The sequence below is a fragment of the Streptomyces canus genome, assembly GCF_001514145.1.
GTDB classification, from domain to species: Bacteria; Actinomycetota; Actinomycetes; order Streptomycetales; family Streptomycetaceae; genus Streptomyces; species Streptomyces canus.
The window spans coordinates 115344-169804 of sequence record NZ_KQ948667.1 but is presented as its reverse complement, the minus strand read 5'-3'; the positions used below and the strand labels follow the sequence as shown (position 1 = coordinate 169804).

Below are 54461 nucleotides of genomic sequence, written 5' to 3'. Positions count from 1 at the left end.
TCGGATGCATCCCCGCGCCCCCTGAAAGGGCGTTCGCAAAGACGCTCCCCGCCCTTCGCACGGTTGCGGAGAGCGGGGAGGAAAATCTTCGGACGCCAGGGCGCCGGGATCAAGTGGTACGGACCATTAGTCGCACCACATGTCGCACACAGATCCTACAAAGCGTTCCGGCCACGGCCAGGGTTTTTCCCGTAGGCACAACTGCGTACGACAGATCCGCCACCGGACGAAGGTCACGCCGACTCGGCCGCCACCAGCTCCGCGATCTGCGCGGTGTTGAGCGCGGCACCCTTGCGCAAATTGTCTCCGCACACGAAGAACTCGAGCGCGGTGGGGTCGTCGAGCGCCCGCCGCACCCGCCCCACCCAGGTGGGATCGGTGCCGACGACATCGGCGGGGGTGGGGAACTCCCCGGCCGCCGGATCGTCGAAGAGGACGACCCCGGGGGCGGTCGCGAGGATCTCGCGCGCCTTGCGGACGGTGACCTCGCCCTCGAAGCGGGCGTGGACGGTGAGGGAGTGCACGGTGACCACCGGGACCCGAACACAGGTCACGGCGACCGGCAGCGCGGGCAGGCCGAGGATCTTGCGGGACTCGTCCCGCACCTTCATCTCCTCCGAGGACCAGCCGTCCTCGCGCAGGGAACCGGCCCACGGTACGACGTTGAGGGCGACCGGCTCCGGGAACGGCCCGGTGTGGTCGCCGACGGCCCGCCGTACGTCACCGGGGTGCGTCCCGAGCTCGGTGCCCGCGACCATGGACAGCTGCCGCCGCAGGGTCTCGACACCCGCCCGGCCGGCGCCGCTCACCGCCTGGTACGAGGACACCACCAGCTCCCGCAGCCCGAACTCGGCGTGCAGCGCGCCCAGGGCCACGATCATGGAGAGGGTCGTGCAGTTGGGGTTGGCGATGATCCCGCGCGGCCGCATCCGGGCCGCGTGCGCATTGACCTCGGGGACGACGAGGGGCACGTCCGGGTCCATCCGGAAGGCGCCGGAGTTGTCCACGACGACGGCACCGCGGGCTGCGGCGACCGGCGCCCACTGCGCGGCCACCTCGTCGGGTACGTCGAACATGGCGACGTCGACCCCGTCGAAGGCCTCCTCCGACAGGGCCACCACCTCGACCTGCTCCCCGCGCACGGCCAGCTTGCGGCCGGCCGAGCGCGGGGAGGCGATCAGTCGGATCTCGCCCCAGATGTCCGCGTGCTGGGACAGGATCTGGAGCATGACCGTGCCGACGGCTCCGGTCGCGCCCACGACCGCGAGCGTCGGACGAAGGGTCATCGCCCGGTGCCTCCGTAGACCACGGCCTCGTCGCTGTCGGAGTCGAGACCGAAGGCGCTGTGCACGGCACGGACCGCCTCGGGCACGTCGTCGGCACGGGTGACGACCGAGATACGGATCTCGGAGGTCGAGATCAGCTCGATGTTCACGCCGGCGTCGGACAGGGCGGTGAAGAAGTCGGCCGTGACACCCGGGTTGGTCTTCATGCCCGCGCCCACGAGCGAGATCTTGCCGATCTGGTCGTCGTAGCGCAGCGAGTCGAAGCCGATGCCGGCCTTGTTCTTCTCCAGGGCGTCGATGGCCTTGCGGCCCTCGGCCTTGGGGAGCGTGAAGGAGATGTCCGTCAGCCCGGTGGAGGCGGCGGAGACGTTCTGCACGATCATGTCGATGTTGATCTCCGCGTCCGCGATCGTGCGGAAGATCACGGCGGCCTCGCCCGGCTTGTCGGGCACGCCGACGACCGTGACCTTGGCCTCGGAGGTGTCGTGCGCGACACCGGAGATGATGGCCTGCTCCACCGGCTTGTCCCCTTGCTCGATCGGCTCACTGCTGACCCACGTGCCCTGCAGCCCGCTGAAGGACGACCGGACGTGGATCGGGATGTTGTAGCGGCGGGCGTACTCCACACAGCGGTGGAGCAGCACCTTGGAGCCGGAGGCCGCGAGCTCCAGCATGTCCTCGAAGGAGATCCAGTCGATCTTCTTCGCCTTCGTCACCACGCGCGGGTCGGCGGTGAACACGCCGTCGACGTCGGTGTAGATCTCGCACACCTCGGCGTCGAGCGCGGCGGCGAGGGCGACGGCCGTGGTGTCGGAGCCACCGCGCCCGAGCGTGGTGATGTCCTTCTTGTCCTGGCTGACGCCCTGGAAGCCGGCGACGATGGCGATGTTGCCCTCGTCGAGCGCGGTGCGGATACGGCCGGGCGTGACGTCGATGATCCGGGCTTTGTTGTGGACGGAGTCGGTGATGACGCCTGCCTGGCTGCCGGTGAAGGACTGGGCTTCGTGGCCCAGGTTTTTGATCGCCATGGCCAGCAGCGCCATGGAGATACGCTCTCCGGCGGTCAGCAGCATGTCGAACTCACGCCCGGCAGGCATGGGAGATACCTGCTCGGCGAGATCGATCAGCTCGTCCGTCGTGTCGCCCATCGCGGAAACGACGACGACCACCTGGTGGCCGTTCTTCTTCGCTTCGACGATTCGCTTGGCGACGCGCTTGATGCCCTCGGCATCGGCTACGGAGGAGCCTCCGTACTTCTGCACGACAAGGCCCACGTGCGCTCCTCGCTCAGTCCGTGTGTGTCGGCTCAGTTTAACGAGCGCCCGATTTTCACCTCTGCGGTATCGCATCGTGAGATATCGCGGAGTTCGGACGCCCAGGTCAGCGCATGCCCATCCGGAGACCTCGGGAAAAGTGCACCGCGTCACACGGCGACGTGGGGTCCATGTGACAGCTGTGAATTAAGTTTCAAGCATTAGGGTGCGACTGTGCGCGTACTCCTGGTGGAAGACGATGAACCGGTCGCCCAGTCCCTGAGACGTGGTCTGGTCCGGTACGGGTTCGAGGTCGAGTGGGTCTCCACCGGCGGCGCCGCGCTGAGCCACGAGGGCCCCTACGACGTCGTACTCCTGGATCTCGGTCTGCCCGACACCGACGGCCTCGACGTGTGCAAGGCACTGCGCGGGCGCGGTGACGTGCCGATCATCGTGATCAGCGCGCGCAGCGACGAGACGGACCGGGTGGTCGGCCTGGAACTCGGCGCCGACGACTACGTGTCCAAGCCGTTCGGGGTCCGTGAGGTCATCGCGCGGATACGGGCCGTGATGCGGCGCGCCCAGCCCCGTGGCGAGGTCGCCGCGGCCGGGCCCGACACGTACGGCTCCCGCCTCACCATCGACCGCAAGGCCGCCCGGGTCCGCCTCGACGGCGAGGAGGTGTCCCTGGCGCCCAAGGAGTACGGCCTGCTGTCCTTCCTCACCGAGGAACCGGGTGCGCTGATGTCGCGCGAGCAGATCATGGAGGCGGTCTGGGACGCGAACTGGTTCGGGCCGACCAAGACACTGGACGTGCATGTGGCGGCGCTGCGGCGCAAGCTCGCCGGGGCGGTCGTCATCGAGGCGGTCCGGGGAGTGGGGTTCCGGCTGGAGATCGCCGAGGACGACGGGGTCTCATGAACCGGCAGCTCATCCGGAGCTACATCCTGCTGGTCGCGGTGGCCATCTTCCTGTTCACCGTCCCGGTCGCCTTCACGCTCACCAAGCAGCTGCGCGACGACACCAGGCAGTCGGTCCTGCGCGAGGCGAACACCATGGCGCTGCTGCTGGGCAACGGTGACAGGGCCTCGTGCGAGGCACTGACCAAGGTGGCCAAGGCGTACCGCGACGTCGAGGTGACCCCCACCGCCGACTGTGACCCGAAGCTGCCGACCCCCACCCCGGACGCGGCGCTGACCCGGGCCCTGGAGAAGAACGAGCCGACGACCGACTGGGGCTCGGACTTCGTGTGGGGCAAGCATCTGAAGGTCACCGTGCCCGCCGAGGGCGACGCCGCCGTACGGATCGTCTACTCGACCTCGGACATGACCAGGCGGCTGTGGCAGATCTGGGGCTTCCGGGCCGCTCTCGCCGTGCTGGTGCTGGCCGCGGCCGCCGCGATCGGGGCGTACGCCGCCCGCCGTATCACCGCCCCCCTGCGCGAACTCAACGCGATGGCCAGCAAGTTCAGCGACGGCGACCTGACCGCACGTTCCCCGGTGACGGGCCCGCCGGAGACGCAGACGCTCGCCCGCACCCTGAACCAGGGCGCGGAACGCCTGGACACGCTGGTGGCCTCGCAGCGGATCTTCGTGGCGGACGCGTCTCATCAACTGCGGACGCCCTTGACCGCGTTGCGGCTGTCGCTGGACAACATCGCGGACGGCGTGGACGACGAGTTCGTACGGGAGGACGTGGAGCAGGCGACGGCGGAAGTGGTCCGTATGAGCCGCCTGGTCAACGGCCTTCTCGTCCTGGCCCGTGCGGAGGCGAAGGTGACGGCCGCGGAGCCGTTGCCGCTCAGGGAGATCGTGGACGAACGGCTGACGGTGTGGAGGCCGGCCGCCGACGAGCGCGGGGTCACCATCGCGCTCAGGGGGAGTGTTGTCGACGACCGGCCGTCTGTGCTGGCCAGCCCCGGTCATCTCGACCAGGTGCTGGACAACGTGCTCTCGAACGCCCTGGAGGTCTCGCCGGACGGCGGGCGGATCACCGTCGAGGTCGATTCCCGGGCGGACCGTGTGGTGCTGTCGGTGCTCGACGAGGGACCCGGCATGTCCGACGCCGACAAGTCCCGCGCCTTCGACCGCTTCTGGCGCGGTCAGGGCCTGACCGGACGCTCCGGCTCGGGCCTTGGCCTCGCCGTCGTCAAACAGCTGGTGACCGACGACGGCGGAACCGTGGCGCTGGCGGACGCGCCGGGCGGCGGGCTGACGGTGGAGATCAGCCTTCGGGCATCGCCGAGGAGTGGTGGTTGACGATCTTCCACTGGCCGCCCCGCTTCTCGTACTCGTACGTGTAGCGGGCCTCGACGACACGCTTGGCGCCGGTGTCCGGGTCGGTGAGCGTGAACTCGTAGACGCCGGTGTCGATCGCGGAGTCGCTGTCGAGGACCTTGATGATCGTCTGGACCTTGTTGCCGACCGGCTTGTTCTCCAGGAAGTGCTGGAAGTAGTCGACGATGCCGGCGCGGTCGGTGCGGACCTTGTTGGAGACGGTGGGCAGGAGGACCGCGTCCTTGGCGTACAGGTCCGCCACCTTCTCGGGGTCGCCGGTCTGCAGGGCGGCGTTCCAGGTGGTGAACAGGCCCGCGATCGCCTTCTTGGTGGGCTGCCTCGGGGCGTCCGTCCCCGCGGTGGCGGCGACGGTTCCGACGGTTCCCACAGCGACGATCGCGGTCGCGGTGACTATGGCTGCGCGCTTGGTCATGGAACGACGGGTCATCGCTGTCTCCAGTGCGGTGAGAGGCTGTGCCGTGAACTGACTCCAGACTCTCTTCGCGCTGGTTAGGGCCCGTGCAGCCGAGATACAGGGGAGAGACAGGGGATCCCCAATTCACGCACCGTGCCCGCTCGGTCGCTTTCCGCGCAGGAGGCTGACCCCGGCGCCGAGCGACACCACGCCCATTCCGACAGCGGTCATGACGCCCTGCGCTCCGTCCACGACGAACGGCGCGGCCGCGGCGACGACCAGGTTGAAGAGGAAGAGGAACCAGAGGACGGGGGTGGAGGAGAGCAGGGCCTTCATGGCGGTTTTCCTTCGGTACGGAGTGGTTGACCTGGTGAGATCAACGATCCCGTTTCCGGCGGTCGGTCACGAGGGAGTGTTCTCCCGGACCCGAGGTGGAGTGAGGTACACCATGACCGTGACGGCAGATGTGCTTCTGGCGGGAATCGTGCTGCTCGGCTCCTCGGTGCAGTGGCTCACGGGAATGGGCTTCGCCCTGGTCACCGTGCCCGCGCTGATCCTGCTGCTCGGCCCGGCACAAGGAGTCGCCCTGGCCAACTGCGCCGCCGGGGCGATCTGTCTCGTGGGAATGGCCGGCGGATGGCGGCTGGTACGGCCACGGGCGATGGTGCCCCTGTGCGCGGCGGCTGCCTGCACGGTCCCGGCGGGCACCTGGGTGACCCACCGACTCCCCCAGCCCTGGCTCCTGTTGGTCATGGGCGGCCTGGTGACGGCGGCGGTGCTCCTCGTCATGCGGGGTGCTCGGGTGGCCGCTCTGCGCGGCACCCGAGGCGCCGTGTTCGCGGGCGCGGCGGGCGGGTTCATGAACTCGGCGGCGGGGGTGGGCGGCCCGCCGTTCTCCCTCTACGCCCTCAACGCGGGCTGGACGGTACGGGAGTTCGTCCCGAACGCGATGTTCTACGGCGTGATCGTGAACGCCTTCTCGGTGGCGTCGAACGGGGTGCCGGGGCTCAGGGGAGTGCAGTGGGTTCTGGTGATCGGGGCGATGGGGGTGGGCGGGCTGGTCGGCAGGGGGCTCGCGTCCCGGATCCCGGAGCGGCGGGCCCGCATGCTCGTGCTGCTGCTGGCCCTGACGGGCGGGATCACGGCCGTGGGAAAGGGACTGTGGGGCCTGTGAAGCCTCTCCTGGCCGAACAGCGCCACTTGGTCCGGTTCCGTGCCCGCGGTCTCCTCGCCCGCGGCGACGATCGTGTACGTGCGGGCCAGGAAGCGTGTCAGGTCCGACGTGGCGAATCTGAGGACGGCCTTGCCCTGCGCCGCGTGGAACTCGACGTACGTGTGGGCCGAACCGGCCGGGCGGACACGGACGTTGCCGAGGCCCGCCGGGGCGCGCAGTCCCTCGCCCAGCAGCACTCTCGCGAAGGTCCACGTCGTGGCCTCGCCGTCGACCGTGACGTGGGGCGGGAAGTCGATGTGCGCGGCCGCCGGGTCGGCGGAGGTGTAGCGCAGGGTCGCGGGGATCGCGAGTTCCTGGTCCGTGGCCGTGATCAGGCGGGCGCCTGTGGGTTGTTGGAGGGTGACGTGCACGAGGGGCTCCAAGTCGGCGGGGGCACGGGCCGGGGGTGGCCGTTGTGCAGTGAGACCACCCCAGGTGCCCGCGCATTACGCCGTTTCAGACGCCTTCTCGTATGACCCGCGTCACATAGCGGCTACTTCGGGGATCGCAGCCCCAACGGAGCCGCGATCTCCTCCACCATCACCTTGCCCGCCTCGAACTCCAGCGTCTCGTCACCGATCGCCTGGTCGGTGTCGAGGCCGTCCAGTTCCTCCAGGGGCTGGTTCAGGCGGACATGGGCCACGACCGACTGGAGCGCGCGCAGCGTCGCCGACGCCGTGGAGCCCCAGTTGGAGAAGTACGAGAACTGCCACCACCACAGCGCCTCCGAGGTGCGGCCCGCGCGGTAGTGGGCCATGCCGTGGCGCAGGTCGGTGATGACGTCGGTCAGGTCGTCGGAGATACGGGCCGGGACCGGGGCCTTGCGGGGCTCGTAGGGGTCGAAGACCTCGGAGTAGACGTCGATCGGCTCCAGCAGCCGGGCGAGGTTCTCGCGGAGTTCGTCCACGTCGGCGTCCGGGCCCGTGTCGGGCTCGTAGCGCTCGTCGGGGACGATGTCCTCGTGGGCGCCCAGGCGGCCACCGGCCAGCAGGAGCTGGGAGACCTCCAGGAGGAGGAAGGGGACGGCCGAGTCGGGTTCGTCGCCCTTCGCCACCTCCATGACGGCCACCAGGAAGCTCTCGACCTGGTCGGCGATCTGGACCGCGAAGTCGTCGGGGTCCTGGGCGGTCGCGTGCAGTGTGGCGTCAGACATCTAGGAGTCGTCTCCCCTCGAAGGCGCGGCCGAGGGTCACCTCGTCCGCGTATTCCAGGTCGCCACCCACCGGGAGGCCGCTGGCCAGGCGGGTGACCTTGAGGCCCATGGGCTTGATCATGCGGGCGAGGTACGTCGCTGTGGCCTCGCCCTCCAGGTTCGGGTCGGTGGCCAGGATCAGCTCCGTGACCGTCCCGTCGGCCAACCGCGCGAGAAGTTCCCGTATCCGCAGGTCGTCCGGGCCGACACCCTCGATCGGGCTGATCGCGCCGCCCAGGACGTGGTACTTGCCACGGAACTCACGGGTGCGCTCGATCGCGACCACGTCCTTCGGCTCCTCCACCACACAGATGACGGAGAGGTCGCGGCGGGTGTCGCGGCAGATGTTGCACAGCTCTTCCTGGGCCACGTTGCCGCAGGTCGCGCAGAAGCGGACCTTCGCCTTGACCTCCATCAGGCACTGCGCGAGACGTCGTACGTCCGTCGGCTCCGCCTGGAGGATGTGGAAGGCGATCCGCTGGGCGCTCTTGGGACCGACGCCGGGCAGCCGCCCCAGTTCGTCGATGAGGTCCTGAACCACGCCTTCGTACAACGGACTGCCGTCCTTCCTGGGGTTCCTTGCAGTACGTACGCTAGTTGGCCGATGCCCGCCAAAGAAAGACGGGCACGGTGAAAGACACGCCCCTCGCCTAGAAAGGCAGCCCGGGGATACCGCTGCCGCCGCCGAGGCCCTGGGCGAGCGGGCCGAGCTTCTGCTGCTGGAGGGTCTGGGCGTTCTCGTTGGCCGCCTGGACCGCGGCCACGATGAGGTCGGCGAGGGTCTCGGTGTCCTCAGGGTCCACCGCCTTCGGGTCGATCTTCAGCGCGCGCAGTTCTCCGGCGCCGGTGACGGTGGCCTTCACCAGACCGCCGCCCGCCTGGCCGTCGACCTCGGTCCTGGCGAGTTCCTCCTGTGCGTTCGCCAGGTCCTGCTGCATCTTCTGGGCCTGCTGGAGCAGCTGCTGCATGTTGGGCTGGCCACCACCGGGGATCACGATCAGCTCCTGTGCTTTTCGCCTTGGTCTTCCGTCTGTGACGAGCCTACGTGTTCCACGTGGCCGTCGCCCCAGCACTCTTTCGAGTGAGTTTGCGTAGAGGCCTATACCTGATCAAGACCCTCTTCCGAGCGGAAAAGCCACCAAAGAACCCCCTTCGCCACCCATTGGGCGGTAGGAAGGGTCCGGCACATCAGCATCAGGCGTCACGCAGGGTGACCGATCAGTAGGGAGCGCCGGGTGGGTCAGCCGGAGATGCAGCCCGAGGGCCTGCCCCAGGACGGGCGGGCCGATCTGGCCGGGCGGACGTTTCCGCTCGGGGACTGGGGCGAGCCCGCCGTGCGGCTGGACGAGCTGTACCGGTGGGTGGAGCACGGGGCGCTGGAGACCGCGGCCTGGTATCTCGCGGACCGGGTGTGGAAGCGACGGGGTGCACGGGCCCTGCGGGGCGGGGCCGCGGCGGGGGCGGTGACCGGGGCGGTGCTGCCGTTGCTGGATCTGACGGGGGTGACGGGAGCCGGGGTCGCCCCCTGGGGGTATCTCGGACTGCTGCTCGCGGTGGCCTGCGTAGCGGTCGACCGGTACTTCGGGGTGACCTCCGGGTGGATAAGGGACGTGGCCACCGCGCAGGCCGTCCAGCGCCGTCTCCTGGCGCTGCAGTTCGACTGGGCCTCGGAGAATGTGCGGGAGGTGCTCGGGCCGACGGAGGGTACGGCGGCGGAGGCGACCGAGCGCTGCCTGGGGGTTCTGCGCCGCTTCTCGGAGGACGTGACGGAGCTGATCCGGGTGGAGACCGCCGACTGGATCGTGGAGTTCCGGAACGGTTCGACTCCTATGGGGATCCAGGGGGCGGTGACGTCGGGGGGACGGCAGGACCCGTGTGCCGCCCAGGGCCGGTTTCCCCTTCCCCCGGGTCCGCCCGCCCGCCCGAACATGCCCCGGCAGCGGCCGCCCGAGCCCAGGTGACCCTCGCTCGGTCGCACCGGCTCAGTCGCACAGCCCCGCAGCCCGCCCGCACGGCAGATGTCCCTGTTCGCGGATCACGTCCTGGCTCGTGCCCTCGTCGAGGTAGGCGAGGAAGCCGGCGGCGAGGGAACCGGGGGCCGGGGAGCGGTGGGTGTAGGCGTACTCGACACCTCGGTAGGGGTACCGGCCGAGGTGGTCGGCCGAGGCCGCCTCGCCGTCCAGCGGGACCCGGCGGACGCCCTTGTGGCCGGCGGCCAGGGTGAGTTCGCTGTAGCCGAGGGCGCCGGGCTGGGCGGCGACCTTGTCCAGCACGTCCTCCGTGGAGGCGAGTTCGCAGCGCGTGACGGGGGCGCGGGCGGCGGCGGCCACCGCCTTGTCCGTCAGCGGGTCGCAGTCCAGGGACGTCGTGGGGGTCATCTCCCAGGCGCCCGCCAGCACCCGGTCCTGGAAGATCTGCCGGGTCCCCGAGTACGCGTCCCGGCTGACCAGGACGACGGGCAGGCCGGGCAGGCGCGGGAGGCCGGCGGGGCGGGAGGCGTTCAGGTCGCTCCAGCGCCCGACCTCGCCCCGGTAGAGGCGCTCCACCTCGGCCCGGGTCAGGCCGCGCGAGCCGAGGTCGATGCCGTCGTTGACGACGAGGGTGAAGACCGAGAGGGCGATCTTCTCGCCGTGCAGGCCCAGCCGGTCGCCCATCGGGCCGTCCGAGAAGGCGATCACGGACCGCGCGTCCTCCGCCGACCGGGCGCCGATCGCGGCGAGCGCGGACACCCCGGCCTCACTGCCGCGCGCCTCGACGGTGATGTCGGCGCCCCCGCAGTCCTTCTCGTACTCCTTCGCGAGGGTCTCGACGACCGGGGCGAAGGCGGTGGAGCCGGTCACCGTCAGCGTGCCCGTCCTGCAGCCGAGCGGAGGCGGGGAGTCGTCACGTGCGACGACGATCGTGGCGAGGACGAGGACGGAGAGGGTGAGCAGCCCGGTGAAGATCCGTGCCGCCGGGCTGAGGACGGGCGGGATCTCGTCCGGGGTGGCGCTGCGGTTGGGGTGCACCTCACCGTCCCGGATACCGCCGGTCATCCGGATCGGACGGCCTACGTCACCGCCGGACAGCAGCACCAGCAGCTTGTAGTGCTCGCCGCGGTTGAGCGGGACGCGGGGGATGCGCAGCCGGTTGTCCTCGTAGCCGAAGCCCCGGTCGGGGGTGAAGTGGTCCATGAGGTGGTCGGTGTCGATCGGCTGGGTGACCGAGACCCCGCGGACCGTGCGGTCGCTGAACACCGCGGTGAGGCCGTGCCGTTCGGGACCCGTGTAGTCGTCGCGGTCGATGCCCTGCGAGCCGTCGTTCTCGATGCGGAGGAGGACGAGGGTGGCGTCCGACATGTCCGGTGCCTCGTCGAAGAGGCCGAGTCTGACTCCCCCGAAGGGGGCACCCCCAGCCCGCCCGCGTCGTACATCGTCGCCGATCGGGTTGTCCATCTGGACGCGGTAGCCGATGCGCTTGCGGCGCGGCACCCGGCGCTCGTACCAGACCATGATCCCGGATGCGACGATGCCGAGGAAGGCGGTACCCACCGCCACGACGTTCTCCGCGCTCAACCACTCCACTGTGGGTGCCCCCGCAACTCCCGCAGTTCGCTCGTACGAAAACCGTACGGCCGCACGAGTGAGCCCGGCGGACCGGTGGGACGAAGTTCGCCCGACGTTCAACCGGCGTACGCGGAAGGCGATTTCAGGGCGAGGCCGGAGCCGAGGGAGCCGTCGGCGCGGCCTGGGGGCCGTCGCCCAGGACGGCGTAGACGGTGCCGCCGGCACCCACGGCGACCACCAGCGCGACGGCGACGAGGGCGGCCGTCACGGAACGACTGCGGTGCGCCGCTTCCCCCTCCGGCTCCGGCGCGTACGGGGTCAGGTACGTGCGGGGCGAATGGCGTTCCCGCGAGTGGTGGTGTTCGGGTTCGGCAGAGGCGTGTTGCTCCGGCTCCTCCATCGCAGGCCCTCCCCCGAGACCGCACACCTGCCCGACAGAAGACCAGTGTCTACGTCCGTCCGTCCCCCGTCGAGAGCTGATCGAGCACCTTGGACAGCCGCTCCAACATCCCTACGGCCTCGGCGAGTTCGGACTCCCCGAAGGCCTCCGCGAGCCGGTCGGCGAAGGCCGCGTGGCCCGGGCCGATCCGCCGCACGGCGGCCAGCCCCTCCTCCGTCGGCGCGAGCAGCTTGGCGCGCCGGTGGGCGGGGTTGGGCCGGTACTCGGCCAGCCCCCGTTCCACCAGCAGATCGGCGATCCGCTGCACGCTCTGCCGGGTGATGCCCATCTCCCGGGCGATCCCGGCGACCGGCAGCGGCTGCCCGAGCACCGCGCCGAGCACCTGCCACCAGGCGGCGGTGAGCCCGGACGGCCCGGCCAACTCCTCGGCGACGGTGAGGAACTGGCCGTTGAGCCGGAACACCCCGAGGGCGCTGCGGCTGAGCAGATCCTGCCGCTCCTGGCTCACCCGGACGCCTGCGCCTTCTCCAGCACGGCGTACGCCTCGGCGTCGGAGTCGTGGAACAGCCGGTACCAGGCGTCCAGCACCTCGCCGTCGTACACCCCGAGCAACCGGAAGATCTCCCGGGCGAACGCCACGGGCTCGGTGGGCCCGGCGGTGATCAGCCCGCGGTCGGTCACGGCGTCCGCGTCGACGTACCGCTCGCCGCCGCCGTACCCCGTGGCCGCCAGATAGAAGGACACGGCACTGGTGTGCTCCCGGTCGTCCAGCAGCCCCTCGCGCGCGAGTCCCGCGGTGGCCCCGCAGATCGCGGCGACGGGAACCCCGGCATCGAGGAACTCCCGCGCCTTGCGGGCGAAGGGGGCGAGGTCGTCGCCCGCGTCCCAGAGATCGGCGCCCGGCAGGATCAGCAGGGAGCTCTCGGACGGCCGTACGTCGTCCAGGGCGCACGCGGGCTGCACCCGCAGGCCCCCGATGGAGGTCACCGGCTCACGCGAAGGCCCGGCCGTCCGGATCTCGTACCCGGCGCGGGCGAGATAGGCCGTGGCGTGCCCCGTCTCCCAGTCGGCATAGGTGTCGTACACGGCGAGATGCACGGGCTTGCGGCTCATGGCTGCCTCCTCGGGCCCTGAGGGCCTTGCGTTCCGGCCAGATGACAACATGCTGTCATTTCGACAGCAAACTGTCAATGGTGGAGCCCTGGACAACCTGTCGTGGAAAGCCGCCGTCCACAGACAGGACGCCCATACCGCTTCCGCATCGCGGACATTTACGCTCACTCGCATGACCCCTCAGCCACACCCCGAGGTCGGCGCCGCCGTGAAGGCCGCGGACCGTGCTCATGTGTTCCACTCCTGGTCCGCGCAGGAGCTCATCGACCCGCTCGCCGTCGCCGGCGCGGAGGGGTCGTACTTCTGGGACTACGACGGGAACCGCTATCTCGACTTCACCAGCGGGCTCGTCTACACCAACATCGGCTACCAGCATCCGAAGGTCGTCGCCGCGATAGAGGAGCAGGCGGCCACGCTGACGACGTTCGCGCCCGCCTTCGCCATCGAGGCACGGTCGGAGGCGGCCCGGCTGATCGCCGAGCGGACGCCCGGGGACCTGGACAAGATCTTCTTCACCAACGCCGGTGCCGACGCCGTCGAGCACGCCGTCCGGATGGCGCGGCTGCACACCGGGCGGACCAAGGTGCTGTCCGCCTACCGGTCGTACCACGGTGGCACCCAGCAGGCCGTCAACCTCACCGGGGATCCGCGGCGCTGGGCCTCCGACAGCGCCTCCGCCGGGGTCGTGCACTTCTGGGCGCCCTTCCTGTACCGGTCCCGCTTCTACGCCGAGACGGAGGAGCAGGAGACCGCGCGGGCGCTGGAGCACCTGGAGACGACCATCGCCTTCGAGGGGCCGGCCACCGTCGCCGCGATCATCCTGGAGACCATCCCGGGCACCGCGGGGATCATGGTCCCGCCGCCCGGCTACCTCGCCGGCGTCCGCGAGATCTGCGACAAGTACGGCATCGTCTTCATCCTGGACGAGGTCATGGCCGGATTCGGGCGCACCGGTGAGTGGTTCGCCGCCGACCTGTTCGGCGTCACCCCGGACCTGATGACCTTCGCCAAGGGCGTCAACAGCGGATACGTGCCGCTCGGCGGGGTCGCCATCTCCGGAGCCGTCGCCGAGACCTTCGGCAAACGGCCCTACCCCGGCGGCCTCACCTACTCCGGGCACCCCCTCGCCTGCGCCGCCGCCGTCGCGACGATCAACGTCATGGCGGAGGAGGGCGTCGTCGACAACGCCAAGCACCTCGGTACGGCCGTCCTGGAGCCCGCGCTCCGGGATCTCGCCGAGCGGCACCCGAGCGTCGGCGAGGTGCGCGGTGTCGGCATGTTCTGGGCGCTGGAGCTCGTGAAGAACAGGGAGACCCGCGAGCCGCTCGTGCCGTACAACGCGGCGGGCGAGGCGAACGCCCCGATGGCCGCTTTCGGGGCCGCCGCGAAGAAGCAGGGCATCTGGCCCTTCGTCAACATGAACCGGACGCACGTGGTGCCGCCGTGCAACGTCAGCGAGTCGGAGCTCAAGGAGGGGCTGGCCGCACTGGACAGCGCGCTCTCCGTGGCGGACGAGTACACGGAGTAAGCACTCCCCGCCTTCGAACGCGTAAGGTGGCGTGCTCGTAGACATATGTACGAGCACGCCATCTGCACCTGCGCGAGGGAGGCGCCCGACGATGCCCGGCAGCAGCAACGGTTCCGTCACCCGCAGTACGCTGCGGCAGCAGATCGCGGACGCGCTGCGGGACGAGGTGCTGGCCGGGCGGCTCCAGCCGGGGCAGGAGTTCACGGTGAAGGAGATCGCCGAGCAGTACGGCGTCTCCGCCACCCCGGTGCGCGAGGCCCTCGTCGATCTGTCGGCGCAGGGGCTCCTGGAGGCCGACCAGCACCGGGGCTTCCATGTGCACGAGTACTCCCTCGACGACTTCCGCGGCATGATCGAAGCCCGCAGCCTGGTCACGGACGGCATGTTCCAGGCGCTCGACGCCGGCCACCGCATCTTCCAGGAGCTCGACGAGCCCCGCACCGCCGCGGCGGTGGCGGGCGTACGGCGGCGCGGCGAGGAGGCCCAGCGGGCCGCCGTCGCGGGCGACCTGACCGTACTGATCGGCTACGACCTGCGCTTCTGGCGCGAGCTGAGCGTCCTGTTCGGCAACGCCTACCTCGCCGACTTCCTGCACCGGCTGCGCGTCCAGACCTGGGTGTGCACGGTCCAGCACCTGCGCCGGCTCACCGATCTGCGCGGCAGCCTGTGGTCCGGGCACCCAGAGGTGGCCGACGCGCTGTACCGGCGGGACACCGCGACCGCCCGCAAGCTCCTCACCGCCTACAACGGCCACTATCTGACCCTCATCGAGGGCCTCACCGCCGACTGAGCGCTTCCGGCACGGGTAAGGGACCAGCACAACCCGCACGAGGGGCCCCGACCCGGCACTTCAGCGACTACCCTTCCCTGACCACCGTGTGAAGACATCCGCGCACCGCGAGTATCCGAGGAGCTGTCTTTTGGCCTGTGACCTGTGGCTGGTCCCGCTCGTCGACGTGTTGTGCCACACCCCGGACAACCCGTTCGCCGAGGAACTCGCGCAATACAACAAGGTGCTCGCCGAGGCCGGGTTGCCGCCGGTGCCGGTGTACCAGTACATGCCGGGCCTGTCCGGCGAGGTCGCCCCGGTGGCCGGGTTCGACTACGACGCCCTGCACTTCCTGCGCCGCGCCTATCTGCTCCAGGTCTGCGGGCTCCCGGTCACCCCGGTCGACGAACTCGGCGGTGACTACGAGCAGTTGCTGGAGATGTTCGAGACGACGGCCCAGCAGTCGCATCTGGTCTGGCACTACGACCATGCGGGCGCGTACGTCCCCGTCGACTTCCCGCACCCGCTGGCGAGCGAGGAACTCCTCGCGGGCGGCGGCCCGTTGGGCTCCTCGCAGACCCTGCTGCGGGAGCTGGAGATCGTGGCCCCGGTGATCGGCATCGACCCGGCCAACCCCCCGGCACCCCCCGAGCCGCCGCGCGCACCCACGGAGCTGGAGGAGCCGGCCGTCCCCGCGCCGTACGACCCCAGCCCCTTCGCCCGGGAACGTCATGTCTGGCTCGGGCTGCACGCGGCGGCGACCCGGAGTCTCGCCCAGGGCTCGATGATCATCTTCAGCTGAGGGTCAACGCCCCAGCTGGGAGAGCCCCTTCTGCACGTCCTCGTAGTTCATCACCGGGGTGTAGGTGATCTTGGCTCCCAGGTTCATGAAGAACGGCTCACTGATCACCGGCATCTGCGAGCTGTCCTGCATGTCGAAGACCAGGTAGGCGGTGCGCTGACCGTTCTCGGAGGTGAAGTAGGCCGCTTCGGGCTTGATCTGTTCCATCGACTGCTCGATCAGCTTCGGCAGGGTGCCGTGGCTGATGGCGTCGTTCGCCTTCTCCGTGTCCATGGACACCTTGAGCAGTACGCGCATCGCACTCACCTTCTCCAGATCGACACGCAGGGATGCCTAGTCCAAGAATATGCCCGTATGCGGCATTTCTGCCTGGCTACTCCCGTGGAAGCAGTCGCACGGCCTCCCCCGGTGCGATGTCGGCCGCCGCCTCCGCGCGCAGGCTGGGGTCGTCGACGAGTCATCCATGAGGGGAGACGGCGATGATCCTGGTGACCGGGGCGACGGGCCATGTGGGGAGCGAGCTGGTACGGCGGCTCGCGGCGGCCGGGGAGCCGGTGCGCGCGATGACCCGGCGGCCGGCAAAGGCCCGCTTCCCCGTCGGCGCGGAGGCGGTGTACGGCGACGCTGCGGACCCGGAGAGCCTTGCCGCGGCCTTCGCGGGCGTGGACGGGGCCTTCCTGATGTCGGCGCAGGCGGTGGGTACGGCCCCCGAGCCCACCCATGACCTCGCGCTCGCCGCGGCGGCGGAACGGGCAGGAGTACGGCGGGTCGTGAAGCTGTCCACGCTGGACGGCGGGACGGACGACGACCCGATCGCCCGCTGGCAGCGCACGGCGGAGGCGGCGGTGACCGACCCGGCCCGCGGTTTCGCCTGGACCCTGCTGCGCCCGGGCCGCTTCATGTCCAACGCCCTTCAGTGGGCCGGGCAGTTGCGGGCCGGCGACGAGGTGGCGATCCCCTTCGCGGACCGCCCGGCGGCAAGCATCGACCCGGCGGACCTGGCGGAGATCGCGGCACTGGCGCTCACCACCGGCGAGCACGCGGGTGTCGTCCACGAGTTGAGCGGCCCGCAGTCCCTCACCCCCACCGAGGAGCTGGCGGTTCTCGGCGAGATCCTGGGCCGCGATCTGCGCGTACGTTCCGTCCCGGTCGAAGCCGCCCGTGCCGGGATGTCGCTCCCCCACTCTGGGCTTCGCTCGAGCGGGGGGACCCCCATCGGCTTCCCTCCCGAGGTCGTCGACGCCATCATGCGGCGCACCCTGGACGGCGACCGGGGCTCGGAGGTGCTGCCCACGGTCGAGAAGGTGCTGGGGCGCCCGGCGCGGACGTTCGCGCAGTGGGCGCGAGCGCACGCGGAGGAGTTCCCGAGGCCCTAGGTACATCCCGCGAGCAGACTGAGTACCGCGACTCAGGCGGTGGCCGCGGGGGCGGGGCATCGTGGGGATCACCGACGCACCACCGATCACCTGGGGGTCCACATGAACGGCTCGCGCTACTTCCTCAACCCGCTCGCTCTCGGCTACCTGCTCGTCGTGGCCGCCGTCGTCGGCTGGGTGGGTGTGGACGCGCTGTTCGTCGAGCACGCCGACGCGAGCCTCGCCGGCGTCTGGGCGTTCCTGGTCACGGCCCCGGCCTCGCTGCTCTTCGTGATGCTGCCGGGCGCGCTGGCATGGGCCGGGATCGTCGTCGGGGCCGTGGTGAACGCGGCGGTGCTCGGGGCGGCGTACCAGAAGGTCTCCGGCCGCCGCCTGCGCCCTACCGTCTGAACTACTCTTCCGCGAGCGCCACTTGGGCCTTCCGCAGGCGATCCGGCTCCGCCACGACGTCGATCTCCCGGATGAGGTCGCCGTCGAAGGCGAACCGGAGCAGCACGCACAGGCGGCCCTCCCCCAGCATCGCCATTCCGACCTCGCCGTCGATGAGGACGAGGGCGGCGGACCGGGCCCGGCCCAGGGAGGCCATCGCGCCCTCGGCGACCGGGCGGGCACCCCGGACGAGAACGGGCTCGGGGGTCGGTACGACGGCCCGGTCGGCGTGCAGCACCACGTCCGGGTGGAGCAGGGCGAGCAGAGCGTCGAAGTCGCCGCCGCGGGTGGCGGCGAGGTAGGCGTGCACGACCCGGTGCCGTCGTGAGGCGTCTGCCGTGGGCGCGGGGGCGCCCTTGACCCGGCGACGGGCCCGGCTGGCCAACTGCCGGGTGGTCGCCGGGGTTTTGTCGATCATCGGGGCGATCTCGTCGAACGGCACCTGGAACATGTCGTGCAGCACGAACGCGAGCCGTTCGGCGGGCGCGAGCGTGTCGAGGACGATCAGCAGGGCGAGGCCCACGGAGTCGGCGAGAAGCGCCTCCTCCTCGGGGTCGACGGCACGCGCCGCGGTCGCCGGGATCCGGTCCGCCGCCAACTCGTCCTCGCGGCGGGCCTCCCGCGCCCGCAGCAGGTTGAGGCAGACCCGGGCGACGACCGTGGTCAGCCACCCGCCCGGGTTCTCCACGCCGGAGGTGTCGGCGCGGTCGATACGCAGCCAGGCGTCCTGGAGGGCGTCGTCGGCCTCGCCGAGCGAGCCCAGCATGCGGTGCGCGACGGCCCGCAGCCGGGGCCGGTGCTCCTCGAACTGCGCGGCCATCCAGTCCCGTTCGGACATGTCGCCGCCCCCTCCCCCGGTTCCCCCTGAACACCCTAGAGCACCGGTCGACGATGATCCACTGAACGGGTGAATGCCCGCATACGCCCATAAAAGGCTGGGCATGCAGCGCGCATGCCCGGCCAGGAGGCCGGTGACAACGGCGTGGCCAACGACCGCGGCGACTCCCACATCTGGGCGACCGGCTGCTGAACCGGCCGGCGGGAAAGGGGACTCCGGCCCGCCGGCCGGAGTCCCCGTCCGCTCAGAACGTGCCCGCGTTCAGGGCCGTCTGGAGGTGCCGGGTGGTGTCCGCACCCCACTTGCCGTCGACGCCCGAACCCACCTTCTTCTGAAGGGCCTTGACGGTGTTGGGTCCGACGACACCGTCCGCGGTGACCTTCAGATAGCCCTGGAGGGCCTTCTTCGTCAGCGGGCCGAAGGAACCGTCCACGCTCAGCTTGGCGCCGTGCTTGTTCAGGGCGCGCTGCATCGCCGCGCAGGTCGCGGGCCCGAACTCACCGTCCACCTTGAGCTTCCCGGCGGCCGGCGGGCGCGGGGCGGGCGGTGTGGGCTTGGTGCCGCCCTTGAGCGCGGACTTCATCACCGCGGCCGACGCCGGCCCGTACTGGCCGTCGACCGTCAGGCCGTACTTCTTCTGGAAGGCCCGTACGGCGGTGTCGGTGGCCGGTCCGAAGTCGCCGTCGACGACCAGGCCGGACTTCATGACGGTGTTCAGGTTCTTCTGGAGCGTCTTGACGGCGGCGCCCTTGGAGCCCTTGCGCAGGATGCCGTCGGTGGGCGGCAGCGGGCTCGCGTCGCCGTAGCTGGGCCGGCCGTAGCCCACCACACAGGCGGAGTTGCGGCTGCGGCGCTGGCACTTGTCGCTGGTGTTGCCCTCGATGGTGGTGATGGTGCCGTTGGAGTGCACCGCCTCGACGACACCGACATGGTCGATGCGGCCGATGGTCCGGCTGCCGTCCCAGTCGAAGAAGACGATGTCACCCGGGCGGATCCCGCCCAGCCCGTAGTGCCAACGCCCCTTCGCCTTGAAGGCGTTGGCGTGCGCGACCGTGTACGCGAACTTTCCGCACACCGCGCCGAGGTTGTCCGAGTGGGCGGCCGCGTAGCTGACGGTCATGTCGCACCACGCGTCGTCGAAGCCGTACCAGTCGGTGATCTTGTTGTTGTTCGAGCCGGGCGGGTACTCACCGGTGCCGATGAGGGCGCGCATCTGCGCGAGCATCCCCGAGACGGATCCCATGTCAGACCTCCGCGTTCTCGGGAAAGACGGAGATGTCCCCCTTGACGATCTTCTTCGGGTCCTGGCTCACCCCGGCCTGGTCCGGGTCGACGTCGAACAGCCCGGCGCCGCCTCGCGGTTCCACCGGCTTCTGCTCGCTCGCTGCAGCGGCAGCGGCTTGGTTCTCGGTCATACGGTTCCCCCATGGATGTGGTTCCAGCACTTATCCGTGAGTCTGCTGAGCCGTGAGGTGTCTGTCGTTGGCAGCGCGCGCACTGTTTGTTGGCAGGGAGCGCACCCGGAAGCACGAGGGGGAGATCCCGTAGGCGGTGCGGAACGCCCTGCTGAAGTCGGCGGGTTGGGCGAAACCCCAGCGGGCCGCGACGACGTGCACGGGGAGGTGTGCCAGCCGTGGATCGGCCAGGTCACGGCGGCACCGCTCCAGGCGCTGCGCCTTGATCCAGGCGGCCACGGTCAGGCCCTGGCGCTGGAAGAGGCGGTGCAGATAACGGGTGGAGATGTGGTGCGCGGCGGCCACGTCGTCGGGCGTGAGGCGGCCGTCGCCGAGGTGCTGAAGGACGTACGCCTGGACGCGCGGGAGGAGCGGCTCAGGGACGGCTTCCGAGTGCCCCGAGTCCAGGAGCGCACCGCTGAGTTCGAGTACGGCCACGCCCAGCCGGCGTTCCTCGGCGGACCGGTAGGGGGTGGCGTCCCGGGCCAGTCCCGTCAGTAACCCGGCGATCAGTGCGCCCAGCCCCTCCCGGCCGCTGAGCGTGCGTGCCACGCACTGCCTCGGATCACCGGGGACGACGGGGAGATGGGCGGTGACGACCGTGTTCCGGGGCGCGGTGAACGCCAGCCGGAACGGCCGGCCCCCGTCCAGCAGCACCAGGTCCCCGCGGCCGGCCCGTGCACTGCGGCCCTCCTGGTCGAGGACGAGCTCACCGGCCAGCAACAGCGCCAGATGGTACGGTCCCGCGCTGCCCCCGGTCAGCGACAGGGCCGGGCAGCGCACCGCGGACACCCGCACCCCGCCCAGCTCCCGTACGCTGCCCGGTCCGCCCAGCTCCCTCGTCCAGCCTTCCGCATCCATCGGTCCCCCCGAGGTGAATGAGTACGCCTGACACCAGAGTTACAAGTCCGCGTAAACATTCGATGGACGTCGCGCCCCCGTCAGAACACGGGCGTGCCGCCCTGCGTCAGCTGCCAGTTGGTGACCGCGAAGTCCTTCGGGTCCAGCGTGGCCTTCGAGGTCACGTAGTCGATCATCAGCTGGCGGATCTCGTTGGTGGAGCTGTAGGCGATGTCCGCGGCGGCGATGTGCGGGTAGCCGGAGCCGCCGTTGGCGCGGTAGTTGTTGACGGCGACGACGAAGACCTGGTCGTCGGTGACCGGAGTGCCGTTGTAGGACAGGTTCTTGATCCGCGAACCCTCCGCCTGCGCGATGTCGATGTCGTACGAGACGCCCGCGGCGGTGTCGTACATGTAGTCCCAGAAGCTGTTGGCGTTGGTGAGGGTCGCGGTGTCGACCTTCGTGCCGGCGGCCACCTGGTAGTAGTACTTCGCCGCGTACTCCAGGTAGTCCTTGAGCTGGGCGCCGGTGAGCTTCTTGCCGTAGAGGGTGTTGTCGTAGATGTAGAGCCCGGCGATGTCCTTGATGGTGACGCTGCCCGCGGGGATGTCGGCGGTGCGGGAGAAGGGCGCGGCGACCGAGATCAACGGGAGGGCGGCGTCGGCGGTCGACAGGCCGGCCTTGACGGTGTCCATCTGGACCTGGTGGATGAAGTCCATGATGGGGACATCCTTCCAGCAGGAGTCCGCCGCGGAGAGGTCCTCGGTGCAGGTGCCGACGGGCGTGTTGACGTACTTCACGACCAGCTCGTGGTCGGCCTCCAGGAGCTTCTTGATCTCCGGGTCCTCGTCGACCGTGTTGGGGTTCAGGGTCTGGGCGGTCTTCTTCGTCACCTTCCACTGCCCGCGCACGAGTTCCAGCTCGAAGTCGAAGACGCTGAGCCGGTAGCCCCAGCAGTACGGCTCGGAGAGGAGGACGTCCTCGCCGGTCTCCTCGTTCTTGACCGTGTACGAGGGCACCTCGACGTGGGTGTGGCCGACGAGGATCGCGTCGATGCCGGGGACCTGCTGGGCGACGAGGTTCGAGGCGTTCTCGACGTAGGGCAGCTCGTCGCCGTACGACGAGGAACCGTCGAGCCCCGAGTGGTCGGTCAGGAAGACGACGTCACAGCCGAGCGCGCGCAGCCGGGGCACGTACTTCTTCGCCTGCTCGACCAGGCCGGGGAAGACCATCTTCCCGCTGACGTTGTCCTTGTCCCACAGGGCGATGCCGGGGTTGGTGAGGCCGAGGATGCCGACCTTGATGTCGGGGGCGCCCGGCACACAGATCCGCTTCACGGTGTACGGCTGGAAGGCGGGCTTCAGCGTCTTCGCGTCCAGGGCGTTGGCGCCCAGCAGCGGGAAGCGGCACTGGCTCTCGAACTTCCTGAGCACCTCGATGCCGTAGTTGAACTCGTGGTTGCCGAGGGCGGCGGCGTCGTAGCGCATGTGGTTCATGGCGACGGCCATCGGGTGCTTCGGCGCGCCCTTGTCGGTGATGGGCTGCACGCGCGCGAAGTAGTACGCCAGGGAGGTGCCCTGGATGATGTCGCCGGCGTCGACAAGCAGTACGTGCTCCTCGCCCTTGGCCGCGCGCTGCTGCTTGATGAGCGTGGCGACCCGGGCGACCCCGACGGAGTTGCCCTTGCTGTCGGAGTAGGCCTTGTCCAGGTAGTAGTCCCAGTCGAAGACGTGGCTGTGCAGGTCGGTGGTGCCGAGGACGGAGAACGACCAGGTGCGGTTCTTCTTCACCGGCTGGTGCTCGGCGGCCTGGGCGGCGGGCGCTCCCGCCGCCCCCGCGACGGCCACGGCCGCACCGGTGACCGCAGACTTCTTCACGAACGCACGACGGTTCAGGGGACTGACGGGCATGGAAGGGCTCCTGGAACGGGGAGGGAGGAGAGAGGGAACTACCCGCGTAGATAGTCCCGCCCCACCGGTTGCGCGCGGAACCAGGAGCAAGCCATGGGCCGGTCAAGGAAGTCCATGACCGGCCCAACAGCCTTCGAGCAAAAGGGATTTACAGGAACGAGTTGATCTCGATCGTCTCGTCCCGGCCCGGGCCCACGCCGATCGCGGAGATCGGGGCGCCGGACATCTCCTCCAGCGCCTTCACGTAGTCCTGGGCGTTCTTCGGCAGGTCGGAGAAGGACTTCGCCTTGGTGATGTCCTCGCTCCAGCCCGGGAGGTACTCGTAGACCGGCTTCGCGTGGTGGAAGTCGGTCTGGGAGTACGGGAGCTCCTCGACGCGGCGGCCGTCGATCTCGTACGCCACACAGACCGGGATCTGCTCCCAGCCGGTGAGGACGTCGAGCTTGGTGAGGAAGAAGTCGGTGAGGCCGTTGACGCGGGTCGCGTACCGGGCGATCACCGCGTCGAACCAGCCGCAGCGACGGTCACGACCGGTGGTGACACCCCGCTCACCGCCGATGCGGCGCAGCGCGTCGCCGTCCTCGTCGAACAGCTCGGTCGGGAACGGGCCCGAGCCGACCCGGGTCGTGTAGGCCTTGAGGATGCCGATGACCCGGCTGATCTTCGTGGGGCCGACGCCCGCACCCGTGCAGGCACCGCCCGCGGTGGGGTTGCTGGAGGTGACGAAGGGGTACGTGCCGTGGTCGATGTCCAGGAGCGTGCCCTGGCCACCCTCGAACAGGACGACCTTGTCCTGCTCCAGGGCCTGGTTGAGCACCAGGACCGTGTCGGCGACGTAGGGCTTGAGCCGGTCCGCGTAGCCCAGCAGCTCCTCGACGACCTGCCCGACCTCTATGGCGCGGCGGTTGAAGACCTTGGTCAGGAGCTGGTTCTTGCCGTCGAGGGCCGCCTCGACCTTCTGGGTCAGGATCGACTCGTCGTACAGGTCCTGGATGCGGATGCCCACGCGGTTGATCTTGTCGGCGTAGGTCGGTCCGATGCCGCGCCCCGTCGTACCGATCTTGCGCTTTCCGAGGAAGCGTTCCGTCACCTTGTCCACGGTGACGTTGTACGGCGTGATGATGTGGGCGTTACCGCTGATCAGGAGCTTGGAGGTGTCGACGCCGCGGTCGTTCAGTCCGTTCAGCTCGGAGAACAGGACCGATGGATCGATGACGACACCGTTGCCGATGACCGGGGTGCACCCCGGCGACAGGATTCCGGAAGGGAGCAGGTGGAGGGCGTACTTCTGATCGCCCACGACTACCGTGTGGCCGGCGTTGTTGCCGCCCTGGTAGCGCACCACATAGTCGACGGATCCACCTAGCAGGTCCGTCGCCTTTCCCTTGCCTTCGTCACCCCACTGAGCACCGAGCAGCACAAGTGCGGGCACGCGCGTACACCCCTTCCGGGCGGGGCATGTCCAAGGTCGGGGGCGTACGCGTACGGTTCCTCCGTCGCGTGCACCACGGCCGTCGTCGGCCGCTGCCCGTCGGACCCGGGTGCCCCGGAATAGACGAAGCCCCTGGCGCAATAGCGCAAGGGGCTCTTGCACAAAGATGCTACCCGAGGAAGCGAGGCATGGCCGAGGTGGCGACTTCCACGACTTCCGATCACCTGCTGGTGGTGATCGACCCGGTCGCCCGGCAGACGGACGGCGAGTCCGTACGAATCGTGAAAGACGTGCTCAGCGCGGGTGCGGCGACGAAGGTGTGCCTGCCGGAGGGACCCGAGGAGTTCGCCCGGGCGCTGGCGCGGCGCGGCTCGCGGCGGCCGGTGGTCGTCGGCGACGACCGTGCGCTGATGCGGGCGGTGGTGCTGCTGCACCGGCAGCGGGAGCTGGCCGAATGTGTGCTGTCGGTGGTGCCGGTGGGGCCGATGCTCGGACTCGCCCACGCCCTCGGCGTGCCGACGGGGGCGGTGGCCGCCGCGCGGGCGGTCCTGGACGGGGCCGAGCGGCGGCTGGACATGCTGGTGGACGACAGCGACGGGGTGGTCCTCGGCGCACTGCGGATACCTGCGCTGGTCGCCCGGGAGGAGCCCGTGGAGGCCGCGCGGCCCTGGCTGCGGACCTGCCAGTCCCTCGTACGGACCCTGGTGCCGGCCCGTCCCGCCCGGGAGACCGCGCCTGTCCTTCCGGGGCCCTCGCGGCTGCGGGTGGAGGTCGACGGGGTCACGCTGGTGGGCCTGGACCAGCCCCTGGAGTCGGTCTCGGTGACCCCCGGCTCCGGCGGCGGCCTGGCCTCGGTGGAGGTGCGCCCACTGTCGGTGGGCGCGGAGGCGTCCCCGCTGCTGGCCACCGGCAGGACGGTGACCGTCACCGGGGCGGATTTCCGGTACCGGGCGGACGCGGGGGTGGCGGGACCGGTACGGAGACGGACCTGGACGGTGCGGGAGGGGGCGTTGGGGTTGGTGTTGCCGGGGCGGTGAGGGGGAGCCTTGTGGTCGGGGCTACCCCGGCAGCGCGTCCGTCTCGTCCTTCAGGTTCACCCCGGTCAGGCCCAGCTGCCGGGCCCTCGTCATCAGCCCCGCCAGCTTTTCCGCCGCCCCCGTGTACGACAGGCCCAGCGGTGGGCGGATGTTGGACAGGCAGTTGCGGTCGGCGTCCGTCGTCACGCCCGGGGTGGGCCGGTATGTCAGATACGCGCCCAGGGAGTCCGCCGCCGACATACCGGGCCGTTCGCCGACCAGGACGACGACCATCGCGGCGCCCATCGCCTGCGCGACGTCGTCGCCGAGGGCCACCCGGGCCTGTTCGGCGAGGACGACGGGAGCGAGGTGCCAGTCCTCGAGGCGGGCCGCCGTCTCCCGCACCACCGCCGCCGCGTGCTCGTGCACCGCCCGGCTGGACAGCCCGTCGGCGACCACGAAGACCGCGTCCCACTCCCCCATGGGCAGATGAGCCCGGTCCGTGGGGTCGAGACGGCGGCCCAGGTCCGGTCGCTGGAGGTAGGTGAGCCGGTCCGGAGCCGAGCTGCGGACCCGTACCGTTGGCGTCCCGGCCAGCCCCGCCGCGATCACGTCGGGCTCGAACGGCGAGTGCACGGCGTCCCGGGCGGCCGCGTGCGCCGCCTGCAGTTCCAGGCGGTGCCGGGTGGGGAGGGCCGAGCCGGCGCGGCCGAGGCCGATGCGGGCCTGGGTGCGCTGCCGCAGCGACGACCACAACTCACTTGTCTGTACGGCCACTTCGCTCATGCCGCCAGTTCCTTCCCGATAGCCGTCAGCGGGTGGGCCGCTCCGGTGGTCTCGCGGATCCCGCCCTTCTCGTCCAGCAGCCCGATCGAGTCGAGCCAGGTCTCGAACTCCGGTGCCGGGCGCAGGCCCAGGACCTCCCGGAGGTACAGGGCGTCGTGGTACGAGGCGGACTGGTAGTTGAGCATGATGTCGTCGCCGCCCGGTGTGCAGATCACGAAGGACGCGCCGGCCACGCCGAGCATCGTGAGCATCGTGGCGATGTCGTCGTCGTCCGCGTCGGCGTGGTTGGTGTAGCAGATGTCCAGCCCCATGGGCAGGCCGAGGAGCTTGCCGCAGAAGTGGTCCTCCAGGGCGGCGCGCAGGATCTGCCGGCCGTCGTAGAGGTACTCCGGGCCGATGAAGCCGACGACCGTGTTCACGAGCAGCGGGTCGTAGCGCCGCGCCACCGCGTACGCCCGGGCCTCCACCGTCTGCTGGTCCACCCCGTGGTGCGCGCCCGCCGACAGGGCGCTGCCCTGCCCGGTCTCGAAGTACATGACGTTTTGGCCGACCGTGCCCCGCTCCAGGGCGAGCGCGGCCTCGTACGCCTCGTCGAGCAGCCCCAGCGTCACCCCGAAGGACGCGTTCGCCGCCTGGGTCCCCGCGATCGACTGGAAGACCAGGTCCACCGGGGCGCCCCGGGACATCAGGTCCACGCTCGTCGTGACATGGCACAGCACACAGGACTGGGTGGGGATCGCGTACCTCTGGATCACCCCGTCGAGCAGTTCCAGCAGGTCCCGTACGGCCTTGGGGCTGTCGGTCGCCGGGTTGATGCCGATCACCGCGTCGCCGGAGCCCAGCAGCAGTCCGTCGAGGAGGGCCGCCGCCACGCCCGCCGGGTCGTCGGTCGGGTGGTTGGGCTGGAGCCGGGTCGCCAGCCGTCCCGGCAGCCCGATCGTCGAGCGGAACGCGGTGACCACCCGCACCTTGCGGGCCACCGCGACCAGGTCCGCGTTGCCCATCAGCTTGGAGACCGCGGCGACCATCTCGGGCGTGAGCCCGGGCGCGAGGGCGGCCAGCGCCCCCGCGTCGGCTCCGGGAGACAGCAGCCACTCCCGGAACTCGCCCACCGTCAGCCCCGCCACCGGCGCGAAGGCGGCCGCGTCGTGCGTGTCGAGGATCAGCCGTGTCACGTCGTCCGTCTCGTACGGGATCAGCGGCTCGGCCAGGAACTCCGTGAGCGGCACGTCCGCCAGCGCCCAGCGCGCGGCCACCCGCTCCTGTTCGGAAGTGGCCGCGAGTCCCGCGAGCCGGTCGCCGGAGCGTTCGGGACTCGCGGAGGCGAGCAGACGGGCGAGGGTGTCGAAGCGGTGGTGTCGACCGCCGAGAACGGACGTGTAGCTCATGCCGACGACGCTACGAGCCGCGTGTTGCCGTCAGATTTCTAAAGGTCTGGTTGACAAACATTTAACGCCCCGAGACCCTTGCTCGACTTATTCGGTCTACAGAGTTCCGGTTCGGCACGTAGTGGACGGACAAGGAGAGGGGCCACCCGATGGCAGTGGACGAGGGAGTCGCCCCGGCGGCGAAGACGGACGAGGAAGGCACGGTTCACCGGCTGAAGCCCAACGCCATCGGCCTGCTCGGCGTGGTCTTCATGGCCGTGGCGACCGCCGCGCCGATCACCGCGATGACCGGCAACGTGCCCTTCATGGTGTCGGCGGGCAACGGCATCGGCGCGCCCGCGAGCTACCTCGTCGCAATGGTCGTCCTGGCAATCTTTTCCGTCGGCTTCACCTCAATGGCGAAGCACATCACCTCGACCGGCGCCTTCTACGGCTTCATCTCCTACGGCCTCGGCCGCACGGCGGGCCTCGCGTCGGGGCTGCTCGCCACCTTCGCGTACGTCGTCTTCGAGCCGGCGCTCATCGGCATCTTCTCGACGTTCGCGACGGGCACGCTGAAGGACCAGACCGGGGTGCACATCCCCTGGTGGGCGTTCGCGGTCCTGATGCTCGCGGTCAACGCGACGGGCACCTGGTTCGGTGTCTCGGTCGCCGAGAAGCTCCTCGTCGTACTCCTGGCCACCGAGGTGACGATCCTCGCCGCGATGGCGGTCTCGGTCGCCTTCCACGGCGGCGGCCCGGACGGCTTCAGTCTCGACCCGGTCAACCCGGTCAACGCCTTCAAGGGCACGTCCGCCGGCCTCGGCCTCTTCTTCGCCTTCTGGTCCTGGGTCGGCTTCGAGTCGACGGCGATGTACGGCGAGGAGTCCCGCAACCCGAAGAAGATCATCCCCAAGGCGACGATGATCTCCGTCCTGGGCGTCGGCGTCTTCTACGTCTTCGTCTCGTGGATGGCCATCTCGGGCACCGGCGAGTCCAAGGCCGTCGACGTCGCCACCGCCAACCCCCTGCAGCTCTTCTTCGGCCCGACCGAGCAGTACGTCGGCCACTGGGCGGTCGACGTCATGCAGTGGCTGATGATCACCGGCTCGCTGGCCTGCGGCATGGCCTTCCACAACTGCGCCGCCCGTTACATGTACGCGCTGGGCCGCGAGGGCGTCCTGCCCTCGCTGAAGCACACGGTCGGCCGCACCCACCCCCGGCACGGCTCTCCGCACGTCGCGGGCCTGGTGCAGACGATCGTCACCGCCGTACTCCTGCTGGCGTTCTGGGCGGCCGGCAAGGACCCGTACAGCGGCACCTACGTCCTGCTCGCCATCCTCGGCACCATGGCGATCCTGATCGTGCAGGCCGTGTGCTCCTTCGCGGTGCTGGCGTACTTCCGCACGCACCACCCGGAGAGCCGCCACTGGTTCCGGACCCTCACGGCCCCGCTGGTCGGCGGCATCGCGATGCTCGCCGTGGTCGTCCTGCTGATCTCCAACATGGGCGCGGCGGCCGGCACGGAGTCCGGTTCGCTGGTGCTGAAGGCCACGCCGTGGCTGGTGGCTGCCGTCGCGGCGCTGGGCATCGGGTACGCGCAGTACCTGAAGCGTCGGTCGCCCGAGCGGTATCTGCTGCTGGGGCGGACGGTGCTGGAGGAGACGAAGGAACGCTAGGTCCCGAACAGCTTCTCGCGGTGCACCCGCCACCGCTCCATCATGGCCGCGACCTCGCCCTCGACGAACTCGAAGAAGGCGAGCGTCTCGGCCATGCGGCGTCCTGCCGGGGTGTCGGCGCCGAGACTGCTCACACCCTCACGCAGCGCGCCCTCCCACCGCTTGATGAGGGCCTCGCGGTTGGTCAGGGCCTCGTACCACTGGTCGCCGTGCACCCGGTAGCGCTCCCGGCGTGAACCGGGCTCCCGCTCCCGCGAGACCATGTGCGTCTGCGCGAGATAGCGCACCGCCCCGGAGACCGCGGCCGGGCTGATCCGCAGTTGCTCCCCCAGTTCGGCCGCGGTCATCGTGCCCGCGTCGGAGGACAGGAGAGCGGCGAAGACCCGGGCCGGCATGCGCTGCATCCCGGCCTCGACGAGCTGGGCCGCGAAACTCTCCACGAAGTTCGAGACCGCCTCCGGGTCGCGCCGCGCCGCATCCGTCATGGTCACCACCCTAACGGGGCTTTATACGCTTCCTTAACTTCACAAAATTCTGAAGTAAGCGTACGTTCTGAAGAATGACGAAGGCAATCACCGTCTCCGGGCTCCACAAGTCGTTCGGCGGCACCCAGGCCCTCGACGGCCTCGACCTGGAGGTCACCACCGGCGAGGTGCACGGCTTCCTCGGACCCAACGGCGCCGGCAAGTCCACCACCCTCCGCGTCCTGCTCGGCCTGCTGCGCGCCGACTCCGGCGCCGCGCAGGTGCTCGGCCGCGACCCGTGGGCCGACGCGGTCGAGGTGCACCGCCGGATCGCCTACGTCCCCGGGGACGTGACGCTGTGGCGCAACCTCTCCGGCGGCGAGGTCATCGACCTCTACGGCCGGCTGCGCGGGGGCCTCGACGCCGGGAGGCGCGCCACCCTGATCGAACGCTTCGAGCTGGACCCCACCAAGAAGGGCCGCACCTACTCGAAGGGCAACCGCCAGAAGGTCGCCCTGGTCGCCGCGTTCGCCTCGGACGTGGACCTGCTGATCCTGGACGAGCCGACCTCGGGACTGGACCCCCTGATGGAGGAGGTCTTCCAGCGCTGTGTCGAGGAGGAGCGCGAGCGCGGCCGTACGGTCCTGCTGTCGTCCCACATCCTCAGCGAGGTCGAGGAGTTGTGCGACCGGGTGAGCATCATCCGGCGCGGCCGCACGGTCGAGACGGGCTCCCTCGCCGACCTGCGCCACCTGACCCGCACCAGCGTCACGGCCGAACTCGCGGGCACCCCCAACGGGTTGGCACATCTGCCGGGCGTCCACGACCTCGACGTCCAGGGCCACCGGGTCCGGCTGCAGGTGGACACGGACGGACTCGACGCGGTGCTACGGCAGTTGAGCGAGTCAGGAGTGCGCTCGCTGACGTCGACACCACCGACGCTGGAGGAACTGTTCCTGCGGCACTACCAGAACGAGGGGGCGACGTCATGACCTCCCTCGTCGGCACGGGCGTCCTGCTCCGTTTCAACCTGCGCCGCGACCGGCTGATGATCCCGGTGTGGGTGGCGGTGAACACCCTGATGGTCCTGTCCATGCCGAACACCCTCAAGGGCCTGTACGGCACCCAGGCCGAGCGCGCCGACCTGCTGGACCAGGTGGCCACCAACGCCTCCTTGCGCGCGCTGATCGGCCCCGTCTTCGACGACTCCCTCGGCGCCCTCACCGCCTGGCGCGTCGGCGTCTACGCGGGAGCGCTCGCCGCGGTCACCGGACTCCTGGTCGTCGTACGCCACACCCGTGACGAGGAGGAGACCGGCCGGCAGGAGCTGCTCTCCTCGGGCGTGGTGGGCCGGCGGGCCTCGCTGACGGCGGCGCTGCTGGCTGCGGCCGTGGCCGGCGGTGTGCTGGCCCTGCTGGTGACGGCGGGTCTGGCGGGCCAGGGAGTGGTGGGCGCGCTGGCGTTCGGCCTGGGGCTTGCCGCCGTGGGCATGCTCTTCGCCACGACGGCCGCGATCGTCGCGCAGCTGACGGAGAGCGCGCGGCTGGCGCGGGGCCTGACGGCAGGAGTGCTGGGCGTGGCCTTCGTGCTGAGGGCGTCGGGGGACTCGGCGTCCACTGGGGGCACCTCCCAGGCTTTCGGCTCTGGGGGAGGGTCGTCCGTCCTGACCTGGCTGTCGCCGCTCGGTTGGCTGTCGCAGTTGCGCCCCTTCGCCGCGGAACGCTGGTGGGTGCTGCTGCTGTTCGCGGCGGCGATCGCAGGCCAGGGGGCGCTGGCCTACGTACTGGCGGGCCGCAGGGACGTGGGCATGAGCTTCGTGCCGACGCGCCCGGGACCCCCTGTCGGCCGCCTGGGCACGGCGGGCGCCCTGGCCTGGCGGCTGCAGCGGGGCGCCGTGCTCGGCTGGTCGCTCGGCTTCTTCCTGGCCGGGGTGGTCTACGGCGGTCTGACGGACGGCGTGGCCGACCTGGTGGGCGACAACGAGAGGGCCCGCGAGATCTTCGAGCGGATGGGCGGACACTCCGGGATCACGGACGCCTTCCTCGCCTCGATGACCGGGATGCTGGGGCTGGTGGCCGCGCTGTACATCGTCGCGTCGGTGCTGCGGCTGCACGGCGAGGAGACGTCGATGCGGGCGGAACCGGTGCTGGCGAACGCGGTGGGCCGCCTGCGATGGGCGTCGGGCCATCTGGTGATCGCCTTCGGAGGCTCTGCGCTCATCATGCTGCTCGCTGGTCTCGGCTTCGCCGTGGGCTACGGCAAGCAGGTCGGCCCCGTCCTGGGCGCGTGCCTGGTGCAGGTGGCCGCGGTGTGGGTGGTCGGCGGACTGGCGGTCCTGCTGTACGGCCTGGCCCCGCGCGTCGCTCCCCTGGCCTGGGGAGTCGCCGGGGCGGTGCTGCTGATCGGCTGGGTCGGCCCGGCCCTCGACGTCCCGCAGGTGGTGCTGGACCTCTCCCCCTTCGGCCACCTGCCGAAGCTGCCGGGCGGGGACATGGAGTGGGGCCCGGTGCTGGTCCTGCTCGCGCTCGCGGCGGTCCTGGTGACCGGGGGCTTGGCGGGGTTGCGGCGCCGGGATCTGACGACCTGAACCGCAGGCCGGGAACGCTCGTCCCTTCAGACATGAAACGGCATGTGGACGGAGTGACCTGCGGGGGCTGTGCGCTGTCGGCGGCGGGGGCGACCGCGGCCCCGCTGCTGTGGCTGACCATGCCCCGCACCCAGCGCCACCTGGGCGGCGGCTTCGAGAACGAGGGCATGGACTTGACAGTCCTTTTCACGGAGTTGCCGTTCGTGGTGGTGGGGGGAGCGTTTCTGCCGCTCCTGGTCCTCACCCTGCTGGTACGGCTGGTGGGCCGGCGTCGGTCCGGGCCGCAGTGCGTCCGGATCAGGCCACCGTGAAGTCGGCCGCCTTGGTGTCGAGGGTCGTGTCGCCGTCCTTGGCGGTGACCAGGACGGCCACGTGCCACAGGCCCCGCGGGGAACCGTCGGCATCAGCGCGGGTGACGGGGACCTTGTAGGTGCACCGCTCGCTGTCCCCACCCGAGGGCTTGCAGACGGCCGACTCGACGGCGGCCATGTCCTTGGCCGTGAGCCCCTTCTTCGCGAAGGACGAGTTCGCCGGCCAGGCCAGCACCTTCACGCTCTTGACCTCGGAGGACGCCGTGACGTCGGTCGTGAAGGTCAACGAGCCGTCGCGGTCGGCGGCGGGAGCGGTGTAGCGGGCCGTGCTGTGCGCCAGCGCCGGCGACTGGTCCCCTGCGTAGGCGAGGGCGAAGGCACCGGCACCACCGAGGACGACGACACCGGCGGCAACAGACAGAACGATACGACGCGACATGAGAAATTCTCCTGCGAGGCTCAGTTGGATCCCAGTCGGCGCTCTTGGCGGCGCCGTGCGTCCAATACTGGCCGCGCGGCGAGCGCCGGGTATGAGCATGCGTACTCAACTGGAGCCTGAGTAACGGCCGTTGCGTCCTTGCACATACCTACGGGACGGTGTGGACGCGCAACCCCTCCAGCCCCCGGATCACGAAGTTCGGCTTGCGCTCCGGGTCCGCCGCCAGGGCGAGCGTCGGGGCCTTCTCCAGTACGGCCGTCATGGAGGCGGCCAGTTCGATACGGGCCAGGGGGGCGCCGATGCAGTAGTGGATGCCGGCGCTGAAGGAGATGTGCGGGTTGTCCGTGCGGGTGAGGTCAAGGCGCTCGGGGTTCTGGAACACCTCGGGGTCATGGTTGGCCGAGCCGAAGAGCAGGGCGATCTCGGCACCGCGCGGGATGGTCGTGCCGTCGATCTCGATGTCGTCCAGGACCCAGCGTTCGAAGAGCTGGAGGGGGGTGTCGTAGCGCATGAGCTCTTCGACGGCCTGGGGCACCAGGGAGTGGTCCGCGCGCACTGCGGCGAGCTGCTCCGGGTTGCGGAAGAGGGCGTACCAGCCGTTGACCGTGGAGTTCACGGTGGCTTCGTGACCGGCGTTGAGCAGCAGTACGGCCGTGGAGATCATCTCCTGCTCGGTGAGCCGCTCGCCCTCGTCGTGGGCGGCGATGAGCCCGGAGATGAGGTCGTCGCCGGGCTGCTTGCGCCGCTCGGCGATGAGTTCGCGGAGGTAGTCGGAGAACTCGACGGAGGCCCGCACCGCCCTTTCGGCCACGTCCTGCGGCGGGTTGAGCTCGTACATCCCGCAGATGTCGGCCGACCAGGGCCGCAGGGGCGCCCGGTCCTTCTCGGGGATCCCGAGCATCTCGGCGATCACCGCGACGGGGAGCGGCTCGGCGACATCGGTGAGCAGATCACCGCCGCCCTCCGCGACGAGCCGGTCCACCAGCTCACCGGCCAGCCTGGTCACATACGGCCTCAGCTGCTCGACCGTGCGTGGCGTGAACGCCTTCGACACCAGGCGCCGGATCCGGGTGTGGTCCGGAGGCTCCAGGTCGAGCATCCCGTGGTCGTTGAGCGTGTGGAACGGCTCGTGCGCGGCGGGCGGCGCGGTCCGCCCGAAGTCCTCGTGCGAGAACCGGTGCTGATACGTCCGCCCGAGCCTGCGGTCCCTGAGCAGCGCGGACACGTCCGCGTGGTGCGGGACGAGCCACTGGTTCGTGGGCTCGAAGTACTGCACACGGCCGTGGGCGCGGAGCTCGGCGTAAGCGGGGTAGGGGTCGGCGAGAAACGCCGGGTCCCAGGGATCGAAGGCTGCCATGCGGGGACGCTAGCCCGGGAGGCGACCTTCTGACCAGGGGTGTTCTTTCAGGTGGTCGATGAGGGCGGTGAAGGCGGGCGCCGGGAAGGAGAGGGTGGCCCGGGCGGGGGCCTTGGAGTCGCGGACGGCTATGCGGGGGCCCGCCTCCGCGATCTCGACGCAGGTGTCGCCCTCGCCGCCATCGGAGTACGTGGACTTACGCCAGTTCATCAGAGTTCCTTCGCCATGCGGTGGATGAAGTCGCGCGACGCGATCGGGTCCAGCGACGCGCTCTCGATCCTACGAATCAGCGCCCGCATTCGATCCAGCTGGATTTCGGCATCGATGAACGCGACGCCGGTGGGCGAGTCTCGCATGCCGGTGTCCAGCCGGGACACGGGACCTCCGGCATACATCATCGATGCCCCGGAACCGGCAAACCCGTCCTGATCAGTGGGGATGACGCGCACGGTGGCGCAGCCCCGCTCGACCATGGCCAGGATCTGCCGGAGTTGGGCACGCGACGACTCACGGTCCGCGACTCGAAGACGTAGCGCCATCTCATGGACGATCGCCTCGTAGGGAGTGGGGTTGTCTCCCTCGATGACCGCACGGCGCCTCATCCGGTACTCCACCTTCATGTCCACCTGGCTGTCGTGCAGCCCGGGGTTCATATAGGCGAATACGGCACGGGCGTAGTCCGGCGTCTGAAGCAGCCCGGGGACACGGGTGATGACGATGTCTCGCAGGTACGTCGCATGGTGCTCCACCTCTGCCACGTCCAGGTTCACCTGTGGCAGGACGTCCCGGTACTCCTCCCACCAGCCACGCGTGCGATCGGTCGCCATCGCCACCAGCGCCTCGACCAACGCGTCGTCCGTACAGGCGTAGTTGGAGGCGAGCCGGCGCACGCGCTTGGCGCTCACACCGACGGTGCCGGACTCGATCTGACTCATCTGGACGGAGTCGGCCTCCAGCAGCTCCGCCGCCTCCCGAGCCGTCAAGCCCGTCGCCTCGCGCAGTTTTCGCAGCTCAGCACCCAGTCTCACGCGCCGGGCCGTGAGATGCCTCTTCGGCGGCAACCGGTGCCTCCTCACTCCAACTCCCCCGCGAACGTCCCTCGTTCGAGCGTCAGAATACGGCAACGGCTTGCAATTTCCTAAGTATAGGAAATACCGTCGGTGACGCGACGCACACGCTGCGGAACCCCGGGGTACCGGAAGCGCACCGCCCCGCCCTGCCATGACGGGTGCGACACAGCCACCGCCCGACTCCCGCAACCCCCCACCACCCGAACGGAGTTGCCGCATGCCCGAGCCCTGGGAGTACGTGCTCCACATCCCCAACGACCCCCGAGCCGTCACCGTCAGCCGCCGCACACTCCGTCTGATCCTCACGATGCACGGCCTGATCACCCTGGTCGACACCGCAGAGCTCCTCGCCACCGAGCTGATCTCCAACGCCGTGCTGCACACCAAGGGCCCCGCCGCCCTACGCGTGCGCTGGTCGCCGCCGGGAACGCTCCGCCTCGGCGCGTGGGACGCGGACCCCGAGCCACCCGAGCCACCGAAACCGCTGCACCACCTCACCGACGCCGAGAACGGCCGCGGCCTCGCCCTGGTCCGCGCCTGCGCTGACGTATGGGGCTGGCAGCCCCTGTCCAGAAACGGCAACCGCGGCAAGTACGTGTGGTGCGAACTGGCCGCGGCATAAGTCCTCGCATGGCATGTCCATGCACCAGGATGTGTGCATGACGCAAAACAGCCGTGCTCTGCTCTCTCTCCTCCTGCTGCCGATCCTGCTCACAGGATGCGACGCGGACAAGGAGGACGGCACGGCACGGACAGCCGCCGGTCTCGACGCCGCCGCCAAGACCTGGGGCGTCGAACCGGAACTCGTCTATGTCACCGAGGTCTCCGGCTACACCGTCTTCCAGGCGTCGGTCGGCGAGTACGACGGCGAGTTCGTCGCCGCCTATCGGTCCAAGGATCGCGCCACCCGGTTCGGCCTCTTCGTGGATCAGGGCACGCTGACAGCCGAGAACTGCTCCGAGCAGCCGCTGGGCGAGGTGACGGCCAAGCGGGTCAGTTGTGAGCGCGACGGCGACGCCTGGTACCGCAAGGCGGGCGCTTCCCACGAATACGCGATACCCCGCGACGGCGTGGTGATCCGGCTCATCGCCGACACGGAAAAGGTCGACCGCGTCGTCCTTCGCGAGGCGGCCGAGGCGGTCCACCGCCCGGACGACGCCGAACTGGCCGCGCTCTTGCCGGCCACGAACGGCGCGGGCATCTGAACAGCTCCGCTGTCACCTCGCCCGGCGGTCCCCGCTGAGCCGGGTTGACCCTCGACCTTGTGCAGGGCCCAGAGTTCAGGGCGTGGAGAACGACATGCGCAGCATTGGCGAGATGGCTCGCGACAGCGGACTGGGCGTGAGCGCCCTGCGGTTCTACGACCGTGCCGGTGTGCTCGTGCCCGCCTGGGTGGATCCGGTGAGCGGTTATCGCTGGTACGAACCCGGGCAACTCGAAGAGGCCCGGCTACTGGCCCGCGTGCGCCGGGCCGGGATGCCGCTGGCGGACATCCGGCTGGTGCTGGCCAGTTGGTCCGGCACGGACACCGATCTGGTCCGGAAACTGCTCACGGCGCACCTGCGCCGCCTGGAGCTGGGGCTGTCCGACGCCCGCAGCGAGTTCTCCGCACTCCGAGCCCTACTCGATCAACGGGAGAACCTCATGACTTCGCTCCGTGTCGCCACCGTCCGGCTGACCATCGCGGCGCCCGAGCTGGCGGCCGCACTGGACACCGTCCGTTTCGCGGCGAGCACCGACCCGGAACTGCCGATGCTCGGCGGGGTCCTGTTCGACATCGAGGGCGAGAACCTCCACGTCGTGGCCACCGACCGGTACCGCCTGGCCGTCGCGAGGGCCGCCGTCGACGGGCACGACGGAGGCCGGGTGCAGGTCATCGTGCCCACCCCGCTCGCCGACGCGATGCGGGCGCTGCTGCACGGCGGGGAACCTGTCCGGCTCTCGCTCGACGGTGACCGCGTGACACTGGAGGCCGGGGACAGGCAGGCCGCCGGCCGGTGTCTCGACCACGACTTCCCCGACTACCGGCGTCTCCTCCCCCAGACCGGTGACCGCCGCGCCCTCGTCGAGGTCGCGGACTTCCGGAAGGCCCTGGAGACGGGTCCGGTCCGCAGCGACGAGACCGGAACGCATGACCTCAGCGTGCTCAGGGTGGAGAAGGACGGCACGGTGACCCTCTGCCCCGATGGCGACGACGGCGCCAACCGCGATCATGACCGCGTCGCGGTCAACCGCGAGTTCCTGCTGGACGCGCTGGCCGCCGGGGCCCGGGACCGTCTGGTCCTGGAGCTCACAGCCCCCACGGCGCCGATCGCGATCCGCCGCCCCGACGACGAGGGTGGCTTCTCGATCCTGATGCCGGTCCGCTTGGAGGACTGACGCCACGCCACGTCGCCAAGAGGACCGCACACCCCCTACCCCGGCGTCACCAGCCGCGCCTCGTACGCGAACACCGCCGCCTGTGTACGGTCCCTGAGGCCCAGCTTCACGAGGATGCGGCTGACGTGGGTCTTGATCGTCGACTCGGCGACCATCAGCCGCTCGGCCATCTCCGAGTTCGACAGGCCCTGCGCGATCAGGATCAGGACCTCCGTCTCACGGTCGGTGAGGTCGCCGTAGGCCGAGTGCGCGGAGGTCATGAGGCGGGGGGACTCGGAGAGTTTGGAGAACTCCGTGATCAGGCGTTTGGTGACCGAGGGCGCGAGGAGAGCCTCGCCGGAGGCCACCACCCTTACCCCCTCGGCGAGTTGACGGGCCGAGGCGTCCTTGAGGAGGAAGCCCGAGGCTCCAGCGCGCAGGGCCTGGTAGACGTACTCGTCGAGGTCGAAGGTCGTCAGGACCAGGACCTTCGCCGTGCCGTCCGCCGCCACGATCTCCCTGGTCGCCTCGATGCCGTTCAGCTCCGGCATCCGGATGTCCATCAGGACCACGTCCGGGGCGAGTTCACGGACCCGGTCGACCGCCTCGCGGCCGTTGACGGCCTCGCCGACCACCTCGATGCCCGGCATCGCGTTCAGCAGCACCGAGAAGCCCTCGCGGACCATCATCTGGTCGTCCGCGACCAGGACCCGGATCGTCATGCGTCACCCTCGTCCCTGAGCGGCACCGGGAGGAACACCGCCACCTCGTACCCTCCCTCGTCCGTGGCACCCGCCGTCATCTCGCCGTTCAGCATGGAGACCCGCTCCCGCATGCCGGTGAGGCCGTGGCCCGCTCCGGGCGAGGGCTTCAGCAGCGACAGCTCGGGCCGCGGGCCGTTGACTATGCGCAGGCCCAGGCCGCCCAGGACGTATCCGATCTCGACCCGTGCGCTCGCCCCCGGGGCGTGACGCAGGGTGTTGCTCAGCGCCTCCTGGACGATCCGGTACGCCGACAGCTCGACGCCCTGCGGGAGTTCGCGCACCGCCCCGGTGACCGCCTTGTCGACGCTCAGCCCCGCCTCCCGCACATTGTCGAGCAGGGCGTCCAGGTCGGCGAGGGTGGGCTGCGGGGCGTCCGGTGCTTCGTAGTCCTCGGCGCGGACCACTCCGAGGACCCGGCGCAGCTCGGTCAGGGCCGCCACCGCGTTCTCCCGGATGGTGGCGAACGCCTTCTCCAGCTCCGGGGGCGGGTTCTCCACCCGGTAGGGCGCGGCCTCCGCCTGGATGGCGACGACCGACATGTGGTGGGCGACCACGTCGTGCAGCTCGCGGGCGATGGTCGTGCGCTCCTCGAGGAGCGTGCGGCGGGATCGCTCGTGCGCGGTCACCGTCTGCTGGGCGGTCACCGTCTCCTGGGCGTCACGGCGTATGTGCCAGACGCTGACGGCGAGCAGGGACAAGGCGGAGATGAACAGCAGCTCCATGGTGTTGGAACGGTAGTAGTGCGGGCCGCCCAGTCCGCCTTCCCAGATCAGGCTGTACCCCCCGGTCAGCAGCCACATCCACACCGCCGTGCGCGGCCGGGTGCGTATCGCCACGACCGTGAGCACCACGAGGTGGCAGGCGAAGCTGCCGGCCATCCACGGCCACTCGTCGGACGCGCCGTTCAACATCTGGTAGGTGATCGCGGTCCCGCCGAGCGACAGCCAGAACGCGAGCACCGGCCGCACCATGGTCAGCAGGATCGGGACAAGGGCGAGCACACCGGCGAAGAGGTTGGTGACCGCGCCGTACCCCCAGTTGTCCGAGGCGATGAGCATCGCGATCAGGCCGACCGCGGTGATCAGCGCGTGGGGCGTCCAGACCGCGTATTCGCGAAGCCGGCCGGACAGGCGGCGGGAGAGCCCCTTGTCGACGCGCATGGGAGGGAGCGGGTGGTAGGCGAAGGCCTGACTGATCAGGTCGTGCCGCAGGCCGCGCAGGGCGTCCACAGCGGCTCTGAACTCCGGGCTGCGGAACTTGTACGCGTCGTACCCGCCGCTGCCGCCGTGCGGAGGTGTCATGTGCGTCTCGGTCGTATCGGTCACGTTCAGAACGGTAGGCGGGGGCGGGGGTCACCGTCGTCACCAGCGAGACGGGTCCTTCGGTATCCCTCTCAGGTACTACGGGTACCGGAGGGCGGCTGATCAGTAACCCGACGGCCGCACCAGCCCCGACTCGTACGCGAACACCGCCGCCTGCGTACGGTCCCTGAGGCCCAGCTTCACCAGGATGCGTCCCACGTGGGTCTTCACCGTCTGCTCGGCCACCACGAGCCGGTCGGCGATCTCCGCGTTCGACAGGCCCTGCGCGATCAGGGCAAGGACTTCCGTCTCCCGCTCGGTCAGCTCGCCGACCCGGCTCTTGAGCGGGGAGCGGGGCCGGTTGTCGAGGCGGGAGAACTCGGCGAGCAGCCGCCGGGTGATGCCGGGCGCGAGCAGCGCGTCCCCGGCCGCCACCACCCGCACGGCCTCGGCGAGCTGCTCCGCGGAGGCGTCCTTCAGCAGGAACCCGGACGCGCCGGCCCGCAGCGCCTCGTACACGTACTCGTCGAGGTCGAAGGTGGTCAGCACCAGGACCCTGATCTCCGGGCGCTCACCCGTGATGCGGCGGGTGGCCTCGATGCCGCCCAGCTCGGGCATCCGGATGTCCATCAGGACGACGTCCGGGACGAGTTCGGCGACCTTGGCGATCGCGTCGAGGCCGTCGACCGCCTGCCCGATCACCTCGATGCCGGGCTGGGCGCCCAGCAGCACGCTGAAGCCCTGCCGGACCATCTGCTGGTCGTCGGCGATCAGTACGCGGATGCTGCCGCTCGTGCCGCTCGTCATGCGGTGTCGTCCTTCGGGTCGGTGAGCTGACCGGGCGCGCCCGGGGGTGCCGTCGGAAGATACGCGGCCACCTCGTAGCCGCCGTCGGGGCGGGGGCCGGCGCGCAGGGTGCCGCCGAGCATCGCGGCCCGCTCCCGCATGCCGAGCAGGCCGTGCCCCGCGCCCGGGGAGGACGGCACGCTGCGGGTGGGCCGTGAGTTGACGACCCGTACGTCCACGCCGTGCACGTAGTGGACGAGCGAGACGGAGGCGGTCGCGCCGGGCGCGTGACGCAGGACGTTGCTCAGCGCCTCCTGCACGATCCGGTACGCCGACAGGTCCACGCCGGGCGGCAGCGGCCTCCGGACACCTCGCACGTCGACCTCGACGGCCGTTCCGGCCGCCCGGGTGTTCTCCACCAGCGCGTCGAGCCGGTCGAGGGTGGGCTGCGGGGCGTGCGGCGCGGTGCCGGTGGCAGGGTCGGCGGGCCGCTCCGGCGTCTCGGGGTGCTCGGCCCGCAGCACGCCCAGGACCCGGCGCAGTTCGGTCAGCGCCTCCAGCGCGTTCTGCCGGATGCCGTCGAGGTTCTCCCGGAGCTCTTCGGACGGGTTCTCGACGAGGTGCGGGGCGACCTGTGCCTGGATCGAGATGACGGACATGTGGTGGGCGACGACGTCGTGCAGTTCGCGCGCGATACGGCTGCGCTCCTCCAGCAGGGTGCGGCGGGCCCGCTCCTCGGCGGTGAGGGTGGTCTGCTCGACGAGCGCCTTGCTCGCCTCTCGGCGCCCGCGCAGGGCGGTGCCCAGCACCACCACCACGGTGAACAGGGTGACTGCGAGCACCCCGGTCGGCTGGAAGTCGGCCGCACCCAGCACGCCCTCGATGAGGTAGGTGAGAAGCAGGGTCACCGCCAGCGCCTCGACGGCCACGCGCATGGGCACCCTGAGGGCGAGCAGCAGCAACACGGCCATGTGCCCGATGAGTCCGGCGGTGCTCCAGGGCCAGGTGAAGTCGTGCGCGCCGCCGGCCAGCAGCTGACGGCGGACCTCGATGGCGCCGACCACCATGGCGATGGTCGAGAACCACCACGCCGGGAGCGGCCGCCACAGCGCCAACACGACGACGGCCCCCTGTGCGAGACCGATCGCGAAGGCGAGCGTGAGCCCCACCCCGCCGTTGTCCGAGAGTTGCGCCACGGCGCCGACCGTGACCCCGAAGGCCACCATGCACATCACCGCGTGCGGCAGCCACCGCAGCCACACCGACGGGGGCAGCGGATCGACCCGCAGCGTGCACAGGTCCTCGCGCAGCACATGCAGCCAGCGCCGCATGCGGCCGACCACCAGCTGCCGGCTCCCCGTCTCCGTCACGCCGACCACCCTAGGCACGACGCGCCTCCTCCGCTGCGGCCGGCTCCGTACGGCGGTGGACACGGATCACCCGTGACGGCCGGCCGCCGACCCTGCGCGGCCCCTGCTCGAAGGACCGGAAGGCCGACCAACACACCGCCAGGGCGAGGACGAAGACCGGGAGCCAGGCCAGCCGGGCCGCCACCCAGCCCAGTCCGTCGGGGACGGTGTGCAGGCCGGGCAGCCGGCCCGCGGCGAGGCCGGTGGCCGTGGTGGCCATCAGCGCCGTCTGATGCCACAGGAAGATCGTCATCGCGGAGAGGTTGACCAGCGCCACCGCCGCCCAGGCCGCAGGGCGTCGCATACCCCTGCGCAACCGGTCGCGCAGCAGCAGGGCGAGGCCGCACTGCGCCAGTCCGAAGGTGACGGCGGCCAGCGTCGGCGGGTTCAGGTTGGAGACGGAGGCACCCGGCACCCCGACCATCGACGCCGGATACCCCGCCCCGGCGACGAGCACCGCGGTCACCACCGCACCGCCCCCGAACAGCAGCCATCCGGCGCGCCGCCCCTCCAGCTCGCCCCGCGTCCACGCGGCGCCCACGGTGTACGGCACCAGCCAGCCCGCCGCCAGGTTGACCCAGCCGAGCCAGTCGGGGCCGCCGAGCCCGAAGCGCACGATGTCCACGTGCAGGACGACGACCAGCGGCCACAGCGGGTGGAGCCGCAGCAGCAGCGGGGTCGCGGCCGTCAGCGCGCTGAAGACCAGGAGGAACCACATCGGGGACAGGGCGAGTTTGACCAGCGTGCGGACCGTCTCGAACTGAGCTCCCGTCAGCAGCAGGGCCGTCGCCACCACCGTCCACAGGGCGAGGACGACGGCCACCGGCTTGAAGAGCCGCGACAGACGGCTCGTCAGCCACTGTCCGTACGTCGTCCCGCGGGCGCGTGCCGAGGTGTAGCCGCGTGTCGCCACATGGCCGCCCACCAGGAAGAACACGGCCAGGGTCTGGAAGGCCCAGGAGATCGGGGCCAGCCAGGGCATGTGCTGCAGCGGGCTCGCGGTGTGCAGGGCGCCGCCGTCGGCGACCAGGGCCGTCACCAGCCAGTGGCCGAGGACGACGCCGAGGATCGCGAAGGCGCGCAGGGCGTCGACGGCACGGTCCCGCTCGGGGGGTGTCGCCGCGTCGATCCGGTCGGCGGCCCGGCGTATGCCGTCCGCACCGTGGCGTATGCCGTCGCGTACGCCGCCCCGGGTGTGGTGGGTCTCAGGCACGGGTCACCTCCGCGGTGTCTCCGAGGACGATCCGGGCGAGGTTGGCCAGGGAGACCGAGCCCGGGCTGAAGTAGTCGCTGTGGCCGCCCTCGCCGGCGGCGAAGACGTGCGCGCCGAAGGCCGGGGAGACCGGGTCGGTGCCGAAGCCGACGGTGACGCCGAAGAGGTCGGTCCTCACATGGGGGACCTCGCCGACCCAGTCGTCCTTGCCCCTGGCCGCCCAGATCCGGGCGGGGGTGTGCAGGGCGGCGGCGGTGTCCGCGCCGGTGCCGGGGCTGCCGACCAGGACCAGGTCGTCGATGTCCAGGTGGCTCGCGGCCCGGGCACAGACGACCGTGCCGTAGGAGTGGCAGACGAGGGAAACGGTGGTGGGGCGGCCGACGACGCCCTGAAGCCGACGTACGAACGCGCGCAGGTGAGGGGCCGCTTCGGCCGCCCTGTCCGTGGTCAGGACCGTGGTGCTGATCGTGTCCGGGGTGCGGTAGCCGAGCCAGGCGACCACCGCGGTCCGGGTGCCGTGGGGGGCGGTGCGGGTGAGTTTCCGCTGCAGGGCCGCCGCCGTCGCCCGGAAGCGGTCGTAGGTGTCCAGGGAGGTGTCGGAGCCGGGCACCAGGACGGCCACGTGGTCGGCGCGGGCGAGGTCGCCGAAGACCTCCGTCGCCATTCCCGGGCCCCGGCCGTCGAAGGTGAGCAGACGCCGGTCGGGCGCGGCCATCTCGCGGTCCGCCTCCGCGCGGTGGGTGTCGCCGTGGGCGGCGGCCATGCGGGCGGCCTCTGCCGCGTTGGCGGTGTTGGCCGCGTAGGTCCTGTCGAGGGTGGAGGCGGTGAGGCCCGGGAGGGTGGCCGGGGGCGGGGCGGGGATCTCCGGGCGGGCGGCCGCGGACAGGGGGGCCACCACCGCGACCATGATGAGGCCGGCGAGGAGAGCCCGGCGCCACCGATGGGAGCGCGGGTCGTCTCCCCTGTGCCGCCGCGCGTCACCGCGGCCCCCGCTCCCACCCCTCCAGCTGCTCCCCACAGTCCTCGTCCCTCCCCGTCCGCCCGGCCATCGGGCTTGTATGGATGGGAAGTTACGGAGCGGAGGCTGTCGTCCGCGTCACGCCAGGGAGCTCTTTGGGGCCGTAGCTCTCAGGTATTACGGGTATCACCGGGAGGGGGCGGACAGGCCCCGGGAGGAGGCGGCCAGGCCCCGGGAACCGACGTCACCACGCCAGCTGCGCGATCTCCTCCGCCACCACCGCGCACGCGTCCGCCGCCGGGTCGATCAGGGGGAAGTGGCCGACGTCCTCCAGCAGCGTCAGGCCCACCACCTCGCCCGCCTTGGCCGCCGCGTCCGCGTACGCCTCGGCGACCGCCTGCGGGACGACCGTGTCGGCGCGGCCCTGGACGAGCGTGGTCGCGATCCCCGTGGGCAGCAGCAGGGCGGGGTCGGCGTACGGCAGACGCACGGTGAACCCCTCTTCCCCGCCCAGGAGTTGACGGCAGGCCCCGCCGCACACGTCCAGCTTCTCGGCGACCGTGAAGTCGGCGATCGGGGCCAGGGCGACGACCCCGCGCAAGGGAGCCGGGCGGTCGATGCGCCACACGGCGTCGGCCGGCAGGAGGTGCCGGGCCGCCGCCCACAGCGCGAGGTGACCGCCCGCGGAGTGACCGGTGACCACGATGCGGCGCGAGTCGGCCTGCGGCAGGAACTCCCGCACCAGCGCCGGAAGCGCGTCCATCGCGGCGGCCACGTCGTCGAAGGTCTCGGGCCAGCGCCCGGCGACGGGCCCGACGTCACCGGCCCCGGCGGCAGCGCCCTGTCCCGGAACGGACACCCCGCCCCGTCGGTACTCCACATTGGCCACCGCGAACCCCCGCCGTGCCAGGAAGTCCGCGAACGGAGTCACATGGCGCCGGTCGTACGGCGCCCGCCACGCCCCGCCGTGCAGGACGACGACCAGCGGCGCGAGGCCGCCCCCGGGAGACAGCACCTCGCGCGGGGCGTAGAAGTCGATCACCTGGTCGGGGTCGGCGCCGTACGCCGCGGTGGCGTCGGGGTCGACCGCCGCGTGCGAGAAGGCCGACCCCTCCTCGGCCGCGGCACGGGCTTCTGCGGCGGCACGGGCTGCGGCGTCGTCCGGCATGCTCCAACCTCTCAGCGGTGAAACGGATCTGACGGACCGTGAAGCTTCCTGGAAGGGAATCCGGCCGTTGGCCGGGACGCTATCAGGCCGATGACGTGCGCGGACACGCGTGCCGAACCGGGCACCGTCCGTCCCTGAGGGCGTACCGCGCGTGTCCGTACGGCCGAGGCGCTGCGGCACTTCCACCAGGTACGGGTCGCCGAGCGGGCCCCCTGCGTGGCGGAGGACGTCACGACCGTCGTGGCCGCGCGGGCCGGGGTGTACGCCACCCCGGCCCGACGCCACGACGAGCGATCAGCGGGCGAGCGTCTCCCCCAGCACCCGCGCCGCCCGCTCCACGTCCGCGAACCCGACGTACAACGGCGTGAACCCGAACCGCAGCACGTCCGGGTGCCGGAAGTCGCCCACCACGCCCTGCTCGATGAGCCGCTTCATCACCTCGCCCGCGTCCTCGCAGCGCAGCGCGACCTGGCTGCCCCGCTCCCCGTGGGCCAGGGGGGTCACACACTCGACGCGGCCCTCACCGGCGTACGACGCGACGCACTCCAGGAAGAAGTCCGTCAGGGCGAGGGACTTGGCGCGCACCGCCTCGACCGAGACCCCGTCCCAGACCTCGAGGGCGGCTTCCAGGGCGAGCATGGAGAGGATGTCCGGCGTACCGACGCGGCCCCGCAGCGCGCCCTCGGCCGGGGCGAAGGACGGGCTCATGCCGAAGGGGTCGGCGTGCGAGGTCCAGCCCGGCAGCGGGGAGTCGAAGCGGTCCTGGAGCCCGCGGCGCACATAGAGGTACGCCGGTGAGCCCGGGCCGCCGTTCAGGTACTTGTAGGTGCAGCCGACCGCGAGGTCGACGCCGTGCGCGTCGAGACCGACCGGCAGGGCGCCCGCGCTGTGGCACAGGTCCCAGACGGCGATCGCGCCCGCCGCGTGCACGGCGGCCGTGAGACCGGGCAGGTCGTGCAGGCGCCCGGTGCGGTAGTCGACGTGGTTGAGCAGGACGGCCGCCGTACGGCCGCTCAGCACGCCCGGCACCTCCGCCGGGGTCACCGCCCGCAGGGTGCAGCCCGTCATCCGGGCCGCCGACTCGGCGATGTAGCCGTCCGTGGGGAAGGTGGTCGCGTCCACGATCACCTCGTCGCGACCGGAGTCCGGGCCGCCCGCGAGCCGTACGGCCCCCACAAGTGCCTTGAACACGTTGACACTTGTCGAGTCGCCGACCACGATCTGGCCGGCCGCCGCCCCGACCAGCGGGGCGATCCGGTCACCGATCCGCTCGGGCGCGGTCCACCAGCCGCTCTCGTCCCAGGAGCGGATCCTCAGCGACCCCCACTGACGGCGTACGACGTCCTCGACACGCCCCGGGACGGCGGCCGGGAGCGCGCCCAGTGAGTTCCCGTCGAGGTACACCACGTCGTCCAGGACGAACCGCGCGCGCAGGCCCGCCAGCTCGTCCGAGGCGTCCAACTTCTCCGCACGTGTACCCAGTTCAGACATGCGACCGCGCCGTCCACAGCTCCGGGAACACGTTCTTCTGCGCGCGCTTCTCCAGCCAGGCCACCCCGGCGGAGCCGCCCGTGCCGGCCTTGGAGCCCATCGCACGCCGGGTGGCGACGAGATGATCGTTGCGCCAGCGCCACACCAGTTCGGCGACATCGGTCAACGCCTCGCCCAGGCGGGCGAGTTCGTCGTTCTCGGGGCCGGAGTAGAGGGCCGTCCAGGCGGCCTCGACCTCCTCCGACGGCTCGTACCTGCGCGAGACGTCGCGATCCAGGACAGCGGAGGGGATCGCGTGCCCGCGCCGCGCCAGCAGCCGCAGCACCTCGTCGTACAGGCTCGGCTCGTGCAGCGCCTTCTCCAGCTCGGCGTGGACCCGGGGCGCGCCCCGGTGCGGGACGAGCATGGAGGCGGACTTGTCGCCGAGCAGGAACTCCATGCGGCGGTACATCGCCGACTGGAAGCCGGAGCCTTCGCCGAGCGCCGAGCGGTAGGAGTTGAACTGCGCGGGCGTCAGCTGGCCGAGGGGCTTCCAGGAGGCGTTCAGCGCCTCCAGCTGCCGTACGGAACGCTTCAGGGCGGCAACGGCCGTGGGCACGTCGTCGGAGCGCAGCGCAGCCGCCGCGGTCTCCCACTCGTGCACGATGACGGTGAACCACAGCTCCATGACCTGGGTCGTGACCAGGAAGACCATCTCTCCGGGATCGTCGGAGAGGGTGTGCTGGAGGTGGGTGAGCACGTCCGCCTTGACGTAGTCCTCGTACGGCGTCGTGCCTTGGAAGTCGAGATGCGGGGTCTCCGGCTCCTGCGTTTCATGAGCCTCATGGGACGACATCGCTGTCTCCTGTTGTGTACTCCGGGTAGCGGTCCGCCCTGCCGTTACCGACACGGGGCCCCGGTCCCCGCCGGGCATCCTCTTCCATCGTCCGCGGAAAAGGCAAGGCCCGCCTGGTCACATCAGGCGGGCCCGGAAAGCGGTGACGGATCAGCCCAGCGTCTCGGCCGCCGTGAGCGAGGAGTCCTTCAGGAACTGCGAGCAGCGCTCGTACTCGGCCTGCTCACCGATGGCACCGGCGGCACGGGCGAGGCCGTGCAGGGCGCGCAGGAAGCCGCGGTTCGGCTCGTGCTCCCACGGGACCGGTCCGTGGCCCTTCCAGCCGTTGCGGCGCAGCGCGTCCAGGCCGCGGTGGTAGCCCGTACGGGCATAGGCGTACGACTCCACGACGCTGCCCCGCTCGAACGCCTCGTCGGCCAGCTGGGCCCAGGCCAGCGAGGAGGTCGGGTACTTCGCGGCGACGTCCGCCGGTGCGGTGCCGTTCGCCAGGAGCTCACGGGGCTCCGGATCGTCGGGGAGGTGGGTCGGGGGCGGGCCCCCGAGAAGGTTCTCGTGAATCGACATGAGTCCAGTCTCCCTCGCCGGGGGCAGGTTTTCGTCTGCGGGTCCTTGGGGGCTCGTCGCGCCCACGCGGCGGAGCCGCACATCGATACGGCCCCGCGCCCCTGGCCCGCAGACGCCCTATGACAGCCGCCCCCGTGCCCTCTCCCCCTCCAGTGGCGGCGACAGCACGGCCCCGTACGTGCGGCACTCCGGCCGCCGGCACCCCGGCGGCAGCGACCGTACCGTCGCGAAGGCCACCACGGACCCCACCACCAGCACCCCCGCACACACCGTCATCGCCCGCCCGAACGCATTGTCGAACGCGGTAGGCGACCGGTACGCCTCCTCCCCCATCCCCGTGACCAGCGGCAGCGCGGCCACCGCGATCAGGCCCGCCGCCCGGGCGGCCGCGTTGTTGATGCCGCTGGCCAGCCCGGCCCGCGAGGCGTCCACCGAGCCCAGCACGGTCGCCGTCAGCGGGGCGACCAGCGTGACCATGCCGGTGCCCAGGACCAGCAGCGCGGGCAGGATGTCGGCCAGGTACGAGGCGTCCGGGCCGACCCGCAGCATCAGCAGCATCCCGGCGGCGCACAGCAGCGGGCCGACGGTGAGCGGGATGCGCGGCCCGATGCGGTCGGCCAGGGCGCCCGAGCGGGCGGAGAACAGCAGCATCAGGACGGTCGTCGGCAGCAGGGCCGTACCGGCCTGGAGGGCCGAGTAGCCGACCACCACCTGGAGCTGGACGGCGCCCAGGAAGAAGAACCCGCCGAAGGCCCCGTACACGCACAGGGTCACCAGGTTGACCGCGGTGAACTGCCGGGACGCGAAGATCCCGAGCGGCATCATCGGGTCGGGACGGCGCTTCTCGACGGCGACGAAGGCCACCCCTGCGGCCACGCCCCCGACCGCCGTGACGGCGACCAACAGGGACCCGGAACGCGCCTCGATCAGCGCGTACGTCACCAGCGCGAGCGCCAGCGCGCCCAGGACCGCGCCGAGCACGTCGAAGCGCCCGTGGTCGCTGCGGCCGTCCGCGGACTCGGGAACATGCCGCACGGCGATCGGCGCGCACACCAGGGCCAGCGGGACGTTGAGCAGGAACACCCAGCGCCAGCCCGGGCCGTCCACCAGCCAGCCCCCCACGAAGGGACCGACGGCCGCCCCGACACCGCCGAACCCGGACCACAGACCGACGGCCCGGCCCCGGTCGTCGGGATGGAAGGAGGCCTGGATCAACGCCAGCGACCCCGGTGTGAGCAGGGCGCCGCCCACCCCCTGGAGGGCCCGGGCGGCGACGAGGACGCCCGCGTTCGGGGCGAGGCCGCACAACAGCGAGGCGGCCGCGAACCACACCACCCCGACGACGAACACCTTGCGGCGGCCGTACCGGTCCCCGAGGGAACCGCCGAGCAGGATCAGCCCGGCCAGGGTCAGCATGTACGCGTTGACCGTCCACTGGAGAGAGGCGAGGTCGGCGTCCAGGTCGCGGCCGATGGCCGGCAGGGCGACGTTGACGACGGTCGAGTCCAGCAGCGCCATGCTGGAGCCGAGGACGGTGGTGAGCAGGATCCACTTGCCTTGCGGCGAGGCCAGCCGGACATCGGGCATGACCCAGGTATACAGCGAGCCCGGTGCCGTAGCACCGGGCTCACCGTAAACAGCTGTGAAGAGCTTTACTTGATCTTCGTGCCCGCCGAGCGCAGGTTCTGCGTCGCCTCGACGACACGGGCGGCCATCGAAGCCTCGGCCAGCTTGCCCCAGGTGCGCGGGTCGTAGGTCTTCTTGGAGCCGACCTCGCCGTCGACCTTCAGGACGCCGTCGTAGTTGCGGAACATGTGGTCGGCGACCGGACGCGTGAAGGCGTACTGGGTGTCGGTGTCGATGTTCATCTTGACGACGCCGTTCTCCAGCGCGGTGCGGATCTCCTCCTCCGTGGAGCCGGAGCCGCCGTGGAAGACGAAGTCGAACGGCTGGGACCCGGCCGGCTTGCCGAACTTGGCGGCCACGCCGTCGTTCAGCTGCTTCAGCAGGTCGGGGCGGAGGACGACGTTGCCCGGCTTGTACACACCGTGGACGTTGCCGAAGGAGGCGGCCAGCAGGTAGCGCCCCTTCTCGCCGAGCCCGAGCGCCTCGGCCGTACGGATCGCGTCGTCGACGGTCGTGTAGAGGGAGTCGTTGATCTCGTGCGAGACGCCGTCCTCCTCGCCGCCGGTCGGGGTGATCTCGACCTCGAGGATGATCTTGGCGGCGCGGGCGCGCTCCAGGAGCTCCTGGGCGATGGAGAGGTTGTCGGCGAGGGTCTCCGCCGAGCCGTCCCACATGTGCGACTGGAACAGCGGGTTGCCGCCGGCCTTCACGCGCTCCTCGGACACGGCGATCAGCGGGCGTACGTACCCGTCGAGCTTGTCCTTGGGGCAGTGGTCGGTGTGCAGCGCGACGGTGACCGGGTACTTCTCGGCGACGATGTGCGCGAACTCGGCGAGGGCCACGGAACCCGTGACCATCTCCTTGCTGTACTGACCGCCCAGGAACTCGGCACCACCGGTCGAGATCTGGATGATGCCGTCGCTCTCGGCCTCCGCGAAGCCGCGCAGCGCAGCGTGCAGGGTCTGGGTCGAGGTCACGTTGATGGCCGGGTAGGCGAACTTGCCCGCCTTCGCCCGGTCGAGCATTTCGTTGTAGACCTCAGGGGTTGCGATGGGCATCTGTCCGCTCCTTGTATCTGCGGGTTGGCGTACTGCGTGCTTACGGCCCTGACCTAGACCTTGTGTGGGGGTTCGACGTCATCGTCGGCCTCATCTTTCCAGACTCGGCCGGATGGTCCATCCCGCGGTCAGTCCAGGCCCAGCTCGTCCTTCGAGTACGCGAAGCGGTACGGCACTCCCGCGCCCTGCTCGATCTTCTCGGCGGCGCCGGTGGCCCGGTCGACGATCGTGGCGACGGCGACGACCTCGGCGCCCGCCTCGCGCACCGCCGCTACCGCTTCGAGCGGGGAGCCTCCGGTGGTGGAGGTGTCCTCGACGACCACGACCCGGCGGCCCGCGATGTCGGGGCCCTCCACGCGCCGCTGCATGCCGTGCGCCTTGGCCGCCTTGCGGACGACGAAGGCGTCCAGGCGCTTCCCGCGCGCAGCGGCGGCGTGCAGCATGGCGCCGGCGACCGGGTCGGCGCCCATGGTCAGTCCGCCCACCGCGTCGAACTGCAGGTCCGCGGTCAGGTCCAGGAGCACCTGCCCGACCAGCGGGGCCGCCTCGCCGTCGAGGGTGACGCGGCGCAGGTCGACGTAGTAGTCGGCCTCCAGACCCGACGACAGGGTCACCTTGCCGTGCACCACGGCCTTGTCCTTGATCTGCTGCAGCAGCTCGCCGCGTACGTCCGTCATGCCTGTCAGCTTAGATGCGGCGCCAGGTCCACGTGGTCGTGGCTTCCAGCGGCTCCAGCGGGGTGACCAGGCGCGGCAGGGTGTTCAGGCCGTTGGGCGGCCCGGTCTGCGGCTCCACGCAGACGGCGGCCTCCTGCTCGTCGTACACCACGACCCATTCCTCGCGGCTGGCGACCTTCAGCTCCAGCTGTCCGGGCCAGGTGAGCGTGACGTCGACGCCGCCGGGCATGCCGAAGCAGTCGTCCCAGGGGCTCGGCTTCGGCTCGACGCGGTTGCCGGTGGGCAGGTGGTCGTCGCCGCGTTCCTCCTGCCAGGCGGCGGTGAAGTCGAGCCGGACCGGCTCGCCGCCTTCGAGGGTGCGGTTGAACCAGGGGTGCCAGCCGATCTGGGCCGGGAAGGAGGAGTCGTACGTCTCCACGGACATCGTGAGCGTCAGGGCGTCCGGGGTGAGCGCCGCGATCTGGGTGACGCGGCCCGCAAAGGGCCAGGGCTTGACGAGGTCGTACGTGAGGACGGCCTCGTCGGTGGACGTGCGGGCGATGCTCCAGGCGCCGTCGCGGGCCGTGCCGTGGATGGCGTGCGGCGGGGAGTTGAGCGGCATCTGGTGGACGTCGGCGCCGTCACGGAACCGTCCGTCCCGGATGCGGCCGCACCAGGGGACCATCGGGAAGCACCCGAAGCGCTCTCCCTGCCGCAGCAGTTCGACGCCTTGGACCCGGAGTCCCCCGACCCGTCCACCGTTTCCCGGCTGCAAGGTCACTTCCGCGTCGCCCGCGGTCAGTGTGATGTCTTCTTGGCTCACGGGACGACACTACTCAACGGCGTTTCCTCAGTACCCGGGTGACCACGATCGCCGATGCCAGGACCACTGCCGCTGCCGGGGCCGCCCAGCGGAGGGTCGCTCCCGACGCCACGGTCTGGGGGGCCGGGACGGGGGCGTAGCGGCCCCTCGGCGGTGCGTGGTCGACCTCCTCCGCGCTGCGGCCGATCATCGTGCGACGCGCGTGGGCCGCTTCGGCCGGGGGGTTGGCGGGTTCCGTGAGGTCCTCGACGGGGGGCGCCGGGGGCTCCACGGGCTCGGGAGCCTCCACGGCTTCCGGTGTCTCCGGCTGCTGCTCCGGCTTCTCCGGTTCCTCCTCCGTCTCGCCCAGGGCCTCCGCGAAACGGTTCAGCAGCCGTACGACCGCGGAACCCACCGCGTCCTGCGCGAGTTCCGTGACGCGGCCGTCCGCCGTGGCCGTGCCGTCGAAGGTCAGGGTCGTGCCACCCTCCGTGTCGCGCAGGCGGAGGGTGAGGGCGAGGGTGACCGAGCCGGTGCCGCGGGTCTCGGTGGCGTCACCCTCGACGGCGTAGGAGCCGTCGTCGCGGCCGGTGACGTGTACCGCGCCGCGGTAGGTGATGGAGTGGCTGCCGACCCGCACCTTCAGGCGACCGGCGACGGGGTCCGCGCCGGCGTCCTGCTGGAGTCCGGGAACCGCCCGGGCGACCCTGACGGGGTCTCCCAGGGCCTCCCTCAGCCGCTCGACCGTAACCGGAACGAACACCTCATGCTCCATGGTTGCCGAGCCTACCCAGGGGCGACGGTCATGCGCCCCCGTTGGTGGAAAGTGACCGCGCCCTTCGGTCTCAGTAGCGCGGATGCACCAACGTCGACGCCGGCAGTCCCGCGATCCGGGTCGCCTCCGCCGCGCTCTGGGCCGCCCGCAGGGACTCCCGCGTGAGAGTCACCGGCCTCGGCCCCCGGGCGCCCGGGCTCAGACCCGGGCGTGCTCCCGGTGAGGCGAGCACGAAGCCCCAGTCGCGCGGTGCGCGGGAGGCGCCGGCCGTGCGGTCGGGGCCCGCGGCGAAGCCGGAGTCGCGGCCGCCGACGCGGTAGGGGGTGGTGTGCAGACCCGCCGCACGCATCGTCGACTCCACCGTCCAGAAGACCCGGGGCCGGGAGAAGACCGGCCCCGCGTGCACGACGAGACGGCCCTCGGGGGCCAGGACGCGGCGGACCAGGCCGTAGAACTCCTCCGAGTACAGCTTGGTGCTCGCGGTGATGCCGGGGTCGGGCAGATCGGCGATCACCACGTCGTACGACGGCACGGGCGCCGCCGTCCGCAGCCGGCGGAACGCGTCCGCGGTGGTCACCCGCACGCGCGCGTCGCCGTACACATGGCCGTTGAGCCGGGACAGCGCCGGGTCGCGGCGGGCCAGGTCCACCACCGCGGGGTCGATCTCGACGATGTCGACCCGCCGTACGTCCGGGTACCTCAGCACCTCGCGGGCGGCGAGGCCGTCGCCGCCGCCGAGGACGAGCACGCGCGCGTGGAGGCCGCCCATCGCGGGGGTGACGAGGGCCTCGTGGTAGCGGCGCTCGTCACGGCCGCTCACCCTCAGGCGGCCGTCGAGGTAGAGGCCCAGGGGGCGGCCGTCGGTGCCGCCGGTGAGGACGACCTCCTGGATGCCGGTCTGGAGGGCGACGCGCACGTCCGTGCCGTAGACCGCCTCTCGCGCGGCCCGCTCGAAGTCGTCGACGAGGACGGCGGCGGTGGCGAGGACGCCGAGCACGGCGAGGTTGGCGGCCAGCAGCAGCCAGCGGGCCCGGCGGGTCAGGTCGCGGCGGAACAGGCCGAGGACCAGGGCGCCGCCCGCGACCGCGTTGACCCCGCCGGTGAGCATGGCGCCGGTCAACTGGCCCAGCAGCGGCAGCAGGAGGAAGGGGAAGGCCAGGCCGCCGACCAGCGCGCCGACGTAGTCCGCCGCGAACAGATCGGCCACCGCGCCGCCCGCGTCCTGGCGGCGGATGCGCTGGATCAGCTCCATCAGCAAGGGGACTTCGGCGCCGATGAGCACACCGATGGCGAGGGAGAAGGCGACCAGGAGCCAGCGCGGACCACTCGCCCACAGTCCGCCCCAGTCGCCGGTCCACGCGAAGACGGCGTACAGCGCCATCGCGCTGCACCCGCCGACCAGCGCGAGCAGCGCCTCGAGCGCGCCGAAGGCCGCCGCCGCGTGCCAGCGCAGCCGCTTGGCGAGAAGCGAGCCGATGCCCATCGCGAAGACCATGACGGACAGCACCACCGAGGCCTGGGTGACCGAGTCGCCGATCAAGTACGAGGCG

General features: G+C 70.9%; 58 protein-coding genes and 1 pseudogene (1 of these 59 only partly in view). 17 read left to right on the top strand and 42 right to left on the bottom strand.

Features of this window, described 5'->3' with window-relative positions:
• Positions 1-233: 233 nt before the first annotated feature.
• Together AQJ46_RS33205 and AQJ46_RS33200 are read right to left on the bottom strand one after the other, a co-directional pair.
• On the bottom strand, positions 234-1286 hold the full coding sequence (locus AQJ46_RS33205) for an aspartate-semialdehyde dehydrogenase (RefSeq protein ID WP_059209079.1): 1053 nt from the start codon (positions 1284-1286) through the stop codon (positions 234-236).
• Complete coding sequence (locus tag AQJ46_RS33200; protein WP_057612334.1) at positions 1283-2560, bottom strand: aspartate kinase; 1278 nt, start codon at positions 2558-2560, stop codon at positions 1283-1285. Before AQJ46_RS33200 ends, AQJ46_RS33205 begins: the two co-directional genes overlap by 4 nt.
• A gap of 213 nt (positions 2561-2773) precedes the next feature.
• Here AQJ46_RS33200 and AQJ46_RS33195 point away from each other — a divergent pair, with 213 nt between their 5' ends.
• Both AQJ46_RS33195 and AQJ46_RS33190 read left to right on the top strand, forming a co-directional pair.
• Positions 2774-3460, top strand: coding sequence for a response regulator transcription factor (locus tag AQJ46_RS33195; RefSeq protein ID WP_059209078.1), 687 nt, complete (start codon positions 2774-2776; stop codon positions 3458-3460).
• A complete protein-coding gene (locus AQJ46_RS33190) occupies positions 3457-4797 on the top strand; it encodes a sensor histidine kinase (protein WP_059209077.1) in 1341 nt (446 codons plus the stop codon). Before AQJ46_RS33195 ends, AQJ46_RS33190 begins: the two co-directional genes overlap by 4 nt.
• Here the strand turns inward: AQJ46_RS33190 and AQJ46_RS33185 are convergent.
• Positions 4763-5263 (bottom strand): SgcJ/EcaC family oxidoreductase, encoded by a 501-nt coding sequence (locus AQJ46_RS33185; protein WP_059209076.1) that lies wholly within the window; start codon positions 5261-5263, stop codon positions 4763-4765. The two genes, AQJ46_RS33190 and AQJ46_RS33185, sit on opposite strands and share 35 nt — an antisense overlap.
• Positions 5264-5374: 111 nt before the next feature.
• Complete coding sequence (locus AQJ46_RS33180; RefSeq protein WP_059209075.1) at positions 5375-5566, bottom strand: hypothetical protein; 192 nt, start codon at positions 5564-5566, stop codon at positions 5375-5377.
• A gap of 112 nt (positions 5567-5678) precedes the next feature.
• Here AQJ46_RS33180 and AQJ46_RS33175 point away from each other — a divergent pair, with 112 nt between their 5' ends.
• Entirely contained in the window at positions 5679-6404 is a 726-nt protein-coding gene (locus AQJ46_RS33175; RefSeq protein ID WP_059209074.1) for a sulfite exporter TauE/SafE family protein, read from the top strand.
• Between the two features lie 11 nt (positions 6405-6415).
• Here AQJ46_RS33175 and AQJ46_RS52720 read toward each other — a convergent pair.
• From AQJ46_RS52720 to AQJ46_RS33155, 4 genes and pseudogenes are all read right to left on the bottom strand, one after another.
• Positions 6416-6814, bottom strand: a pseudogene (locus AQJ46_RS52720) (SsgA family sporulation/cell division regulator); the annotation flags it as partial.
• A gap of 122 nt (positions 6815-6936) precedes the next feature.
• On the bottom strand, positions 6937-7596 hold the full coding sequence (locus AQJ46_RS33165; protein WP_057612341.1) for a DUF5063 domain-containing protein: 660 nt from the start codon (positions 7594-7596) through the stop codon (positions 6937-6939).
• Positions 7589-8188 (bottom strand): recombination mediator RecR, encoded by a 600-nt coding sequence (gene recR / locus AQJ46_RS33160; RefSeq protein WP_020124031.1) that lies wholly within the window; start codon positions 8186-8188, stop codon positions 7589-7591. Before recR ends, AQJ46_RS33165 begins: the two co-directional genes overlap by 8 nt.
• 97 nt (positions 8189-8285) lie before the next feature.
• Positions 8286-8630, bottom strand: a complete 345-nt coding sequence (locus AQJ46_RS33155) for a YbaB/EbfC family nucleoid-associated protein (protein ID WP_059209072.1) — start codon at positions 8628-8630, stop codon at positions 8286-8288.
• Positions 8631-8870: 240 nt separating this feature from the next.
• Between AQJ46_RS33155 and AQJ46_RS33150 the strand changes: the two genes are divergently transcribed.
• The gene (locus tag AQJ46_RS33150) at positions 8871-9596 is read left to right on the top strand and encodes an SLATT domain-containing protein (RefSeq protein ID WP_059209071.1); all 726 of its coding nucleotides are present in this window, start codon (positions 8871-8873) and stop codon (positions 9594-9596) included.
• A 21-nt stretch (positions 9597-9617) separates the two neighbouring features.
• Here AQJ46_RS33150 and AQJ46_RS33145 read toward each other — a convergent pair whose 3' ends face one another.
• The 4 genes from AQJ46_RS33145 to AQJ46_RS33130 all read right to left on the bottom strand — a co-directional run bounded on the left by AQJ46_RS33145 (position 9618) and on the right by AQJ46_RS33130 (position 12693).
• The gene (locus AQJ46_RS33145; protein ID WP_059209070.1) at positions 9618-11198 is read right to left on the bottom strand and encodes a PstS family phosphate ABC transporter substrate-binding protein; all 1581 of its coding nucleotides are present in this window, start codon (positions 11196-11198) and stop codon (positions 9618-9620) included.
• Positions 11199-11322: 124 nt separating this feature from the next.
• Complete coding sequence (locus AQJ46_RS33140) at positions 11323-11580, bottom strand: hypothetical protein (RefSeq protein ID WP_059209069.1); 258 nt, start codon at positions 11578-11580, stop codon at positions 11323-11325.
• A 49-nt stretch (positions 11581-11629) separates the two neighbouring features.
• The gene (locus AQJ46_RS33135) at positions 11630-12088 is read right to left on the bottom strand and encodes a MarR family winged helix-turn-helix transcriptional regulator (protein ID WP_059209068.1); all 459 of its coding nucleotides are present in this window, start codon (positions 12086-12088) and stop codon (positions 11630-11632) included.
• A complete protein-coding gene (locus AQJ46_RS33130; RefSeq protein WP_059209067.1) occupies positions 12085-12693 on the bottom strand; it encodes a type 1 glutamine amidotransferase family protein in 609 nt (202 codons plus the stop codon). The genes AQJ46_RS33135 and AQJ46_RS33130 overlap by 4 nt, the downstream gene beginning before the upstream one ends.
• A gap of 172 nt (positions 12694-12865) precedes the next feature.
• On the opposite strand from AQJ46_RS33130, the gene AQJ46_RS33125 reads away from it, so the two are divergent.
• From AQJ46_RS33125 to AQJ46_RS33115, 3 genes are all read left to right on the top strand, one after another.
• Positions 12866-14221 carry an aspartate aminotransferase family protein gene (locus AQJ46_RS33125; RefSeq protein WP_059209066.1) on the top strand — a complete coding sequence of 452 codons (1356 nt, stop codon included), beginning with the start codon at positions 12866-12868 and terminating at the stop codon, positions 14219-14221.
• A 91-nt stretch (positions 14222-14312) separates the two neighbouring features.
• Positions 14313-15011, top strand: a complete 699-nt coding sequence (locus AQJ46_RS33120) for a GntR family transcriptional regulator (RefSeq protein ID WP_059209065.1) — start codon at positions 14313-14315, stop codon at positions 15009-15011.
• Between the two features lie 130 nt (positions 15012-15141).
• The gene (locus AQJ46_RS33115; RefSeq protein ID WP_059209064.1) at positions 15142-15792 is read left to right on the top strand and encodes a hypothetical protein; all 651 of its coding nucleotides are present in this window, start codon (positions 15142-15144) and stop codon (positions 15790-15792) included.
• A gap of 3 nt (positions 15793-15795) precedes the next feature.
• Here AQJ46_RS33115 and AQJ46_RS33110 read toward each other — a convergent pair whose 3' ends face one another.
• Positions 15796-16089 (bottom strand): hypothetical protein, encoded by a 294-nt coding sequence (locus AQJ46_RS33110; protein ID WP_059209063.1) that lies wholly within the window; start codon positions 16087-16089, stop codon positions 15796-15798.
• A 182-nt stretch (positions 16090-16271) separates the two neighbouring features.
• Between AQJ46_RS33110 and AQJ46_RS33105 the strand changes: the two genes are divergently transcribed.
• Both AQJ46_RS33105 and AQJ46_RS33100 read left to right on the top strand, forming a co-directional pair.
• Positions 16272-17168 (top strand): NAD(P)H-binding protein, encoded by an 897-nt coding sequence (locus AQJ46_RS33105; RefSeq protein ID WP_059209062.1) that lies wholly within the window; start codon positions 16272-16274, stop codon positions 17166-17168.
• Positions 17169-17270: 102 nt separating this feature from the next.
• Positions 17271-17558: an SCO4225 family membrane protein gene (locus tag AQJ46_RS33100; RefSeq protein WP_059209061.1), complete on the top strand. Its 288-nt coding sequence runs from the start codon at positions 17271-17273 to the stop codon at positions 17556-17558.
• A gap of 1 nt (position 17559) precedes the next feature.
• Here the strand turns inward: AQJ46_RS33100 and AQJ46_RS33095 are convergent, their stop codons facing one another.
• From AQJ46_RS33095 to AQJ46_RS33075, 6 genes are all read right to left on the bottom strand, one after another.
• Complete coding sequence (locus tag AQJ46_RS33095) at positions 17560-18435, bottom strand: sigma-70 family RNA polymerase sigma factor (RefSeq protein ID WP_059209060.1); 876 nt, start codon at positions 18433-18435, stop codon at positions 17560-17562.
• A 244-nt stretch (positions 18436-18679) separates the two neighbouring features.
• A complete protein-coding gene (locus AQJ46_RS33090; protein WP_059209059.1) occupies positions 18680-19678 on the bottom strand; it encodes a peptidoglycan-binding protein in 999 nt (332 codons plus the stop codon).
• Between the two features lies 1 nt (position 19679).
• Positions 19680-19850 (bottom strand): hypothetical protein, encoded by a 171-nt coding sequence (locus AQJ46_RS55610; RefSeq protein ID WP_159064088.1) that lies wholly within the window; start codon positions 19848-19850, stop codon positions 19680-19682.
• A gap of 30 nt (positions 19851-19880) precedes the next feature.
• Complete coding sequence (locus AQJ46_RS33085; protein WP_059209058.1) at positions 19881-20750, bottom strand: helix-turn-helix domain-containing protein; 870 nt, start codon at positions 20748-20750, stop codon at positions 19881-19883.
• Between the two features lie 80 nt (positions 20751-20830).
• Positions 20831-22639: a bifunctional metallophosphatase/5'-nucleotidase gene (locus AQJ46_RS33080; protein ID WP_059209057.1), complete on the bottom strand. Its 1809-nt coding sequence runs from the start codon at positions 22637-22639 to the stop codon at positions 20831-20833.
• A 148-nt stretch (positions 22640-22787) separates the two neighbouring features.
• Complete coding sequence (locus tag AQJ46_RS33075; RefSeq protein ID WP_059209056.1) at positions 22788-24071, bottom strand: adenylosuccinate synthase; 1284 nt, start codon at positions 24069-24071, stop codon at positions 22788-22790.
• Positions 24072-24259: 188 nt separating this feature from the next.
• On the opposite strand from AQJ46_RS33075, the gene AQJ46_RS33070 reads away from it, so the two are divergent.
• Positions 24260-25108 (top strand): diacylglycerol kinase family protein, encoded by an 849-nt coding sequence (locus AQJ46_RS33070; RefSeq protein ID WP_059209055.1) that lies wholly within the window; start codon positions 24260-24262, stop codon positions 25106-25108.
• 21 nt (positions 25109-25129) lie between these two features.
• Here the strand turns inward: AQJ46_RS33070 and eutC are convergent, their stop codons facing one another.
• Together eutC and AQJ46_RS33060 are read right to left on the bottom strand one after the other, a co-directional pair.
• The gene (gene eutC / locus AQJ46_RS33065; protein ID WP_059209054.1) at positions 25130-25873 is read right to left on the bottom strand and encodes an ethanolamine ammonia-lyase subunit EutC; all 744 of its coding nucleotides are present in this window, start codon (positions 25871-25873) and stop codon (positions 25130-25132) included.
• Complete coding sequence (locus tag AQJ46_RS33060) at positions 25870-27261, bottom strand: ethanolamine ammonia-lyase subunit EutB (RefSeq protein ID WP_059209053.1); 1392 nt, start codon at positions 27259-27261, stop codon at positions 25870-25872. Before AQJ46_RS33060 ends, eutC begins: the two co-directional genes overlap by 4 nt.
• Before the next feature lie 149 nt (positions 27262-27410).
• Here AQJ46_RS33060 and AQJ46_RS33055 point away from each other — a divergent pair, with 149 nt between their 5' ends.
• The gene (locus tag AQJ46_RS33055; protein ID WP_059209052.1) at positions 27411-28919 is read left to right on the top strand and encodes an APC family permease; all 1509 of its coding nucleotides are present in this window, start codon (positions 27411-27413) and stop codon (positions 28917-28919) included.
• On the opposite strand, the gene AQJ46_RS33050 is transcribed toward AQJ46_RS33055, so the two are convergent.
• Positions 28916-29404: a GbsR/MarR family transcriptional regulator gene (locus AQJ46_RS33050; protein ID WP_059209226.1), complete on the bottom strand. Its 489-nt coding sequence runs from the start codon at positions 29402-29404 to the stop codon at positions 28916-28918. The two genes, AQJ46_RS33055 and AQJ46_RS33050, sit on opposite strands and share 4 nt — an antisense overlap.
• A 74-nt stretch (positions 29405-29478) precedes the next feature.
• On the opposite strand from AQJ46_RS33050, the gene AQJ46_RS33045 reads away from it, so the two are divergent.
• The 3 genes from AQJ46_RS33045 to AQJ46_RS33035 are packed head-to-tail and all read left to right on the top strand — an operon-like array spanning position 29479 to position 32281.
• Positions 29479-30375, top strand: coding sequence for an ABC transporter ATP-binding protein (locus AQJ46_RS33045; RefSeq protein WP_059209051.1), 897 nt, complete (start codon positions 29479-29481; stop codon positions 30373-30375).
• Complete coding sequence (locus tag AQJ46_RS33040) at positions 30372-31970, top strand: ABC transporter permease (protein ID WP_059209050.1); 1599 nt, start codon at positions 30372-30374, stop codon at positions 31968-31970. Before AQJ46_RS33045 ends, AQJ46_RS33040 begins: the two co-directional genes overlap by 4 nt.
• A gap of 32 nt (positions 31971-32002) precedes the next feature.
• Positions 32003-32281 (top strand): hypothetical protein, encoded by a 279-nt coding sequence (locus AQJ46_RS33035; protein WP_059209049.1) that lies wholly within the window; start codon positions 32003-32005, stop codon positions 32279-32281.
• Here AQJ46_RS33035 and AQJ46_RS33030 read toward each other — a convergent pair.
• The 4 genes from AQJ46_RS33030 to AQJ46_RS33015 form a co-directional block, all read right to left on the bottom strand.
• Positions 32268-32720, bottom strand: a complete 453-nt coding sequence (locus AQJ46_RS33030) for a DUF5707 domain-containing protein (protein WP_059209048.1) — start codon at positions 32718-32720, stop codon at positions 32268-32270. The two genes, AQJ46_RS33035 and AQJ46_RS33030, sit on opposite strands and share 14 nt — an antisense overlap.
• Before the next feature lie 148 nt (positions 32721-32868).
• On the bottom strand, positions 32869-34077 hold the full coding sequence (locus AQJ46_RS33025) for a cytochrome P450 (RefSeq protein WP_059209047.1): 1209 nt from the start codon (positions 34075-34077) through the stop codon (positions 32869-32871).
• Positions 34078-34086: 9 nt separating this feature from the next.
• Complete coding sequence (locus tag AQJ46_RS33020; RefSeq protein ID WP_059209046.1) at positions 34087-34287, bottom strand: DUF397 domain-containing protein; 201 nt, start codon at positions 34285-34287, stop codon at positions 34087-34089.
• Positions 34287-35138 (bottom strand): helix-turn-helix domain-containing protein, encoded by an 852-nt coding sequence (locus tag AQJ46_RS33015; RefSeq protein ID WP_059209225.1) that lies wholly within the window; start codon positions 35136-35138, stop codon positions 34287-34289. The genes AQJ46_RS33020 and AQJ46_RS33015 overlap by 1 nt, the downstream gene beginning before the upstream one ends.
• Positions 35139-35364: 226 nt before the next feature.
• Between AQJ46_RS33015 and AQJ46_RS33010 the strand changes: the two genes are divergently transcribed.
• From AQJ46_RS33010 to AQJ46_RS33000, 3 genes are all read left to right on the top strand, one after another.
• Positions 35365-35769, top strand: coding sequence for an ATP-binding protein (locus AQJ46_RS33010; RefSeq protein ID WP_059209045.1), 405 nt, complete (start codon positions 35365-35367; stop codon positions 35767-35769).
• A 37-nt stretch (positions 35770-35806) separates the two neighbouring features.
• Positions 35807-36352, top strand: a complete 546-nt coding sequence (locus tag AQJ46_RS33005; RefSeq protein ID WP_225887450.1) for a hypothetical protein — start codon at positions 35807-35809, stop codon at positions 36350-36352.
• Positions 36353-36446: 94 nt separating this feature from the next.
• Complete coding sequence (locus AQJ46_RS33000; RefSeq protein ID WP_079072515.1) at positions 36447-37526, top strand: DNA polymerase III subunit beta family protein; 1080 nt, start codon at positions 36447-36449, stop codon at positions 37524-37526.
• Between the two features lie 35 nt (positions 37527-37561).
• Here AQJ46_RS33000 and AQJ46_RS32995 read toward each other — a convergent pair whose 3' ends face one another.
• The 16 genes from AQJ46_RS32995 to AQJ46_RS32920 form a co-directional block, all read right to left on the bottom strand.
• Positions 37562-38227: a response regulator transcription factor gene (locus AQJ46_RS32995; RefSeq protein ID WP_059209043.1), complete on the bottom strand. Its 666-nt coding sequence runs from the start codon at positions 38225-38227 to the stop codon at positions 37562-37564.
• Positions 38224-39594 (bottom strand): sensor histidine kinase, encoded by a 1371-nt coding sequence (locus AQJ46_RS32990; protein ID WP_059209042.1) that lies wholly within the window; start codon positions 39592-39594, stop codon positions 38224-38226. The genes AQJ46_RS32995 and AQJ46_RS32990 overlap by 4 nt, the downstream gene beginning before the upstream one ends.
• A 99-nt stretch (positions 39595-39693) precedes the next feature.
• Positions 39694-40377 (bottom strand): response regulator, encoded by a 684-nt coding sequence (locus AQJ46_RS32985; protein WP_059209041.1) that lies wholly within the window; start codon positions 40375-40377, stop codon positions 39694-39696.
• Entirely contained in the window at positions 40374-41687 is a 1314-nt protein-coding gene (locus AQJ46_RS32980) for a sensor histidine kinase (RefSeq protein WP_059209223.1), read from the bottom strand. Before AQJ46_RS32980 ends, AQJ46_RS32985 begins: the two co-directional genes overlap by 4 nt.
• Before the next feature lie 49 nt (positions 41688-41736).
• A complete protein-coding gene (locus AQJ46_RS32975; RefSeq protein ID WP_059209040.1) occupies positions 41737-42978 on the bottom strand; it encodes an acyltransferase family protein in 1242 nt (413 codons plus the stop codon).
• Positions 42971-43885, bottom strand: coding sequence for an alpha/beta hydrolase (locus AQJ46_RS32970; protein ID WP_079072514.1), 915 nt, complete (start codon positions 43883-43885; stop codon positions 42971-42973). The genes AQJ46_RS32975 and AQJ46_RS32970 overlap by 8 nt, the downstream gene beginning before the upstream one ends.
• A 295-nt stretch (positions 43886-44180) precedes the next feature.
• The gene (locus tag AQJ46_RS32965; protein WP_059209038.1) at positions 44181-45104 is read right to left on the bottom strand and encodes an alpha/beta hydrolase; all 924 of its coding nucleotides are present in this window, start codon (positions 45102-45104) and stop codon (positions 44181-44183) included.
• A 294-nt stretch (positions 45105-45398) separates the two neighbouring features.
• Positions 45399-46595: a kynureninase gene (gene kynU, locus AQJ46_RS32960; RefSeq protein WP_059209037.1), complete on the bottom strand. Its 1197-nt coding sequence runs from the start codon at positions 46593-46595 to the stop codon at positions 45399-45401.
• A complete protein-coding gene (locus tag AQJ46_RS32955; RefSeq protein WP_057614718.1) occupies positions 46588-47430 on the bottom strand; it encodes a tryptophan 2,3-dioxygenase family protein in 843 nt (280 codons plus the stop codon). The genes kynU and AQJ46_RS32955 overlap by 8 nt, the downstream gene beginning before the upstream one ends.
• 150 nt (positions 47431-47580) lie before the next feature.
• Positions 47581-47994: a DUF3151 domain-containing protein gene (locus AQJ46_RS32950; RefSeq protein ID WP_059209036.1), complete on the bottom strand. Its 414-nt coding sequence runs from the start codon at positions 47992-47994 to the stop codon at positions 47581-47583.
• Positions 47995-48111: 117 nt separating this feature from the next.
• A complete protein-coding gene (locus AQJ46_RS32945; protein ID WP_059209035.1) occupies positions 48112-49581 on the bottom strand; it encodes an MFS transporter in 1470 nt (489 codons plus the stop codon).
• A 65-nt stretch (positions 49582-49646) separates the two neighbouring features.
• Positions 49647-50678, bottom strand: a complete 1032-nt coding sequence (gene fbaA, locus AQJ46_RS32940) for a class II fructose-bisphosphate aldolase (RefSeq protein WP_059209034.1) — start codon at positions 50676-50678, stop codon at positions 49647-49649.
• A gap of 128 nt (positions 50679-50806) precedes the next feature.
• Positions 50807-51355, bottom strand: a complete 549-nt coding sequence (pyrE, locus tag AQJ46_RS32935) for an orotate phosphoribosyltransferase (protein ID WP_057614708.1) — start codon at positions 51353-51355, stop codon at positions 50807-50809.
• 10 nt (positions 51356-51365) lie between these two features.
• A complete protein-coding gene (locus AQJ46_RS32930) occupies positions 51366-52157 on the bottom strand; it encodes an aldose epimerase family protein (RefSeq protein ID WP_059209033.1) in 792 nt (263 codons plus the stop codon).
• A gap of 13 nt (positions 52158-52170) precedes the next feature.
• A complete protein-coding gene (locus AQJ46_RS32925) occupies positions 52171-52911 on the bottom strand; it encodes an SRPBCC domain-containing protein (protein ID WP_059209032.1) in 741 nt (246 codons plus the stop codon).
• A 70-nt stretch (positions 52912-52981) separates the two neighbouring features.
• Positions 52982-54461, bottom strand: partial view of a polyamine aminopropyltransferase gene (locus AQJ46_RS32920; protein WP_059209222.1) — the 3' portion only. It continues 161 nt past the right edge of the window; 1480 of the gene's 1641 nt are visible here — the last part of the coding sequence; its start codon lies beyond the right edge, outside the window — the gene reads right to left on this strand; the stop codon is at positions 52982-52984.

Bases quoted from the DNA above. Each gene is read 5' to 3' on its own strand.
- AQJ46_RS33205 (WP_059209079.1), bottom strand. From the start codon at position 1,286: ATGACCCTTCGTCCGACGCTCGCGGTCGTGGGCGCGACCGGAGCCGTC.
- AQJ46_RS33190 (WP_059209077.1), top strand. From the start codon at position 3,457: ATGAACCGGCAGCTCATCCGGAGCTACATCCTGCTGGTCGCGGTGGCC.
- AQJ46_RS33185 (WP_059209076.1), bottom strand. From the start codon at position 5,263: ATGACCCGTCGTTCCATGACCAAGCGCGCAGCCATAGTCACCGCGACC.
- AQJ46_RS33180 (WP_059209075.1), bottom strand. From the start codon at position 5,566: ATGAAGGCCCTGCTCTCCTCCACCCCCGTCCTCTGGTTCCTCTTCCTC.
- AQJ46_RS33175 (WP_059209074.1), top strand. From the start codon at position 5,679: ATGACCGTGACGGCAGATGTGCTTCTGGCGGGAATCGTGCTGCTCGGC.
- AQJ46_RS33165 (WP_057612341.1), bottom strand. From the start codon at position 7,596: ATGTCTGACGCCACACTGCACGCGACCGCCCAGGACCCCGACGACTTC.
- AQJ46_RS33140 (WP_059209069.1), bottom strand. From the start codon at position 11,580: ATGGAGGAGCCGGAGCAACACGCCTCTGCCGAACCCGAACACCACCAC.
- AQJ46_RS33130 (WP_059209067.1), bottom strand. From the start codon at position 12,693: ATGAGCCGCAAGCCCGTGCATCTCGCCGTGTACGACACCTATGCCGAC.
- AQJ46_RS33125 (WP_059209066.1), top strand. From the start codon at position 12,866: ATGACCCCTCAGCCACACCCCGAGGTCGGCGCCGCCGTGAAGGCCGCG.
- AQJ46_RS33120 (WP_059209065.1), top strand. From the start codon at position 14,313: ATGCCCGGCAGCAGCAACGGTTCCGTCACCCGCAGTACGCTGCGGCAG.
- AQJ46_RS33110 (WP_059209063.1), bottom strand. From the start codon at position 16,089: ATGCGCGTACTGCTCAAGGTGTCCATGGACACGGAGAAGGCGAACGAC.
- AQJ46_RS33105 (WP_059209062.1), top strand. From the start codon at position 16,272: ATGATCCTGGTGACCGGGGCGACGGGCCATGTGGGGAGCGAGCTGGTA.
- AQJ46_RS33100 (WP_059209061.1), top strand. From the start codon at position 17,271: ATGAACGGCTCGCGCTACTTCCTCAACCCGCTCGCTCTCGGCTACCTG.
- AQJ46_RS33095 (WP_059209060.1), bottom strand. From the start codon at position 18,435: ATGTCCGAACGGGACTGGATGGCCGCGCAGTTCGAGGAGCACCGGCCC.
- AQJ46_RS33090 (WP_059209059.1), bottom strand. From the start codon at position 19,678: ATGGGATCCGTCTCGGGGATGCTCGCGCAGATGCGCGCCCTCATCGGC.
- AQJ46_RS55610 (WP_159064088.1), bottom strand. From the start codon at position 19,850: ATGACCGAGAACCAAGCCGCTGCCGCTGCAGCGAGCGAGCAGAAGCCG.
- AQJ46_RS33085 (WP_059209058.1), bottom strand. From the start codon at position 20,750: ATGGATGCGGAAGGCTGGACGAGGGAGCTGGGCGGACCGGGCAGCGTA.
- AQJ46_RS33080 (WP_059209057.1), bottom strand. From the start codon at position 22,639: ATGCCCGTCAGTCCCCTGAACCGTCGTGCGTTCGTGAAGAAGTCTGCG.
- AQJ46_RS33070 (WP_059209055.1), top strand. From the start codon at position 24,260: ATGGCCGAGGTGGCGACTTCCACGACTTCCGATCACCTGCTGGTGGTG.
- eutC (WP_059209054.1), bottom strand. From the start codon at position 25,873: ATGAGCGAAGTGGCCGTACAGACAAGTGAGTTGTGGTCGTCGCTGCGG.
- AQJ46_RS33060 (WP_059209053.1), bottom strand. From the start codon at position 27,261: ATGAGCTACACGTCCGTTCTCGGCGGTCGACACCACCGCTTCGACACC.
- AQJ46_RS33055 (WP_059209052.1), top strand. From the start codon at position 27,411: ATGGCAGTGGACGAGGGAGTCGCCCCGGCGGCGAAGACGGACGAGGAA.
- AQJ46_RS33050 (WP_059209226.1), bottom strand. From the start codon at position 29,404: ATGACGGATGCGGCGCGGCGCGACCCGGAGGCGGTCTCGAACTTCGTG.
- AQJ46_RS33045 (WP_059209051.1), top strand. From the start codon at position 29,479: ATGACGAAGGCAATCACCGTCTCCGGGCTCCACAAGTCGTTCGGCGGC.
- AQJ46_RS33040 (WP_059209050.1), top strand. From the start codon at position 30,372: ATGACCTCCCTCGTCGGCACGGGCGTCCTGCTCCGTTTCAACCTGCGC.
- AQJ46_RS33035 (WP_059209049.1), top strand. From the start codon at position 32,003: ATGAAACGGCATGTGGACGGAGTGACCTGCGGGGGCTGTGCGCTGTCG.
- AQJ46_RS33030 (WP_059209048.1), bottom strand. From the start codon at position 32,720: ATGTCGCGTCGTATCGTTCTGTCTGTTGCCGCCGGTGTCGTCGTCCTC.
- AQJ46_RS33025 (WP_059209047.1), bottom strand. From the start codon at position 34,077: ATGGCAGCCTTCGATCCCTGGGACCCGGCGTTTCTCGCCGACCCCTAC.
- AQJ46_RS33020 (WP_059209046.1), bottom strand. From the start codon at position 34,287: ATGAACTGGCGTAAGTCCACGTACTCCGATGGCGGCGAGGGCGACACC.
- AQJ46_RS33010 (WP_059209045.1), top strand. From the start codon at position 35,365: ATGCCCGAGCCCTGGGAGTACGTGCTCCACATCCCCAACGACCCCCGA.
- AQJ46_RS33005 (WP_225887450.1), top strand. From the start codon at position 35,807: ATGACGCAAAACAGCCGTGCTCTGCTCTCTCTCCTCCTGCTGCCGATC.
- AQJ46_RS33000 (WP_079072515.1), top strand. From the start codon at position 36,447: ATGCGCAGCATTGGCGAGATGGCTCGCGACAGCGGACTGGGCGTGAGC.
- AQJ46_RS32995 (WP_059209043.1), bottom strand. From the start codon at position 38,227: ATGACGATCCGGGTCCTGGTCGCGGACGACCAGATGATGGTCCGCGAG.
- AQJ46_RS32985 (WP_059209041.1), bottom strand. From the start codon at position 40,377: ATGACGAGCGGCACGAGCGGCAGCATCCGCGTACTGATCGCCGACGAC.
- AQJ46_RS32980 (WP_059209223.1), bottom strand. From the start codon at position 41,687: ATGCGGCGCTGGCTGCATGTGCTGCGCGAGGACCTGTGCACGCTGCGG.
- AQJ46_RS32970 (WP_079072514.1), bottom strand. From the start codon at position 43,885: ATGGTCGCGGTGGTGGCCCCCCTGTCCGCGGCCGCCCGCCCGGAGATC.
- AQJ46_RS32965 (WP_059209038.1), bottom strand. From the start codon at position 45,104: ATGCCGGACGACGCCGCAGCCCGTGCCGCCGCAGAAGCCCGTGCCGCG.
- kynU (WP_059209037.1), bottom strand. From the start codon at position 46,595: ATGTCTGAACTGGGTACACGTGCGGAGAAGTTGGACGCCTCGGACGAG.
- AQJ46_RS32955 (WP_057614718.1), bottom strand. From the start codon at position 47,430: ATGTCGTCCCATGAGGCTCATGAAACGCAGGAGCCGGAGACCCCGCAT.
- AQJ46_RS32950 (WP_059209036.1), bottom strand. From the start codon at position 47,994: ATGTCGATTCACGAGAACCTTCTCGGGGGCCCGCCCCCGACCCACCTC.
- AQJ46_RS32945 (WP_059209035.1), bottom strand. From the start codon at position 49,581: ATGCCCGATGTCCGGCTGGCCTCGCCGCAAGGCAAGTGGATCCTGCTC.
- fbaA (WP_059209034.1), bottom strand. From the start codon at position 50,678: ATGCCCATCGCAACCCCTGAGGTCTACAACGAAATGCTCGACCGGGCG.
- pyrE (WP_057614708.1), bottom strand. From the start codon at position 51,355: ATGACGGACGTACGCGGCGAGCTGCTGCAGCAGATCAAGGACAAGGCC.
- AQJ46_RS32925 (WP_059209032.1), bottom strand. From the start codon at position 52,911: ATGGAGCATGAGGTGTTCGTTCCGGTTACGGTCGAGCGGCTGAGGGAG.